A 49,134-nucleotide genomic window follows, 5' to 3' on the forward strand; every position below is an offset into this window, starting at 1 on the left:
CCTCGTTTGCCATCGATGCCTCGCACCTCTTCAACTTTGAGGGAAAGAACGTCCGCGAGGAACTGGACGGGAATATCGCGGCCACCACGGATATCGCCCGCTACATCAAACAGCAGATGAAAGGAAAGGAGTTCGGCCTCGAAGTGGAAGTAGGAGAGATCGGGAGGAAAGACACCGAAGGCCTGATCCTGACCCGGCCCGAGGAGGCTGTCGGGTTCATCAAAGCCCTCAACGAAAACGACGTCTTCCCTCACGTGATAGCAATTGCTAACGGCAGCTCCCACGGCCACGCCTACGATGCGAACGGGAACGTGGTGGAGCAGCTCTCGATCGATATCAACCGTACAAAAGAGATCGCACAGGCGCTCCGGGACAATCACCTCAATGTCGGGATCGCCCAGCACGGCATCACCGGCACCCCGCGGGATCTCATCAACCTGCACTTCCCCAAGGGCGATATCATCAAGGGAAATGTCGGGACATTCTGGCAGGATGTGGCGTATGGCATCCTGAAGATCTACGAGCCCGATCTCTACAAGAGCATCGTGGACTGGACACTGGAAAAATACCGGCCCGCTAACCCCGGGAAGAAAGATCGCCAGATCTTCGATGGCAACTGCAAGATGGCGATCAAGGAATTCTATAAAGAGATCTACGCGGTCGGTGAAGAGACCAACAAGGCCATGCAGGCGATGGCGTACGCGGAAAGCCTGGTCTTCTTCCGGGCATTCGGCGCGTACGGCACCGCCTCGGCAATCCGGAAGTCCCTGCACTGACCCGCCGCTGTCTCTCCATTCCCAACCATTTTTAGGATCGCCGTGCGATCACATAGATGTGAACACGTATGCCACGGACCACAATCTCGGTCATTAAAGCGGATGTGGGAAGTTTCCCCGGCCATTCCCGCACCCACCCGAAGCTGCTCGAAACGGCTGCGAAGATGCTGAAGGCCGAGCGGGGAAAACTCCTTGTCGATTCATTTGTCACCCACTGCGGCGATGATCTCGAACTGATTATGACCCATACCCGCGGGGTGGACAGCGAAGCGATCCACCGGCTCGCGTGGAATGTTTTCCTGGAATGCACCGGGGTTGCAAAAAACCTCAAGCTCTACGGTGCCGGCCAGGACATGCCTGCCGATGCGTTCGCGGGGAATGTCCGGGGCATGGGCCCGGGAGTCGCCGAGATGGAATTCGAGGAACGGGAGTCCGATCCCGTCCTTGTCTTCATGGCAGGCAAGACCGGGCCCGGCGCATGGAACTTCTTCCTGTACAAGGTCTTCGCCGATCCGTTCAACACCCCGGGCCTTGTCACCGACCCGTCTCTTTCAGAGGGCTTTGTCTTTGAGGTCCACGACCTTGTCGGAAAACGAAAGATCAGCTTTGCCTGCCCGGAGGAAAGCTACAGCCTGCTTGCTTATATCGGGGCGCCATCCCGTTACGTGATCAGGCATGTGTTTAAAAAGGACGGGACGATCGCTGCCTCGACAAGCACTCAGCGTCTCAATACGATGGCCGGCCGGTGCAGGGGAACGGATGATCCGGTCATGATCGTCAGGGCAGAGAGCGGTTTTCCCTCGATGGGTGAGGCGATCGAGCCGTTTACTATCCCCGTGCTGGTCGCAGGCTGGATGCGCGGGGCGCATCACGGGCCGCTCATGCCGGTCGGCCTCTGCGATGCCAACTGCACCCGGTTCGACGGTCCCCCCCGGGTCATCTGCTTCGGGTTCCAGGTTACCAACGGGAAGCTGATCGGCCCGGCGGATATGTTCGACGACCCCGGTTTTGACCGGGTCAGGGCACGGTGCAACGAGCTCGCGGACACGATCCGTGCACAGGGGCCCTTCGAGCCCCACCGTCTTTCGTCAGAGGAGATGGCGTATACCACGCTTCCGGCTGTTGAAAAGAAACTGGAACCGCGCTGGGAACCCCTCGGGGACTGATGTTATTTCTGAGGGTCTTCTGGCAGGTCCTGCTGCAAAAGGTTGGGGGTTTTCGTCCACAAAACCCCTGCGGGTAAATGGCCGGTAATCCCCCTTCTCCGCCCTCTAGCAAACTTTAATTATCTTCCGACCCAAATCAGGACAGATGGTTAACGGAATTGTTTTGCCCATAAAGAAAGTGTTTGCCCTCGTAGATTCCAAAATTACCGTAGAGATCAAGGATGAGGGGCGCAAACTGCAGGGCCGGCTTGTCGCGGTGGATGAATACCTCAATATCCACATGGACGAGACGATCGAGTTTGTCAACAACGAGCGCGGGCGAAGCCTGGGTACGGTCGTTATCCGGGGCAATAATATTCTTACCATTGCCCCGGTTCTCTGAACATATATGAGGAAGTAACCGTAATGCCTGAACCAGAAGATGAAGCATTCACCCTGATCCAGTCACGGCCTGAGGGAGTCCTCCAGAGCGAGCTCTGGAAAGAACTGGGTGTGGACAGCCGGAAATGTTCGAGGATCGTAAAGAAACTCGAAGAGAGCGGGCTCATCAACCGGGTGGAATACAAAAAAGACGGGATCAAGACCTACCTCCTCCGGGCCAGACAACAGCCGGTACATCCCGAAGACCTGCTTGCCGGTGACGAGCTGATCCCGTGCATCGCATGCGACCTGGAATGCATCGTGGACGAGTGCCACCCCTTAATGGACTGGATGTACCAGCTTGCCATTGTCGGGAACAGCAACCGGTGACCGGTTCTGTTGTATCCCTGTCATCTTTTTACAAACGCTTTTTGCAGCTCATGGCCTGCCTTTAGCCTGCCGCCCATCCCTGTCACCGGGATATGGCTCGTGTATGGGGAATCTGGAGCCGGAAAAAGAGCGAAGGGGATGATAAACCGGCTGCAAAAAACCGGGAGGGAACTGTACCTGATGAAAGGACAGGACAATTCCATAACCGGGCGTCTCCCCTCTCCGGGACAGGAATGCCATTCCGGCCGTAAATTGCGCGAAATCTGCAATTTCCCCCGCATCCAGTCAACTATTTATTGCAAAAATATCCAGATTATAAGTATACACCGCAGGCGACCCAGCCCACGCCCCGGGAGTTCCTGATGATATCCGTTCTGTTCGTGGATGATAATACCGATTTTCTCGCGCAGTTCCGCCCGTTCCTCGAAAAATCCGGGGAGGTGCGGCTGGATCTCGTGCAATCCACCAAACAGGCAATCGAGAAGCTCAAGAACCGGTGTTTCGACGTTATCGTCTGCTACGAAGAAGTGTCGCCGGTCAACGGCATCGATTTTGTCTCCGATATGAACGGGATAGGTTTTTTGCGCTACCTCCGCTCTGTGGGAAATCCCACGCCGGTTATCGTCTTTCACCGGCGGGGTGAGAGCCGCGTTGCCTTTGAGGAAATCAGCAACGGCACCGAGATCATCATTCCCCGGACCGCTGACCTGCGTTCACCGGCAGCAGACCTGGTCATGCTCATCAAGCAGACGGCACTGCGCAAAAAATCGGAGCGCGACGTCAAACTGCAGAACGATCAGCTGACCGCCATCCTCTCGGCGACGCCGCTGGGCATATTCCAGATGCGCAACGCCACGATCGAGTGGATCAACCACCCGCTTGCGGCGCTCCTTGAAACATCGGAATCTGCCATCGTGGGAAAACCGGTACGTTCGCTCTTTGTGACCGAAGAGGAGTTCGGGCAGGCCTGCCGGGACCTCCAGATCCACCGGGATGCCCTCGGCAACGGTTGTGCGGAGTGCGAGCTCGTGCGGACCGGCGGGGGGATCATTGCCTGTACCCTCCAGGCCCGGCTCCTCGACCCTCTCGACGCAAAAAAAGGAGGCACGGTGGTCGTAACCGATATCTCCGACAAGAAGAAGATGCGGGACGCCCTCAAGGAGAGCGAGGCGAAGTACCGCGAGATGATGCAGAATGCCCAGAGCATCATCATACGGATGGATATGCAGGGCGTCATCACCTATGTCAATACCTACGCGGCAGCATTCTTCGATTATCCCGACAGCGGACTTGTCGGGAAAAACGTGGTCGGGACAATCGTGCCGGAAAAGAACCGGGGCGGCCACGATCTCTCGATGATGGCGAACGACTTGGGTTTCAATGCCGAGGGGTATGCTATCAACGTGAGCGAGAACATCCGCCGGAACGGGGACATTGTCTGGATCGCGTGGATCAACAAGGCGATCCGCGACCCGCAGGGCCACATTGTCGAAGTACTCTGTATCGGCCATGATATCACCGACAGGAAGCGGACCGGCGAGGTGCGGATCAGCACCGATACCTGGAAAGACCAGGTTGTCGCCGATACGGACGTGCGCGAAGAGGTCTTCGATTCCGTCTTCCACATCTGCACCGAGATCTCGATCGAGGGCCGGGAAGGAAAAGCGGTCGGCACGACTTTTCTCATCGGCGACACGAAGAACGTGCTCGCCAAGTCCCGTCAGATCATGCTCAATGCCTTCGAAGGCCATGTACCCGAGATGCGCATGGTGACGAATCCCGATCTCAGGGAAAATATCAAGGAATTCGCCCAGCTCGACGGGGCTTTCGTGATCACAGGCGACGGGTTTATCGAGGCATCCGGGCGGTACATCACGGTGGACTCAAGCAAGGTGACCCTCCCCAAGGGCATGGGCACCCGGCACAACTCGGTCGCGGCCATGACCAGCGTGACCCGGGCCGTGGGCATTGTAGTCTCCCAGAGCGGCGGGGGGATTACGATCTTTAAGGGCGGGCAGATATTGAAGAAGATTACGCTTTGAGGGCGGGGGTTTTGGAAAGGATATATTGCTGATTTTCAAAACTGCAAAATGAAATTTGGTTAGTCCCATTAGCAGCAAGACAATATTAATGGTTTAATGCTTTGTCTAATAACACATTCTCACAAACACATTAAGAACAATCCTAATCGCGGTAAAATTCCATAAAAATAATTTACGATAATTACCGCTAGTAACAAGATATCGATTACCAATATGATTTGATTCCATCGATTATTCGAAATAGTTTGAACAAAACTTGATAGATCTATCTTTATTTTTTCTATAGAATAAACTATACGATTGTCCACGATTTGTTTCATTTCTGTACTTAGCATATATTGACTGATGACCATATTGGCTATAACGGTTCCAATCCCAAAGAAGAAAATAATGATTGGAATCATTATAGTAACGATATAAATTGTGGGATCCGTTAGTTGTTTGATTAGATTTGACAATAATTGAAATACAATAAAGCTAATTTCACCAAGGGAAATGGCCAATAAATTAAGCCGCGTCGAGAATGTAAGGAGTTCCTGATGGTTCGTTTTTGTAATATAAGTGATTTTTCGAGAAAATATTATCAAAAATATTGTAACAATGCCCAATAAAAAAATTGGGAGGTAATAATTAGGCCCCGTACTCAATATTAACCCAACAAAAAATGCTAGATTAATAGAAAGAAAAATCCAAAATTCAAAAGAATTTTCATTAAAATATCTATTATATGAATTTTCAAATGATTGAGTATCAACAATTTGATCCGCTTTAATTAATAATGAAAGGAGTAAATATCCTGAAATAAAAAGAGGAAATAATGAAATTATCTTAACGTTACTATCCTGTGAAGTAAAAAAATATTGAAATAACGCAATTAAAATTCCAAATACAGCATATACTTCACTATTTTTTTTAATAAAATTAACAATTGTAAAAAATTCCGGTCTTACAAGATGAAGATCTTGTCCACAGCCTTCGCAAAAATTCGGATTGGAAAAATTTTCATAATTGCAGTTAGGACAAATTTTCATATTTTAATGGTAACACCCAGTCAAAATAAAGATATGTTCCCAATATTTTTGAAGGCTCAAATCCTTTCTTCCGTATTCGATGCCCCAATAGGAAGTCTTCCAGAATTGTATTATCATAATTCCCTCAGATGCCAGATTTTCAGAATCGGGTTCATAATTAAGATTCAGGAAAGGTGTTTCATAGTCACGAGACCAAATTTTAATCTCCCTCCCTGATTTACGATTCCTCCCCCTCCTCGCTAGCGCTCGGAGTCGCTCGGGCGCCTCGTCGGGCCCTCGCTGGGCAAGTGAGTCGCAGGGCATCCACCCACTACGCAGTATCGCTCACGGATTTTGGTTGAGAGTTAGGATCCCGGTAAGTGCGTAGCGCAAAACCCGACGAGGCGTTTTGCGCGTCGGGCATCGTTCCGCATCGATGCCCGGAAAAAATCGCGAAGAGATTTCGTACTCTGGCATCTTCGAAATTTTTTCTGCCGTATGCATTCGAGTATCTCTCGCCCGCTACAGAGGCTCCCCTTCGAGGGTGGCGGCGCTCCTCATATGGGGGTACAGGGGAGCATCAGCCCCCCCCATCCACCCCGATCTGAGATACACTAATCCGGGCCCTTATTGAGCCCGGATTACCCATATCAGGATCCAATCGGAGCCCGATACGGGCTCCTTTTAAAAATAAGCCCAAATCGGCCGTATTTTTGCAATCGGGCGAATTTAATCGGTCTCATAAAGGCCTATTCCTGCCCAAATCTCACTTCAAATGAGGAATTTGACCCATCCCGGAAAAAGAGGCTGCCAAAACGCGAATACGGGGCTCTAATGGGCATTATATGGGGCTCAATTTACGTTTATTTTGGCAAATTGGGGCAAATATGAGCTTTTATTTTCGGGTAGTGGAATCGGACGGTTTTACGGGCGTATTTTGGGGGGGTGTTTTGAGACAATCTCATTCGTGATTCTCCCCCCCTCCTCGCTTTGCTCGGAGTCGCTCGGGTGCCCGCTCCTTTTGCTTCACAATCCCATCCAAAGAATCTGATCACGAGTTGGGATCCCGGTAAGTGCGTAGCGCAAAACCCGACGAGGCGTTTTGCGCGTCGGGCATCGCTCCACCTCAATGCCCGGAAAAAAATTGCGAAGAGATTCCGCACTCTGGCATCTTCGAAAGTTTGGCCGCGTGAATCGCAATGGGGGTACAGGTAATCCCCCATATTCACCCGATCTGATCTACACTAATCCGGGCCCGTATTGAGCCCGGATTGCCCATTTCAGGATCCAATCGGAGCCCGATACGGGCTCCTTTTCAAAACAAGCCCAAATCGGCATTATTTTGGCAATCGGACGAATTAAAACGTTCGCATAAACGCGATTTGCGGGCCGATCCGATGCCAAACAGGTATTTGATCGATCCCGGAAAAAGAGGCCGCTAAAACACGTCTATGGGCCGTTTATGGGCATTATATGGGGCTCAATTTACGCTTATTTTGGCAAATTGGGGCAAATACGAGCTTTTATTTTCGGGTAGTGGAATCGGACGGTTTTGCGGGCGTATTTTGGGAGCTTGCAAAATCATAAGATTTTGCGCTCTTCGGGTAATTTCAGATACTCCTCACCAGAAAGTGGGCATCGTATGAGATCGCCAAGTTCTTTGCCGGAGAGATGGAGCTGCCCCTTCATTTTTGCCAGAAGGTCTGCGTTATAATCCCGAATTCCATGGCTCAAAAAAGTGTGCACTCCGGTAATTTTTCCATTAATGGCGAGATAGAAAATCTTGTGATGAGATTCTTTTACCCTGAACCCTTTTTTGAGTAACGCTGCCTCAATATCCCTGGCTTTACAGGGTTTCACAGGATAACTCCGGCCGGAACAAGAGAGGTCAGGTTATTACGGAGGCGAAGAGCATCCGGGGTAAGGTTTGCCGGATCCTCATCAACATATACTTCCCAGAGCATCGAAAGTTCATCAGATATTCCAGCGATACCTTCTTCAAGAGTTGCAGCGGAAACAACCAGACCAAATTCTTCGTCGGAAAGAATTAACCGGTCGTCTTCGTGTTCCACGGTAATTGTTAGTCGCCGGGCTAACCGGTGAACACGACCATTGATTTTCAATCGATCAAGGCTGATTACCTGATCTGCCATCTTGAACATAGATACAACCAGGTTTTCTTTCTACCGTATTAGGGTTTCCGGCAGTGAGCATTCATTTCGTCACAAGGATATTCTTTACTTATTCAGTTGTATAAACCCGATCTTGCCGGATATCCCGCATCGCCATTTCCGGTAATTGATCCGCCACAGGGGCTTCCTGCCGGTGGCGGCGGCGGATCTTCTCGCATGGGGGTGTGGGGGCGACAGCCCCCACGATATCCCCACTATGCAATCCGGATCATCCGGCCCACACATTTTTGGAAAAGTTTGGGTCATGATGTGAGAATTCCGGAAAACGATCGCCCCGCTCCCTCATCATGATCGGCCACCCCGACCTCCAAAAAAACCGGTCACCCCCCTCCTCTCACTTCACGCTCCGCAAAAAAAATGATCGGACCGATCGATCGCAAAGTTGATCGGGTTGACCTCTCCTATTCCAGTGCCGCACCATGCACTTCTACTGGAATTTCAGGCGAGACAAGATGGTCGGTCCGATCGTCCGCAAAACCGATCGGTCCGACCAATTTCAGAAATGATCGGGGCGACCCTCCGTACACACGAATCAAGGGCAGCCCCCTCCCCCCCCACTGTGTAGTCCGCAAAAAAAATGATCGGACCGATCGATCGCAAAATCTGTCGGCCCGACCCTGTGTTCATGTGGGAGGGGGTGCCCCGTTCCCGATAAAAAAGTCCGGCCCTGCAGCTTAAGATTTTAAAAAATAGAGAAGCAGGGTCCCCCGGATTTGCAAGAACCGGTCCTCAGGAATTATACGACCGGAACGGCACATACTGGTCGAGGATCTTGACCAAATCACCCTGCGGCGTGATCGCCCAGGCCTCGGCCCGGTCCTGGTACCCGGTCGTCGCGGCAAACGTGACGCTCTGGCCTATGGAGAACGGCTGGTCCATCTCCCCGGTCTCAACGATACCATCCGACCGGGTGACCTTGAGCTCGATCCGGGGGATGAGGTTCATGCCCATCCCGCCCCGGAAGGTGATGATGATCTGCGGATTTATTGCCTGGCCGTTGCTCTGGGCCTGGACATTGATGCTCCAGTACGAGGGCAGGGTCCCGGTCGGTTCCGGGGTGGCCGAGTCCGGGGGCAGGGCAGGCGATGAGGAGGTCGCCGCGGTAGTAACCGTCACGGGTGTGGATGCAGGAGTGCCGATTGACAGGGATTCCGGCTGGGTGCAGCCGGCCGTAACGAGCGCCAGCACGAGGAGGAATGCGAGGCCAGGGACCAGTCGGAGGTTCATACGAGAACGTGCATCCCGCCGGTATAAATGATGATATGATGGCCGGGGTTAGAGGTGCTTTACGGTCGTTCGAACTCCTGCGGCTCCCGGGTATCTTCGCGGCACCCGGAGGGGGCATCCACGTTGTGGCACGTGTACCGGCAGATGTTTCCCACAGCCCGGAACGCGTCCTCAAGGTCCGGGAAGTTGGGGATTTTTGCCTCCCGCAGGATCCGCTGCGGCGTCTTCATGGAATCCCCGCCGATCATGCAGCCCACGATCATCTTTTTTGTGTGCTTGGAGAAACGGATCAGTTCGTTTGCGACCCGAATGGGGTTGGCGATCGCGGTCGGAACCGCGATCACAAATGCGATGTCCCAGAGGTCCTGGTGCCGGATCATCACATCGAACGTTTTTGCGTAGTGCTCGGGGTGGGAATCGCCGACCATGTCGATCGGGTTTTCGCGGCTCCAGTTTGCAGGGAGCACCGCGTCCAGTTCCCGGGTGAGCGCCTCAGGGAATTCCACCAGCCTGATACCAAACCGCTCGGCATAGTCGGATGAGAGGACTGCAAACCCGCCGGCGTTCGAGATGACGACGGCGCGGGCCCCTGCCGGGTACCCTTCGGAAGCGAGAAGTTCGGCAGCCTGGAATGCCTCCCGGATCGACCGGACCGGGATCATGCCTGCCTGCCGGAACGCTGCCTGGTAGACCGCAGAACTCCCGGCGAGGGAACCCGTGTGCGACGAAGCGGCCTTCTGCCCGATCACCGATGTGCCGGATTTTATCACGATCACGGGTTTTGTCGGGGTGATCCGGCTGACGGTATCCATGAAGCGCCGGCCGTTTTTAATCTCCTCGACATACAGGATGATCGCGTTCGTGGCCGGGTCGGTACCGGTCCACCTGATGAAGTCCTCGAACGTGAGGTCCAGCTGGTTACCCACCGAGATCACGGCGGAAAACCCGATCTCCTCGGGCAGGCTCCAGTCGACAATCGTGGTGATGATCGCCCCGCTCTGGGAGATAAACGCAATGGAGCCGGGCCGGGGGGAGACCGGATCAAACGTGGTGTTGATTCCCTGCGTCGGCAGCATGAACCCGAGACAATTGGGGCCCATGACCCGGATTCCATACTTCTGTGCAGCGGCCAGCACCTGTTCTTCGAGCGCTTTCCCGGCCGGCCCGGTCTCCCCGAAGCCAGAAGAGACGATGATAACGAGCGGGATTTTTTGTTTTCCCGCTTCCTCCACGATGGCAGGGACCCCTGCTGCTGGTATCGCAATCACCGCCGCATCCACCGGCCCCGGGATTGCGGCAAGCGAGGGATATGTAGTCTTTCCGAGGATCGCTGCGTTATTGGGATTGACCGGGTAGAGGGCACCGGAAAAGCCGAGCATGTTCCGGCAGATCGCGTACCCGACCTTATCGGGGTTCTGCGATGCGCCCACGACAGCAACCGACCGGATCTTAAAGAGGTTGTCCGGCAGTGCAGCACCTGCCGCCTCCTTCGAGGCCGGTCCGACTGTATCGTCGGTATAGATTCGCGCATCCACTGCGCACCCGCCCTCGCCGTAGAGGATGACCGGGTTGATGTCGAACTCCTGGACCTCGGGGTGCTCCATGAACATCCGCACCAGCGCACCGGCGATCGCGACGAGCGCTGCTTCGTCCCGGGGAGCAGCGTGCCGGAACCCGGCGACCAAGGGGTATCCCCTGAGGCCGTGGATCATGGTGCGGATACCGTCGTCACCGACCGGAAGGAGCCGGATTGCAACATCCCGGATCAGCTCTACGAGCGTGCCGCCCATGCCGATGGTGATCACTTTCCCGAACGACGGATCGGTCTTTCCCCCGATGATCAGTTCGAGGCCTTCATCCTGCTGCCTCTCAAGGATAACCCCCCGGATCACCGCATCGGGATATGCCGCCCGCACGTTTTTCGTGATCGCGGTAAACGCCTTCTCTGCGGCAGCGGCAGACGCGATGCCGGTGATGACGCCGCCCGCATCGCTCTTGTGGATCACCTGCGGCGAGACGATCTTTGCCACCAGCGGGAACCCGATCCCCTCCGCTGCACGCCCTGCCTCTTCAGCGGTGGCGACGACCACGTACCGGGGCACCGGGATCCCGTAGGTTTTCAACAGTTCGTAACCGTCCGCTTCGGAAAGCAGGGTGCGTGACATGGTAGCTGCTCCTGTAGTGATAGTACCGGTGGGGAGGTTAATGAGGATTGCCCCTTCGCTGCGGGCTTGCCGTAGTCCGGGGCGTCAACGGCACTGTTGCCGGAACCCCGGGGGGAACCACGTTCCTCTCCCGGCACCGGCGTTTTTTTCAATCCTTACGCCTGTCAGGTACATTCCTTCGAGGAACCGGAAGTCCCTATCGGTATTTCCGTTCCCGGCCGGCACCGGATTCCCATGTCAGGGGAGTATATGGGGAGGCACGTTATTGACGGGCTCCCGGCCGGTTTTGCCTGGAGACCCAACAGCAATATTTTTAACTTTTGTATTGGATGCATGCATATGAAAAAATCAGTCCCCTTCCTGATTCTCATCACCTTCATACTGGCGGGAGTCCTTATTGCCGGCTGCACCTCACCTGCTCCGGCATCTGAACAGGCTCTGGCACCCAACGTGACCGCTGCCAATGAAGGACCCCTCAATCCGGATTATGTTGCATACCAGCTTAAACCGGAGCCGGTGACCACGGATGATGGATATGCACTGGGAGACGTTCCCTCTCCTATCACCCGGCCCGATGTCAAGGATATCCCCCTGTTTGGTCCCGGCGTTCACGCGGTCGAAACCAGATATGACCTGCGCGATTATGACAAAGTCAGCCCGGTGGAAGATCAGAATCCCTTCGACACCTGCTGGGCGTTTGCCACCTACGGATCCCTCGAGTCCACGATTCGCCCCAATGCAACCCTGATCTTCTCTGAAAAAAATTTAGTGAACCTGGCCAGACCCGGTGTTTCTGACGCTGTGACGGATCTCTGAGCGGGGGTATCGACAAGTCAATGGCGTATCTCACCCGCTGGGCCGGACCCGTCGATGAGGCTACCGATCCCTATCCAAAAGTGACCTGGACCGGTTCTGCTTCATATCCCGCGGTCATGCATGTCCAGAATGTGATCCTCTTCCCCGCACGATCAAACAGGACAGATACCGATAACATAAAACTGGCATTAGAAAAATATGGCGCAGTCGATTCTGCATTGGAATGGTCGTCAGACTTATTCCTGAATAGATCATCGTATGCATATTACATGCCGGCATCACATCCGAAAATCGGTGGCGGGCATGACGTTACCATTATAGGATGGGATGACTCGTACCCGGCAACAAATTTCAAGGATATCCCCCCCGGGAACGGGGCATGGATCGTGAAGAACAGCTGGGGGACAAACTGGGGAATACATGGCTTCTTCTATGTCTCTTATTATGACAAATACTTTGGATCAGCACTTCAACCGGATAATACTTCGAAGGACACCGGGATTATCCTGGGTGAACCTGTCGATAATTACAAGGGGATCTATTATTACGACCCCCTCGGAGAATGCGCGGAATATTACTTCGGGACAACACCAAAAACCTCTACCGTTGCCAATCGTTTCACTGCAACCTCGCCGGGAACAATTAAGGCGATAGGATTTTTCTCAACGGATGTACACACCAGCTACAAGGCGGAGATCTACCGGAACCCGACGGACGGGCCGGCAGGCGGGACACCTGTGGCCACCTTCAGCGGGACCCTGCCCTATATGGGTTACAGTACCATTGTCGTGCCATCCGGAAGTCTGGTCCGGGTCAATACCGGAGATACGTTCTCGGTCGTGCTCACCCTGACAAATCCGTTAAACCCCGATGTCGCTGCGGTTGAAATGCCCGGTGCCGGTTACTGCAGGGATGCCACCTCTCACCCGGGAGAGAGCTATTTCTCGACCGATAACGGACGGTCATTCAAAGATCTTACAACCACGCTCGAAAACGCAAACTTTTGTATAAAGGTGTACACGACGTAGGTCCTGATGCGCTGGCGGTTGACTGGGGAATGGGAAATATAAATTATCATTTACCGGCCGTAGACCCCCCCCAAGACTTTTCTGACCTTATGGTTCCGATTGATGCACATTCCTGTTAGTCATGTGTACGATGCGGGCACTTTGCCCGGATGGATATAACCCGGCCCGCCTCCCCCTAGATTCCATGGGAAAATCGTTGGAGGATCATGAAGAGCTCGTTACCTCTCCATCAGATACGATGAACGCCGCCGCCCCCGGAGGGGCGCCCCCACGGCGGATCAATGACTATAAAACTACGTAAAAAAACTTTCCTGCCCCGCCGTGCCTCGGACAGACCACGAGGCGAATTGAGCCCTCCCAACATTTTCTGATACCGATTTCCATGGTCCCGGTGCGAACCCGGTTGGTTTATGTCGTTTTCTCCAGAACCAAAAAAACTCACTTCACCCCGTACGGCGTGTTCACCCGCAGGCAGTGCGCCATGTCGGCTAGGATCGGCCCGATTGCATTTTCCGAACGGTACCGTTCCGCTATCTGCTCAGCGAGGCTGCCGTTCGCGATCCGGCTTTCGATGACCGGCAGGTACTGCCGCTCTTCTGCGGTCGCTGCCTGCCATGCACGGCGGTAGAGCGTTTCAAGCTCCGGCCCAAGGCCGGCCGTACCTTTCTCTATCGCTGTTTCCGTGAGTGCGAGGAGTGCATCCTGGTCGCTCTCGACCGGGAGCGCCATGCACCGCAGGAGTGCTGTCACCAGTGCCGCGACCGCCATATCGGAGCGGATGCATTCCTGTTCGTCCGGGGCCTTGATCTCGAGGCAGCCCCGGGAGAAACGGATGATGAGCCCGCTCGAATTGAGCCATTCCTCGCAGAGAATCCCTGCGTCCCGTGCCCGGAGTGCTGAGAAGATCTGCTCCTGTGCCTCGCGGTACTCCGCGACCGACCTGATCCGCGCCGGTATGATACCGTTGCAGATCTGCGGAATCTCCTTCTGGTTCTCCCGGTAATAGATGAGCCGGTTGTCCATTTTCCCGGTCAGGCGTCCTTCCACCATGGGCGAGGATGCCGTGAGCGCGATGAGGTACGGGAGCAGGGTACGGATCCGGTTGTACTGCATGAGCAGGTTTTTTTCTCCCGCGTACGAAAGGTTGACCTGGAGCGCCTGGATGTTGAGCCAGCCGTGCTGCCGGATATTGAACAGCCGGTCGTAGGCCTCGTAATACTCCCCCTCGTCGTGGTCCCAGACCGCTGTCCGGCCGGGCGCCAGGGTGGGGTGCATCCCGAGGCCGAGCAGGTGGTACTGGCCGGGAAAGACCTGGTAGAATTTCCTGATCCCCTGCGTGAGCATGGATTCGAGTTCCGCAGGACCTGATGCCGGGGCACGCGGGATGAATTCAAGCACGGTCTTCTGGAGTTCCTTTCCCAGTTTGACATCCCCAAAGAGGATCTCGCTTTCAAAACTCCCGCAGATCGATTTGAGGATCTGGTCGGAGACGGGAAGCGCCGTGAAATGTGTGTCGTTAATCGAATATTCGTGTTCTGTTCCGATCGTCATACGTACCGGGGTCCCCGGGAAATTTCAGCAACCAGATCCGTATCAGGCTCGTCGATCCGGTTGATTGCATCAATCTCCGCATCCGTGAGGTGTGCGACAAGATTTGTGATATTCTGTATGGCCAGGTCGAACTGCTGCCCGTACGCCTCGGGCACCTCTTTTAAGAGCGGGACAATAGGGCAGATAGACGCATGTTTTAAGAAGATCCGGATTTTATCGTCCGTCACCTCGAAGGTAAACGGCCCTGCCCGGCAGGTCTCGGGTTTTATCGCATGGATCAGGCACATGCTGTCCTTCATGAGGATGCAGGTGTGGTCGGGATGTGTCCGGAGCCGCCGGTATCCGTTGGTCTCAAACGCAGCCGGGGATACTCCCGCTGCAGTCAGTCTCTTGTGGCAGTTTGTGGATATGGGGGGATGTGCGTCGTCGCAGCAGTGCCCCCCGCAGTTCATACAGATAGCTTCGGCACGAAGCGGCCAGTTTTCCGTCAAAGGTCATCACGCTGCAAAAAGGTGGTTGACGATCCGTTCGTAGATCCGGGGGTAGCATGCATCCTCGCCGCTCTCGAGCGACGGGTTGTCGTTGACCTCGATCACGCAGGCATCGCCATTGTTGTTCTTGATATCCACGCCATACAGCCCGTTTCCGATGGCATCTGCCGCATCGATCCCGAGCTGGATGACATGGGGCGGGACTGCGCTCTCGGGCATGCTCTCCACACCGCAGTACACGATATGGCCGTTTACCGATGCCTGGATCTTGAAGGTCACCGAGGGGATCGTGTACTTGCAGGCGTACAGGAGTTGTCCGCCAAGCACGCCGACCCGCCAGTCGTACGTGCTCTCCACGAACTGCTGGACGACGATCCAGTCGGACATCTTGATGAACCTTCTGGCGACCCGGAAGAAACCCGCGATATCCATGACTTTTTCGACCCGGAGCGAGAACGATGTCGAAGGCTCCTTGATAATGAGCGGTGTCCCCAGCGTATCGAAGAGCTGCGAGACCCGTTCGACACAGAGATCGTTTTTCGAGAGAAAGATGGTCTTCGGGAGCGCGACGTTCTTTCTGATGAGGTGGGAGTACATGTTGATCTTGTCGCCGCAGACCTGGATGGAATCCGCGTCGTCAATAACCGGGATACCGTGGAAATCCGCCATCCGGGCGGCAACGTACGTGATGTTCATCGGGTCGGTCCGGGCCCGGATAAAGAGCGCATCCATTTTCGGGATCTTGTTGATGTCCACCGGGAAGAGAAATTCCGCATTGTGTCCCATACTCTCGGCAACGTCCCGGCAGTGGATCAGGGCGTTGAGCTGTTCTGAGTTGGAGAGCGTTTTCCGGTCGACAAAAATCCCAAGCCTGCTCATAGGAACTCCTGGTGATCCCGGTATGCGGCAAGGAGTGAACGCTCCCCGTCGGAGAGGTGAGTGTAGCGCGCAGGCGACAGGGACGAGAGGGTAATCTCTATTCCGGTCTTTACAAAGACCATGCTCACGAGGGGGATGGAAAAGAGTTCGTAGATTTTCTCCGCATACCCGGCGATCGCCATGCAGCTCCCCGTGGTCCGGCCAAAGACCGCCGTGCAGGTCTGGATGGTTGCGCCATCACCGAGTTTCTGGTAGCAGAACGGGTACTTGCCCTTGTTCGTTATGTGCTTGATGACGTCCTTTGCCTGCTCGTTGTCCTGCACGACAAAGAAGTCGGACGCGGTGGCAAAGTAGTTGAGCCCGTAGAGGATTGCCGGCAGCGGGACATAGGCCTGCGAGATGCCCCAGGGAACAACCGGGATGCCGGCATGTTTTGCCCGTTCAAGGCAGACCGGTACCACGAAGGCGTCGAGAACGGCACGGCTGGACGGGTGGATATCATCGCCTGCCAGTTCGTGTGCGAGGATGGTGTAGTAGGCCTCGGTCTTGTACGAGTAATCCTCCGCGATGACATGATACGCATGGTTCCGCATGACGATAGCAAGTGAATCCCGGGTCATCACCGGCTCCTTTTTTGGCACGAGATGCACCTGGATTGCGTGGCTGCTTCCTGACGCAGTCCGTGCCGCCACCCTCCGGTTCATCCCGGGCCGGGCAAGCGGGTTTGCCGGGCCGGACGGGACGCTGCGCTCTGCAAAAAGCCCGTTGCCGGGCCCCGGGGGGTCACCCCACCTATCGTTCATCAGCAGATCAGCTCGCTTTTCAGTCCCGGGGATATCTCCCGGGGGCCGGCGGTTCCCGGTACCTGTCCGCCCCATGAAAGGGGATTTCGGGCGCACAGAACGAGCCGGCTGGAAGCCGGATGCATAAACTCACGCGCCGCAACCGGATAACGGGTGCTGCGCTTCGATACAAAAAAAGGGGACAACAATAACCGTTTGTCCTCTTCATCATCGTCGTCGTTGCTGACACTTGCGGTCATGTTCAACACTAATCCGGCACAACGTCTGGATTACACTATCATCCTCTATATGAGCCGGGCTTTAAAAGAATGTTGCCCGTTACCGGATTCGTGACAGACGTGGCGCGTATGCAGGACCGGGACCGGGAAGAGGCCCGGGGGTCAAACCGCGCATAGTCCTGGGTACATGTATCACCCGGTTCGGCCGCGGCCGGGACCGGTACTCAGGTTTTTGTACATCCATAAGCCCTTTTTACCGCCAGCATAAAGTTGATATTTTTCTATCACTATGAGTAATTGCACATGCACATACCCAGCCCCGAAGAGCTCCGAGCCCGCCGCGAAGCGCTGGGGCTCAGGCAGACCGAGACCGCAAAGAGGGCAGGGATCAGCCAGTCCATGGTGGCCCGCATCGAAGCGGGCAGCGTCGATCCCCGGGTCAGCACCTTAAACAAGATCATCGCGGTGTTCAACAATGCCGAACCCCGGAAAATTACCGCCGGCCAGATTATGCACACGCCGGTGCTCTCCGTATCTCCCCAGGCAAGCATCTCCCAGGCGGTCGAGATCTTTGAAAAGAACAACATCTCCCAGCTGCCCGTGACAGAGCGCGGTGCGCCGGTCGGGTGCATCTCCGAATCAGTGATCGTAAAAGCGATCGAGCAGCAGCGCCTCCACCACACGCACCAGTTCATGGTAAAAGACTTCATGGAGCCCGGTTTTCCCACCGTCCCCCCGGATATGGACGTCGAGACCGTGGTAAATATCCTCCAGCAGAACCACGCAGTGCTCGTGACCGAAGGAAGGATTGTCCGGGGCGTGATCACCAAGCACGACCTGATCACCCTCATCGTCTGAATGTACCGTACTTGATCCCTCGGATGCCACACTGGCCGGTCATCATTCCTCCTCTGAACCAGTCAAAATAAAAGCCCCGGCCAGACCGAAATGTTTATCTGGGATTATAAAAGAGGATTTCATGTTGTGGTTGATGCCACACCAGAGGTATAGTTCATGGCAGATGAAAAAACGTCAAACGAGATCAGCAGTGCAAAGGTTATCGGGATCGGTGTGGTACTTTTTATTATTATTATCGCAATCTGGTACCTCTTCCTCAAATAAGCCCTGCACGAAAAACTGGTTTTTCTTTTTTTAGAGTTTTGAGACAAGATCCCGGAGCACGGCGACCGGATCCGGGGCTTTGACCACGCTTGAGGCGAGGAGTACCCCGTCCGTCCCGAGATCCACGGCGATTTTCACGCATTCGCCGCACTGGATACCGGCGCCCGTGAGGACTTTTACCTTCGGGTTCACCGCATGGACGGCCGCGACCGACCGCCGGATAATGTCAGGGTTTGCCTTCGAGACCGAGACCCCGCTCCCGATAAGCTCCGGGGGTTCGATGGCTACGTACTCCGGGCCGAGCGCTGCGGCACCGGCGCTTGTGATCTCGTTGTTGGAACAGACCACCGCGGTGAGCTGGTGCGACTGGAGTGCCCGTACCGATGCTTCGATATCCGCAAGGGTCAGGCGCCGCTCGGAATGGTTGACAAGCGACCCCGCTGCCCCGGCCAGTTTGAGCACGTCGGCAGTGACCTGGCCGGTATGGGCACCGGGCTCAGCTCCGTCGACATGCTGGGCGTAGACCGGGATGGCAAAGTGGTGGCAGAGCGGGTGGAGGTCGATGTATCCCGGCGCGACGCCTATCACGGCCCCGCTCTCGCGTGCAACCAGCTGTGCGGCAGTGGCGATCTGGCGGGCACGGTTTCCCATGCCCTCTTTGTACGTCTTGAGATTCACCAGGATCAGGGGCGGCGTCATCGTATCTCATTCCTCGTGCATGAGGTGTTTGCCCCCGGTTCCATTCAACCTTTCGCTCCCGGGATTATTCATCCTTTAACCCCCGGGCGTAGTGGCCGGCGGTAATCCCCCCAAGTGCCATCGCTTTTATCCGGTCTTTGAGAGCAGCATAATCGCGGGCCGTGCTGCCGGGGTGCCGGGTGGCGATCCCGACTGCTTCGCGGTAGATCCGCACCATCCCCTCCGCGTAGGCTGCCGGACGCCCCCGGGCATCGATCACGATCATATCCACACGGTTCCTGAGAAGGTCCGGCACCGCGTCGACAAGGCAGGTCTCGGATGCGTTGAGGATTCGGGTCCGGCACGCCCCATCGGTGATGACCGGGAAGGTCCGCCCGGTTTCGTCCCGGATCCCGTGCCAGCGTCCCGTGGTACAGGGCCCGGTACCCTTCCGGCACTGGCCGGACACGGAGAGCAGGCAGTCTTCGGTCACCATGGCATCGAGGTTTCCCTGCACGAACACCGCCAGTTCCGGCCGCGGTCCCGTTAACCGTGCTGCACGGACGAGCACGGCGATCCCGGTCGCGGATAATTCCGGGGAGAGCGTAAGTATGCCGAAAGGCAGGCGGGCTAACACGCGGACGGTCTCTGCATTAAAGATGTTCAGGCCCCATGACCCGGCGAGGTCAAGACCCGGTGCCGCACTCACCACGGCGACCGCAGTGCCGGGGTTTTCCACCATGCACATGCCAAGCCCTGCTGCGTGAAGGCGGGGCAGGAGCGATCGGACTGCTTCAATTTCCGCCTGCCGGGTGATGCGGGGCAGTTTCCAGACGAGGCGGGCGTTGTGCGCCCGGCAGGTATCGAGCGCAATTTGGCACTCCGAGACCCTTCGGGAAGTTTCCGCTTCAGGATCCGCCTCATCCGGATCGGGAAAGCCGCACGGTTCAAAGCAGATCGTCTGTGCCCCGGCACGGGCACCGGCCTCCACGGATTCGAGGCTGTCGGCGTACAGGCAGATCCCCATAGTCCTGCCGGGAGACGGCAGGGTTTTTGAGGATGGGGAAGGTCCCGTCGCGGGATACTGTGCGATGAAACCGGCGAGACGCTGTTGTGCCGCCATAAGGTCCTCAGACGCGGGCCGGGAAGCGGCGACCAGTCCCTCTTCGGCCCGCGCAAAAAATTCCCGTCGTGCCCGGTTGATTTCGCTTGCCGGGCTAAAGAGGCCGCCGGCATAGTCGAGAGTGAGATGCGCCACGGCAAATGGCGTTCCCCCGGTCTTTTCGAGCTGTGCCGCCAGCTGTTCGCGGGTAAGCGGGCGGGAGCGGGCCGGTACGAGGCAGAGGTCGCCGGCTTTTTTGACGGCAACCGGATCTTTTCCGGGGGGATAGAGCGTCCCGGCAAGCGTGAGGAGCCCGTCGGGAGAGACCGCAGCCACGATATCGGCCGGGACCGGGTGGTGCAGACCGGGCATTCCCTGCCGGGAGATCTGCCGGGCGCGTGCGGCGAGATCCACGGACGCCGTAAGAAAGACCCGCGCCCCCTCCTGCACCGGATGGGGCACGGCAAGGACGATCCCTTCCTTCTTTACGACAGGTTCGCTGTTAAGTGCGTACCCCCATGCCGCTGACGGGTGATCCGGATGGGAAAAAAGGAGCCCGTCCCCGGGGTGCAGGGTGACCGGCTCGACCGGGCGGACGGTCGCGGTCCCTTTCGGACGATCGTACCGGGAGACGGTCCCGATGCAGACGCCCCGGTTGTCCGGCCGGTCCCTCGCCATGAGCTTCCCGCCGCGGTCGCCAAAAAGGTAGCCCCGGGTAAATCCCCGGTTGAAGGCGAGCATGAGGTCGCGGACCGCCGGTCCATCCGGAACAAAGCTGCCCCGGGCAGCCGCATCGAGGGCGCGCCGGTACGTGGAGACGACAATCGCCACGTACTCCGGCGACTTCATCCTGCCCTCGATCTTCAGCGATGCGACCGTAGCGTCTGCGAGCCGGGGGATCTCGCGGTACGTGCAGAGGTCTTTTGGCGAGAGGAGGTACTGGTCCGGTAACGGCACGTCGCGCTGGCCGGTCGGCCGGCCATACCGGTCCACTGCAGCCTCGACAAGGGTATATTTCTTCCGGCACGGCTGGGCGCACATGCCCCGGTTCCCGCTCCGGCCCCCGATCACGGATGAGAGCAGGCACTGGCCGGAGTAGCTGTAGCAGAGTGCCCCGTGGGCGAAGACTTCGAGGCCGACCCCGGTATCTGCGGTTGCCCGTGCGATCGCCTCCACCTCTCCAAGGGAGAGCTCGCGGGCGAGCACCACCCGGGAGAAGCCCTGCGCGTGCGCCCACCGCACGCCATCCGCGTTGTGGATGGTGAGCTGGGTCGAGGCATGGAGCGTGAGGCCGGGCACAATCGTTTGTGCGAGCGCTGCGACGCCGGGGTCCTGCACGAGCATGGCATCGACTCCCATCGCGTACAGCCGGACAAGGTACTCTGCGACGCCGGGCAGTTCCCTGTCGTGGACGAGCGTATTGACCGTCACGTACACCCGCACTCCCCGGGCATGGGCATACGTGATCGCTTCTTCAATCTCTTCTTCGGAAAAATTCTGCGCGAACTTCCGGGCGCCAAACCGCTTCCCGCTCAGGTAGACTGCATCGGCGCCGGCGGCGACCGCGGCAAAGAACGCCTCCATGGAGCCGGCTGGTGCGAGCAGCTCGGGGATCTTCTTTTTTTCCGGGGATCGTGTGCTGGTGTCCATGGCTGCCTCAGAGCAGGGGGAGGAAATAGTGAATGAACCCGAGGGTGGCAAGGGTGGTGGCCACCGCGGCGACGCAGTACCCGGCCATCGTGATCGCAAAGGACCGCCACTTGTGCCAGCCGAAAAGCCACGAGGCCGGGGCGCAGAGGTACACGCCGATAATAATCTCGGCGGGGAAGAGTCCGTAGATCCCGTACCGGTCAAATATCCGCGAGCGCGTTACCATGCCATGGGTCCATGCGAGGAAACGGGCCACACGCCCCGACGCCGTCCCGATCGTGTCAAGGAGGCCGAAGAGGCCAAGGAAGATCCCGGCCTCGATGCTTGTCGCCGCCGGCACGACATAGTTCACGGGAAGGCCAAGGCCGATCCCGATGGGAATTGAGCCGTACTCGATAACAAATGCGCTCGCAACGAGCGCTCCGGCAGCGGCAGGGGAGAGACCGAGTGCGTACGCCCCGCCGAGTGGCAGGACCAGTGCGAGCGTGACGCACCAGCCCAGCGCCCCTAAGGCAGGCCGGAGCGTTGCCTTGACTGCCGCAGGTTCCATATCCAGCGGAGAGTTTCAACCCGGAAAGGGATAAACCGGTATCCTTTAAAAAAACGGTAAAAAAATCCCCGGCCGGGCGCATCTTTTTGTGGCCCGGCGGCAAACCGTCAGGTACATGCAGATCGTCGCTTCCCTCACCGATCCCGCACAGGCCGCTGCCGCACAGGCGCAGGGAGCGGATATCATCGAGCTCCGCTTCGACCTGATGGCAGGCGATCCGGTGGAACTGGTGCGCCGGTGCAGGAATGTATGTGCGCTGCCGGTCATTGCCACGCTCCGTTCGGCACAGGAGGGCGGGCGGTACTTCGGGAGCCCGGCAGAGTGGGCAGAGAAGATCGCGCCGGTCATCCCGCTCGTGGATTATGTCGATGTCGAGCAGCAGTTTGCCCGGGAGGCCGGCCCGGTAAAAACGGCGGGAAAAACGATCATCGCCTCTCACCATTCTGCGCAGATGATGCCATTGCACGTTTTATTTATGCTCGAGCAGGAACTCCGGTCGTACGGCGATATTCCCAAGATCATCGTTACCCCGGGAAACGAGGACGACCTCATCGATCTCTTCGCATTTACGCGTGCGGCAAAAAAACCGATCTGCACCGGGGTCATGGGGGCATCGTTCCGGTATGCACGGGCGGTCCTCCCGCTCTTTGGCTCGGAGTTCGTGTACTGCCATACCGGTGTACCGACGGCTGAAGGGCAGTACTCGGTCGAAGAGTTTGTGGCGCTGAGGAAACTGCTCTTATGAATATTTTTTCTGAATTTCTGAACGAGTGTTAGTAAATTCCATCTGATAAAAAACAGATTTTGGAGTCAGGACAATAAAAATGATGAGGCTATCAAGATATCGGCAGTTCTGAATTTTAACACTCCGGAGAAGAGCGCCACCCTGCCAAAGACCTGACAGAACCGAACCTCATTTACTAATATCCGGTCATCAATTGGGTAACATCGAAACTATTATCAGTTTCATGGGAATCAGGATAATTCATGGACAAAGGAACCGGCAGTGTCTCGTATCGCGAAAGTCTGACCCGGGCTGGCGGCTTATTTGCGTCAGTGATGCAGGAAACCGGGCCGATACCGCTTCAAATACGGGGGAAGATCCCCGGATGGCTCAAGGGAGAATTCCTGCGGAACGGTCCGGCCCGGTTCTGTGCCGGTACCAGCCTCATGAACCACTGGTTCGATGGTTATGCACTCCTGCACCGATTCAGAATACACGATGGTGGTGAGGTTTCATACCGGAACCGGTTCCTCGAAAGCGAAGACTTCTGCAGGGACCAGGCCGCGGGAAGAGTGATGGGGCAGCAGTGGGGAACCCTCCCGGGCCCCAGGGACTCTGTGCTGACAAAATTTTTCAGCACCTTCCGGCAAACGACTCCTGACAATACGAATGTTAATATCTTACGGGCGGGAACGAGGATGTTTGCACTGTCGGATTTTTCGACCATGGTCGAATTCGACCCGGAAACGCTCGCGACCAAGGGGAAGTTAGGCTTTGCCGATAGATTCGGCCCGAAGTTTATGCTGAGCGCTGCGCACCCGTCGATCGACCCGGAGACCGGCGAGATCTTCAACGTGATTGAGCCTCCCGGACGAAGAGGAAAAGTCTACGTATACCGGTTACAGAACGGCAGTCCGAAGCGCGAAGTACTCTGCAGCATTAACATCCCCCGCCCGGTCTACTTCCACAGCCTCGCCCTGACAAGAAATTATGTCATCGTGATCGAACAGCCGTTGCAGCTTGATGTGCTTGGACTCATCTTCGCCCGGCTTTACAACAGGCCGTTTGCAGAAAACCTTCACTGGGAGCCGGGAACGGGTAACCGCTACCATATCTGCGACCGGCGGACCGGGCAGGTGCAGACCATTACCGGTCCGGCATTCTTTTTCTTCCATACCGTAAATGCGTTCCAGCCGGACGATCAGACTATCGTAATCGATCTCTGTCGTTTTGACGATTTCTCAATCAACCGCTCCTTTTACCTTGACAGCCTTGGCAAACAAGGCCTCGATGCAAGGGAAACCAGCCGCTTAACCCGGGTCACGCTCGATCTCGCCAGGAGGACTGCAGGTGAACGCCGTCTCACTGAATGTCCCCTCGACCTCCCACGGTTCAACATGCGCTATTCCTTTTGCGAGTACAGGTATGTCTATGGCGCCGGGCTCCTCCACGAAAAACAAAATCCATTTGTGAACCAGCTGGTGAAAGCCGATCTTACAACCGGAAATGCAGACACATGGTCCCGGGAAGGCTGTTACCCGTCGGAACCCATGTTTGTCGAGCGCCCCGGTGCTGCCGCTGAAGACGATGGTGTCGTGCTCAGTATGGTATCAGAACCGGGCGCGGGATTGACCCGTCTCCTCGTGCTGGACGCCGGAAACCTGGAGGAGATCGCCGAAGCGGAGATTCCCGCATACATCCCTCCAGGCCTTCACGGGCAATTTTATTCCGCATAGGCTGCAAGGGAGTTCCAAAGGGAATATTCTCCCTATTTTGGTTCTGTTAAACGGTTGGCAGGTGCGTTATTCGCTCACCATGCAATATATTCGGAATAATGGTCTGAGACAATTTTGTCGTCGAAGATGCCTGCAGGAAATGTTCACTTCAGGAGTGGCAATGATTTTAAAAGGGATTAGGTGCCGAAGACTTTACAGAACCCTTCAGCTCCAAAGAGTTCAAAAAACGGCGCCCACGCTACCGGGCGCGTAATCTCATCATCATACCTCTTGTTCAATTCCATTATTTTCAGGACAGGATGGCATGGGAGTTAAGAGAACTAATTATCGTGCCAATATAATCGGAGAGCTACACGAAAATCTCTCTTTTTCATTGTAGTGGCGTGGCAGGGAACTTTCAAACCTCTGGATTTTTTGTCGTTCCTTTCATATGAAATAAAAGGAATCCCAAAGGAGTCTGACAGGCTGACGGATCTTCGCAGGAAAAATTCAACAAAATATGAATTTTTCGACGTAATGAAGTGGAGAAATTATGGTACTGTAGAAAACCTGTTTTAAAAATTATGCGCCCCCCCCCTTACGCCAGCCCTGCCCCCGATGGGGGCGGGGGCGTATGCGATGCCTCTGTATTACCTGTGTCGGGTGCAGACATAAGTACAGGTAATACAGCGCTATCGCGAAGAGGGGGGATGCCACAAGCGTGCGGGGGCGAAAGGCCAGCCGGAGACCTAAAAGAGCGTTCTTACTCATCCCATTCAGGTTTTCTACAGAGCAGAAATTATCATAAGTCCCGAGAATTTATCAGCACCAGAAAAAGTTACCGGTATTTCTCCTGCTCCAGCGCCGCATCGGCAAGCACGAGTGCGAGCATGGCTTCTGCCACCGGGAGGATCCGGGGCACGATGCAGGGATCGTGACGGCCGCCTACGGTGATCTCCACCGCGTTCCCATGTATGTCCCTTGTCTGCTGGACCTTTGCGATGGAGGGCGTGGGTTTGACCGCGATGCGCACGACGATCTCCTGCCCTGAGGAGATCCCGCCGAGGATGCCGCCCGCGTGGTTGCTTGTAAATCCGGTCGCGGTCATCGGGTCGTTGTTCTCGCTCCCGAACCTCCCGGCGACCGCAAACCCGTCGCCGATCTCGACGCCTTTTACCGCACCAATTCCCATCATGGCGCCCGCGATCGCTGCGTCGAGCTTCCCAAAGACCGGGTCGCCAAGCCCTGCCGGGCAGCCGGTCGCCGCGATCTCCGCGATCCCGCCCACGGAGTCTCCGGCCGCCTTCGCCGCGAGGATCTCTGCTTCGATCTCCGGCAGTGCGGTTTTGCCATGCACGGACACGATCCGGCCGGTGACCGCAATCCCTCTCGCCGCAAGGTATTTCAGCGCCACGGCCCCGGCAGCGACCCGGCCGACCGTCTCCCTGCCCGAGCTCCGGCCGCCGCCCCGGTAATCCCGGCACCCATACTTTTCCTGGTACGTGTAATCCGCGTGGCCGGGCCGGAACATATCCCGTAATACCTCGTAATCTTCAGAGTGCACGTCCCGGTTCCTCACGAGCAGGGCGACGGGCGCGCCGGTCGTTCTTCCCTCGAACACGCCCGAGAGGATCTCCACCGCATCAGCCTCGCTTCGCGCTGACGTGAGGGGGGATGTGCCCGGCCGGCGCCGGTCGAGCAGCGGCTGGATATCTGCCGCTGATAGTTCAAGCTGTGCCGGGCACCCGTCGATAACGGCGCCAACCGCCGGGCCGTGGCTCTCGCCAAACGTCGTGACCGCAAAATTCCTGCCAAAGGTGTTCATGCCAGTATCTCCTGTATGACTGTATCGGGCACGTCTATCCCGAAGAAGAGCCGGAACTGCTCCCGTGCCTGCTGGATAAAGATCTCCGTCCCGGTAACCGTTTCGCACCCGGCTTTTCGTGCGGCTGCAATGAGAGGGGTGACCGGCGGGGTATACACAAGATCACATACGGTCATCTCCTTTTTCAGCTGATCGTCCCGCAGCGGGCTTCGTCTGTCCGGCTGCATGCCAAGCGAGGTCGCGTTCACGACAAGGTCCGGGTCGATCCTGCCAAATTCATCCCATCCGCCCCACCGACAGCCGGATTGTTCCGCGAGCGCCTGCGCTTTCGCCGGCGTCCGGTTCAGGATCGTGACCTCCATGTCGAGATCCACGAGCGCGTATGCTGCTGCCGCCGCGACCCCCCCGGCGCCGAGCAGCACCGCACGGGCCCCGGCGTGACCGGCCAGGGGTTTTCGTATGCCCAGCCAGTCCGTGTTGTAGCCGCGTGCAGACCCGCAGGCAAAGACGACCGTGTTTGCCGCGCCGACCTGCCGGGCCGCGTCATCGATCTCGTCGAGGTGCGCCATCACGTCCCGTTTGAAGGGGATGGTCACCGAGAGCCCTTTTGCGTCGATATCGCGGGCAACCCGGAGGATCGTTTCGATCGAAGGGTCCTCGAACCGGGTGTAATGGCAGTTCAGGTGGTACCGGTCGAAGAGCCGGTTGAAGAGCAGGGGGCTCCTGCTGTGGCCGCACGGGTAACCGGCGACGCCAAGGAACCGGGTCTGCACATCGCAGCCGGGGCCGAAAAGCCGGGATGCGAGATCTTCAAGTTCGGGAGCCGGGAGAGGGCCGGCCGCAAACCACCGGTATGCGGCCTCCCGCTTCGGGGCGGGGACCGTGCCCTTTTTGAGGAGTGACAGGATGCGGTCCGCGGCCTCTCCTGTCGATGTCCGGCTCGTGTCCACGCAGAAGTCTTCAGCAGCGGCATACTGGCTCCGCCGGTGTGCGATCATTTCCCTGATCTCGTCTGCCGATGAAAGGGACGTGAGTGGCGGCCGCGGGGCACGGGCGAGACGGCGTTCAATCGTCGCGATGTCTGCGGTCAGCAGCACGCACACGCTTCCGGCCCGGAGGTGCTCCATGTTGACCGGATCCATCACGGCGCCACCCCCGGTGCCGATGACGCAGTCGCGGAGGGGGAGCCCTGCGATCGCGTCGCGTTCCCGTTCCCGGAACCGCTCCTCGCCGTCTTCGCGGAAGATGCCGGGGATCGTCCGGCCGCTTTGTTGTTCGATGAGGGAATCCGTATCAAGGAACGATACGCCAAGCCGCCGTGCGAGGACGGTGCCGATCCCGGTCTTTCCGGTCCCCCGGTAGCCGAAAAGCACAACCCGCCTCATTCCATCACTCCCGCGAGCGTGTCCCAGAACCCGGGGAAAGACTTGTTTACGCATTCCGCACCGGTGATCGAAACCCCGCCGATCCCGAGGCCGAGGACGGCAAAGCTCATCGCGATCCGGTGGTCGTTTGCCGGGTCGATAGTGCCGCCATGGAGCGGGGCCGGCTGGATGACGATCCGGTCGCTGCCGGTATTTGCGACCCCGCCAAGCTGCCGGAGGCGTCTCACGGTGCCTGCGAGCCGGTCGCTCTCCTTGAATTTCAGGTGGCCGATGCCGGTGATCACGGTGGGGGTCTTTGCCATCGCTGCGACCATGCAGAGCGTCTGGACGGTGTCGGGTGCCGACGACATGTCGATCGTGATCCCGGAGAGAGGGCCTTCGTGCGTGACCGTTATCCCATCATGGGCGCGGGTCACCCGGCAGCCCATCTTCTGCAGTGCATCCGGGAAGAGCCGGTCTCCCTGTACTGACGCCGGGTTGAGGCCGGTCACCGTCACCCTGCCCCCGCAGATCGCCGCGAGCGCAAAGAAGTACGATGCCGACGAGTAGTCCCCTTCGATCACATACGTGTGGCCGGTATAATGATCCTGGTTGCTGACCTCGAACCGCCGGTATCCTTCGCGCCGGATCACTGCACCGAAATCGGTCATGACACCGGCGGTGATATCGAGGTAGGACTGCGACGCGGGAGTGCCCGAAACCGAAAGCGTGACCCCGCGCTTCGCATAGGGGGCTGCCATCAGGATCGAGGAGATGAACTGGCTGCTCGCCGACCCGTCTATCGTGGCATTCCCGCCTTCCAGCCGGCCCCCGATGGTAACGGGAGGAAAACCCGGTTCCTGCCCGAAGACGATCCTTCCCCCGAGGGCGACCAGCGCATCGGCAAGCGGCCCGACGGGCCGTTCCTGCATCCGGCCGCTGCCGGTGAGGGTGACCGGGTGATCGGAGAGGAGCGCTATTGAAGCGAGCAGGCGCAGGGAAGTGCCGGAGTTGTCTAGGTCGATCACCGTGCCTGGCGGGCAGGAAAATGCCCCGTCACAGCCTTCGATGGTCACGCTATGGGCATCGGCTTTTACCGGGACGCCGAGCCGGCGGAGCGCGGTGATCGTGAGGTTCGTGTCGTCCGATGCGAGCGGGTGGAGGATCGTGCTCGTGCCCCGGGCGAGCGCTCCTGCGATGAGGGCCCGGTGAGTGAAGCTCTTGGACGGCGGGGCGGCAACGGTGAGGTCGATGCCGTGCCGCTGGGGGAGGGTAACGTTCATGGCGGTACCCCTATGGTCGGGTAGCAGCCCAGCCTGCGGATCGTGGTTATCCCTTCGAGCTCGCGGAGCGCCTCGTCCGTGCACCCGCTGACGGCATAGTCGAGGAAGAAGACGTATTTTCCCATGCCGCGCTTTGACGGCCTTGATTCGATCCGGGTGAGGTTGATGCGCCTTCGTGCAAAAACGCCGAGCAGGTCGTAGAGCAGCCCGGCCCGGTCGGTGTCGGGGTCGATGAGGATGCTGCACTTGCCGGCCCGGCAGTCCGGGCCTGGGTTTTTTGCAATCCGGACAAACCGGGTCGTGTTCCCCGGGTTGTTCTCGACATGTTCGACGATCACCGGGATGTGGTAGATCGCGGCGGCAGAGACCGAGAGGATCGCCCCGGCGTTCGGGGTTTTTTTTGCCTCGATGGCGCTCGACGCGTTGCTGCTCGTGTGGATCACCGGCACCTTCCACTGCTCGATCCACCCGCTGCACTGCTCGTGGGTCTGCGGGTGGGCATAGATCACCCGGATTGAATCGAGCGGCACGAGCGAGGCGAGATTGTGGTGGATCGGCAGGTACATCTCCGCGGTGATCGAGAGGGGGTACTGTGTCAGGCCGTCGAGGGTTTCGCCCACGCCTCCCGCCTCGGAGTTCTCAATAGGTACGATCCCGTCGCCGTTACCGGCCGCCACGCCCGCAAAGATCGAATGGATGGTCGGTTCAAGGACGACCGGGTCGCACCCGAGCCTGAGCGCGAGCTCGTGGGAGAAGGTCCCTTCGGGGCCGAGCGTGATGACCGTCATTTCTTCACCATGCATTCGATCAGGGTATCGGTGAGTTCCTGCCCCCGCCCGCAGTAAGCGCCAAGGTGCCGGGTGTCGCGGGAAAAGAATTCCGCGAATGCCCCGGGATCGCCGGATTTTACGATGTCCGAGAGCTCGCCGGCGGCCGACCGGCATGCGGCGAGCACGTCAGGCACAAACGGGTTGAGTTCGAGGATATCGGCATAGAGCGCCGGGTCCTGCGAGAGGAGCCGGCCCACGAGCGAGAGTTCGATCTGGTAGACAGGGCTCGTGAACGCTTCGGTCTTTTTTATGTCCACGCCCAGCCTGCGGATGGAATCGGCCATGCAGATCGTGACAAAGTGCGTGAGCCCCTGCACGACCGCCATCATCCGGTCGTGCTCCTCCGGTGTCGTGACCGTGCAGACCGCGCCTTCGCGGACAAAGATCCCTGTCAGGGCGTCCCGCACCGCGTCGGTCGCGCGGGCCGGGCACACCACGATGGTCTGACCCCGGATCGACGAGACTGTCGGCCCGAACATCGGGTGGAGCCCGATCACCGCGGCCTTGGACCGGAGCATGGCAGCGACCGGCCCGGTCTTGAGCGAGGTGAAATCGCAGAGCAGCTGGTCCTCCCGCAGGAACGGCGCAATTTCGCCGATGACCCGGACCGTATCCCGGATGGGGACCGAGACGACGACGAGGTCGCAGGTCCCTGCCAGCTGTTCGTTCGTGAGTGCGGTCGAGCGGCCCGAGACGAGTACGTCGTAGCCGGCCCGCTCAAAGACCGGGGCAAAAAGCCTGCCCATCTTCCCGGTTCCGCCGATGATGCCTGCCTTCATGCTCACTTCTCGCGGATCGTCTCTTTGACGGCCATGCCAAAATGCCTGCCGCCTTCCAGCGAACACCCGAGGATCTTATCCCCTGCGGCAAGATTCACGACCGAGATCGCGCTCCCGTCGGGGGCGACGAGCCGGATCGTCTCGGCGTTCTGGAGGATCAGGCTTGCTTTTGCCCCTCCTTCGGCTTGTGCCTCCACGAGAAGGAGCGGCCGGCGCTCAATCTTGGTCCGGCCCACGATCGCTGACCGGCCGGCGCCCTTGTGGTCGGACACGAGCACCTGGCCCCCGATGACAAGATCCGAGAGGTACGCGGTCTTCCCGTCCGGGAGCAGGATGTACGCGTGCACCGCACCGGCGTTCACCCGGAACGGGCGGGGTGCGACGTAGGGGTTTTCGAGCGTCTCGGCGTGCACGAGGAGCATGGCTGAGGAGGTGTTGCCCATCAGCATGCCGTCGCCGTCGGCGAGCATCGAGCAGGTGTCCACACAGACCCGGTCGCCCATGCCCACCGGCCGGATCCTCGTCACGGTGAACGGCACGAGGCTGACCGTGCCGGCCTGGCTTTTTATGAGCGCCGCGACCGCTTTTACCGCGGACGGGTCGGTAGTCTTCAACAGGATCCCCCAGACGCCTTTTTCCAGGACATGCAGCGCGAGCTCTGCCTCGTGTGCATCCTTCACGGCCGCAACGATCCGGTCCGACTGGGCGACAAGGTTTTCGAGCGGGATGACCGTCCAGTCGCTCGTGGTGACGATCACGATCCGGGTCTTCCCTTTTTCTGCCGCCTCGTTCTCGCTCGCCTTGTCCGTGATCGTGCACTCGATCACATCTTTCCCGAAAACGAGGTCGCCATCCGGTGCGACGGTCGTGATCCGCCCGAGCCTTTTTACGTCCGCTGCCCGGTCGGCCACGATCGCATCCGCACCGCTCTCGATGGCAGTCGTCGCGATATCCTTGTTCCACGGGCGGCAGTCCACCCAGAACTGCTTCATGTTACGGCTGCTCCAGCGCCTTTGCCGGGTCGACCTTGTTGTGCACGACCCGGCAGATGGCATGGACAAACGCCCGGGTATTGTCGCGCTGGAAGGCGTTCCTTCCCATGCATACGCCCGCCCCGCCTGCCGCGACCGAGTCCCGGATCATCTCGAGGGATTCAAGGTCGCTGCACTTCTCGCCGCCGGCGACAAAGACCGGCACCGAGCAGGCTTTGGTGATCCGGGTGAATGCCTCGGGGCTGCCCGGGTAACTGGTCTTGATCATGTCGGCGCCGAGCTCTTCGGCGACCCGGACGCACTGCCCGATGGTCTGGGGGGATGCCGGGTCGATGCCCTTTCCCCTCGGGTAGATCATGACAAGGAGCGGCATGCCCCAGCGGTTGCAGTCCCGGACGATCTTTGCGCCGGCTTCGAGCATCTTCGATTCGTTCGGGGCGCCGAGGTTGATGTGGATGGAGACCGCGTCGGCCCCGAGCGCGATTGCCTCTTCCACGGAGCAGACGAGCACCTTGTCGTTCGGGTCCGGGTTGAGCGAGGTGCTGCCCGAGAGGTGCACGATGAGCCCGATGTCCCGGCCGTGCCGCCGGTGTCCCCTTTTCACCATGCCCTTGTGGAGGACGATCGCGTTTGCCCCGCCCTCGCTCACGTCCGTAATGACTTTCGTCATATCCAGCAGGCCGTCGATCTGGCCCATGGAAAAACCGTGGTCCATGGGAATGATCACGGCTCTTCCCGTGTTCCTGTCCATGATCCGTTCGATCCTGATCTCCTTTCCAATCATTTCTGCCACCTTACCCGTTGAGGACTTTGAGCGCCTCATCGACGCTCTTGTTCTGGTGCACGATGCAGGCCGCCGCCCGGACGAACTTGTCCGGCATCCGGTGCTGGAAGGCGTTCCGGCCGATCGAGATCCCTGCCGCACCGCCCGCCATCGCGCCTTCTATTAATTCCAATGTTGTGCGGTCATCCGTCTTTGAACCTCCGGCGACCACGACCGGCACGGGACATCCCCTCGTCACTTCGCGGAAGGATTCCGGGTCACCGGTGTACACGGTCTTTACGATATCCGCCCCGAGCTCGGCTGCCACCCGTGCGGCGAGCTTCACCTGCTCGACATCGTTCTCCTTCTTGATGTTCTTTCCCCTCGGGTACATCATCGCAAGGAGCGGCATCCCCCACTCCATGCACTCGACTGCCACCTGCCCGAGATCGGAGAGCATCCGGGCCTCGGACTCGGCCCCGATGTTCACGTGCATCGAGACCGCGTCGGCGCCCATCTTCAGCGCATTGGTCACCGAGTTCACGAGCACCTTCTCGTTCGGGTCCGGCCCAAGCGAGGTGGAGGCCGACAGGTGAAGGATGAGGCCGATGTCCCTGCCTCCCTGCCGGTGGCCGTAGAGGGCGAGCCCCACGTGGCCGATCACGGCATTGGCCCCGCCGTCCGCGATCAGGTTCACGGTCTGGCCCATATCGATCAGGCCCGGGATCGGCCCGTCCGAGACCCCGTGATCCATCGGTACGATGATCGTTTTCTTCGTATTGCGGTTCATGATTCTTTCCAGACGAATTTCCTTTCCTCTCATAGTAACAACAACATCCTCCCCCTGCATTCACACAAATACCTGGCGTGCAAACCAAGGGGCTTGATCAATACCAGAAATAATACCGGTAATAAAAGCCAAAAAAGCCAAAGAAGCGGGACCCTGCGGTCTCTGCATTCAAGAGCGGTTCAGAAACGATTTCACTGATGCAACGGGCGGGTGAACTAGTGGAGATAAAGACGTTCACGGGCAAAAAAACCCTCATGAATGCTGTGGCACTCGTCCTGCATACTTACTGGTTGGAGCTTGCGGTATATAATTGTGTGTGCTAAGGTGTAGCATGGTTTACGCAAAACTCCAAAACAAGCCTTTGATATAATATTCTCCTCGTTGTTTTGCTTGATAAAGAAAAATTCCAGTCAATAAAAAATTCAATGCAGCAATTGCCATTATTTTTAGATTCAAATCTGTTACATGGATAATCATAGAAATAACATCCATAACTCCAAGAATTAAGAAGAGCATTGCGAGATTTCGGAAAAATGAGTGAAAAATATTTTGTAATTGTGCCTTCTCCCCCTTTGTAGAATCAGAGGATTTTGCATCAACAATGCGATAAATTGTTTGAGATAGAGTTGTTGCGGCTTCCATCTTTTTTTTGTCAACTATCACTTGAGGATCACGTAATATCTCAAGTTTTTCCTTGGGTATTTTCAGATCATTTTCCGCATATGCGAAATATCGATTAAATTCGATTTCATTGCATTTTTTGTAGGCCGTAATAAGGAAAAGTTCTGAAAAAAAATAACCTCCCCAGAACAATTGTTTGACCAATATCTCAATAGAATATTTCGATAGAAATTGTAGTAAGTGACCGGTAAGATAAGCGATAGCCAATAGCAGGACAGGATCAACAATTACATTGCCGGTAAGGATTAGTGATAGCCCGTTTGTGGAAAACGGGCCTAGGACAGATAATGCCCATAAAAAAACCAAGCCGGGAATTAAATTTGAGAGGGTATCATAATAACTAAATTTGTCCATCCCTAACCTTCCATTTATCAATAACAAATTGACATGATCTATTGCAGTTTTTCGATACAATTTCCGTCAGAATCAAACCGAATTCCAATATTACCCTTATCAGTCCGATAAATTGTGTCTTGAGTGGTTGTTTTGTAAGTTTTCATTGCATCCACGTTAGGATGACCATGAGGATTTCCTTTTCCGACAGATATTACTGTATGTTCAGGTTGAATTTGTTTCATTGCATCTTTATTCGCACCTTCATCAGATCCATGATGAGGAGCATGCAAAAGTGTCGTTTTTTCGATGCGATAGTATTTGCAGATTCGATCCAGCTGGTTATTGGTTGTGTCTCCCGCAAATAATGCTGAAGTTTTTCCGACATTAACTTGAACGACAAGTGATTCTTCATGAATATCTTCATTATTCCCCTGAACTGATGCAGATGGACCTAACGCCCGTATTTCTAATTTTCCGTCTTTAACAATCGGATCATTCGATGCCGTTGGCGTCCTTATCGTTGCACCATTTTTTTCAAGTTTATCTAAAGCTTTGACATACTCACGGTATGCTTCATAACTTTCAGGGTTTTCCTCACTTCTCTTTCTTTTATAATCTGTTGTCCAAACTTCTCCGACCTCAAAATTATCCGCAATATCTTTCGTCCCGCTCATATGATCCTGGTGAGGATGCGTAATAATAAGGTAATCAATTTTTTTGATTCCGGCATCTTTAAGATATTTTACAAGGTTTTCTGGAGAGTTGTCTACATTACAGTCGACAACCATGAGTTTCCCATTAGGTAGTCGAACGATTGTTGCATCACCTTGGCCAACATTAAGACAAACAATTCCCAGCTCTCCCGGTCGCGTTGTTGAAATCATTTGCCGGATTTTTTCATCATTATCGTTAACGGATCGTTTCCTATCAGGCATTTCGGGGATGTCCCCTATCGTTGTTTGACCATCCGGTGTATTCGCCAGCGAGGGATTTTTCCTAAATCGTTTATCTCCATATATTGTACCCATTATCCGTTCTCCAAAATTTTCAAGATTCTTCGATCAATACTCGATATTTCTGATACTTCATCAGAACATTCATCATTTGAGGCATCTGTAATCCATGCTGTTATCTCTTGAGTGTCACTTTGCTGCTCGACAAGTCTTCGAAGATAATTGAAATTTTGCATGACAATTCTTTTTGTAAAATCCCCTTTGAAAGCAGTCCAAGTGGCTCCCTGAATTACCCGATGTTTGAAAGTTTGCATATAATGACTATTCGTCGCAAATTTTTTTGCATAATGAAATCGTTGGAAAGTATGTCTACTGCCAACTCCGTAAATCATAAGATCAGGGACTTTTTCAGCCAAGGAACGGCCACAATCTACAATCAGATCTTTTGCATATGTCGGTGCATTGCATAAGCAATCACCGGCATGCAAGCAAAACTGACTTACTCCCAGTTCCCGTAGTTTATCGGAGTGAAAATCCATTTGAGCAAAATTACATCCTTTAATCAAACCAATAGGAGTGGAATCCGGGAATTGTCTCATCAATTCTGCAGTGAGTTCAAGGACAAGATCAATTTGATCCCGAGAATATTTTTTACAACTTGAGTAAGTAGGTCCATCTGGTGTAATATAGAACTCGGGTTGGAACTCCTCATTCAGATATCGATACGTATCAAGATTAATTCGTTCAAGAAGTGGATCTGGTATTATTGAAGAAAAGATGATTTGACTAGACGTATCAAGAAATTCACGTAACCCCCCACTATCCCGAATTTCGTGGATAACCCGTAGGTTAGGTTTTCCGTTCGTAAGGAGAAAATCTTCAATTTTTATAATGCATGACGGAAGATTTTGTGCTCTATCCGGATGGGTAATTTTTTCGTGTAATTTCAAGATGGGTATGATGGATTTATTTGGCATATATCCCTCAATTATGTCATACTGTACCTCGACATGCAAGAATGGTTAGGCTCGCACCATAATTTTTGTTTCATCAATAGATCTCATATCTTTCATAATATATATGGCAGGTACCGTGTGCTGTGAAAGTGTCAAATTAACACATTGACTTTGAAAGTTAGTTGGATCACCTCTCGGGCAGATTATGTATACAGTTATCTCGGTAATCGCTTCGCTGCCTGTGCTTCCCCTCGACCGCCATATCCCTCCCCGCTCGTTCGATGATACTAGCCCATCAGCTCCCCTTCTCATGACCGGCCCGGCCGCAAACTTCCTCCAATTCTCCCCAAAAGCACCTCCCCGCGAAACAACGGTTCAAACCGTGCAGAAAAAGTGCCGTTCGCGGACCGGGGGGGAGGGGGGTGATCCCCCTACCCCCCCGCCTCTTTTTTTCTAAGAGGGGATCACCCCCCCCACCCATGTGCCGGGCCAGGTGGGGGGTACCCCCCTCCCCCACCAGCGCCCGGACATGCGAACCGCCACATTCCGGGAAAATGCCGGAAGACCCGGTTCCCCGCCGGAGATTCCACGCGAAACGACGGCCTGGGTCGTGCAGAAAAAGTGCCGTTTGCGGACCTGGGGGGGAGGGGGGTGATCCCCCTACCCCCCCACCTCTTTTTTTCTAAGAGGGGATCACCCCCCCCACCCATGTGCCGGGCCCGGAGGGGGGTATCCCCCACGGTTCTAAAAAAAAGAGCGGGCTCGCGGGACGGCAACTTTCTAAAAGATCGGCACCGCCCGGCCACCGATTAGCCCTGGAAAATCCAGAGATTACTTATGGTGATTGCTTTGTCGTTTTATTTTTTTGTCGGCATCCTGAAGGATACCGTCGAGATCTTCGAGCAGCTGACTAAGTTTGGCGGAGTCTACGTCCACTGGCACGGACAACCCTTTACAGACCTCATTGGATTCAAGGTAGAGTATACTCCATGCGCCGAGAATATTCAAAACCGGAATCAGTTTTTCACCTGACTGTGTAAGCGAATATTCTACCTTCGCGGGAACCACCGGATAGACGGTCCTTGTAATAATACCGTCGTGCTCCATCTCACGGAGCTGTTTAACGAGCATCCTCTCGCTGATTGTCGGAAGCTTACGCGAGATCTCGCTAAACCGCCGGGTCCCGTCCATTAATGCAATAACGATCAGCAGTTTCCACTTCCCTCCGATCACATTGAGTGCAGCCTCAATCCATCGCCAATAATCCTTGTTCCTCGTCATCGATAGTCACTATATATTTTGTTAGCACAGGCCAAAATTGTTAGTATCCGCTATAAATTGACATACATGGGATCTTTGTAGTGAAGAAACAAAAAAAACGGAGTTGAAGGATTATGGAGATAGTACCGGGAATTCACCAGGTCGATGGAGTAAAGGGTAATTGTTTTATTATTGTTCGGGACGGATTGACACTTATCGACACGGGAATGCCCAAAAACAGCGTAAAAATAGTAAAATATATTCAGGATGTTCTTAAGCGGGAACCAGCAGAAATCAGAACGATCGTCCTCACACACTTTCATATTGATCACGTGGGCGACGCGAGCGATCTCAAAAAACTGAGCGGTGCGAAGGTAGCCATTCACATAGCAGATGCGGACTACGTTGCCGGCAGGAAACCCCAGCCTGCACCGGGAGGTGTTAAGGGAATGATCTTTAAAGTCCTCATCCCCCTGTTTTTCGGGTCAAAACCTGTTGAACCGGATATAACGCTCAACGACGGTGACACTATCGCCGGTCTCACCGTCATTCATACGCCGGGTCATACCCCGGGAAGTATCTGTCTTTTTGATCCGTCATCAAAAATTCTGTTTGTCGGGGATCTGTTGAGATTTACCGGCAGTAAAATCGAGACAGGACCGGCCGCATTAGACTCAGGTGAAGTACTACAATCGATCGATAAAATCGCCGCACGTGATGTTGATATCATGCTGCCAGGACATGGAATACCGCTCAGGCCCGATGCATCGGCGAAAGTCCGGGAATTCGCAAAGAAAAATACCTGAAAAAACGGATTTGTGGGAAAATGAAAAGGACGTTTGAGAATCCGGCAGTTGATCCCCGGTTATTCCCCTCGGGACAATTTTCCTTCAACCGCCGATTTATCAGAACCGCCACTGACAACCTGCCCGTAACATTTTATCGATATTTGATTTCCTCCCATTGAAAATGTAAAGAAAAAATTATCCGCCAATTTCCGGAGAGCAAGAATGAATGAATCCAACTCACCACAACCCACCGAAAGCAAAAAAGCGTTCGATTGGCGTTTTGTAACACCCCTGTATATCGGCTCCGCACTAAATCCTGTCAACAGTTCATTCATTGCCACTGCATTGGTCCCAATTGCAGCGGCCATCAACGTTCCGGTCGGACAGACTGCTGTCCTGGTCGCGGCACTCTATATGGCCTGTATCGTTGCCCAGCCGGCAGCCGGAAAATTATCGGAGGCATTTGGGCCACGGCGGGTGTTCCTTGCAGGTATTCTCGCAGTACTGGCCGGGGGAGTGCTGGGTGGCTTAGGCCATGACCTCGCAACGTTGATCGTATCACGTGTCCTGATTGGTGTGGGCACCTCGACCGGATATCCTTCGGCAATGCTTTTGATCCGACAGCGGGCCGAATCGGCCGGGCTGACCGAGCCCCCGGGAGGAGTGCTTGGCGGCCTTGTGATTGCGGGAATGGCGACTGCGGTTATAGGTCTGCCCATTGGCGGATTCCTCGTCGCCGCCTGGGGCTGGCAGAGCGTGTTTTTTATTAACGTCCCGCTGGCTCTCGTGGCGCTCATTATGGCTGTGTCCTGGATCCCCCGGGACCCTCCATTCAGGAGTACAAAGACGCTCCGTGATCTGGCAGCCCGCATTGATCTGGCCGGCATCACGGTCTTTAGCGGCGCGATGATTGCCCTCCTGGTCTTTCTCATGTCACTACCAGATCCGGATTGGGTTGTGTTAGGCGTAGTTATTCTGCTCGGTTTGGCCTTTGTCTGGTGGGAAGGACATGTGAGCCAGCCTTTTATTGATCTCCATCTGTTGGCAACGAACCGGCCATTGATACTCACCTATGTGCGCTTTGCCCTTGCGATGCTGTGCGTCTACACCGTAATGTATGGTGTCACGCAATGGCTTGAGATCGACAAAAATATTTCATGTGCTGATGCAGGATTCATCATTTTGCCAATGAGTATCATATCCATTGTGCTTGCGTGGCTGGTCTCGCGGCGGAACCTCGTGCGCACTCCTCTTATTGTGTCTGCCGTTGCCTGCCTGGCAGGGTCTGCGGGTGTATTTTTATTTACCACGGCGACTCCGATAATCTGGATCGTTGTAATCACGGCGATCTTCGGGATTACCATGGGGATGTGTGCCAGTGCGAACCAGACAACCTTTTACACCCAGGTCACCGCAGATCAGATCGGTACCGCATCAGGCCTGTTCCGTACCTTTGGGTATTTTGGCTCGGTTGCATCGTCGGCCCTTATTGCGATATTCTTTAATCCGGATGTCAGTGATCAGAGCCTGCATTCAATTGCTGCAGTACTGGTAATCCTCAGCGTTGTGGGACTGCTTATTGTCATTGCCGACAGGAAAATCATGGTGCTGGCAAAAGTATAGCGGGATTAGTACCTGTATGATTTTTGAAGAATATTTTTTTCGTCCGGTAGCCCGGTAAGTGCGGAGCACCCCCCCCCATGAGCCGGGCCAACCGGGGGGTACCCCCTCCCCCTAAAATCTTGTTTCTGATAGCAATCTCCCGTAACAAAAAGATGATGAATACCCCCCACCCACTATGGATAAAGGATCGTGAACGGTGACCTCTCTTTACAACGTGAAGGGAAAAGATGCAGTCCGGGCGGCATTTGTCAACGCGGGAGGAAAAGTCCGTGCGGGAAAAGACGATCATGTGAATATCAAGATGCCGGACGGGCAGCTGATCACTATCCCCGTGTCGGGTACCGTTAAAATCGGACTCCTCAAGGCCGCCATCAGCAAGGCGGGACTGTCCGATGAGGAATTTGAAAAATTACTGTAGGGGGTACACCATGGAATATACAATTCTTATCCATAAAGCAGAAGAAGGAGGGTTCTGGGCGGAAGTTCCGGCACTCCCGGGATGTCTCTCGCAGGGTGAAACCGTGGAGGAGACGATTGCAAATACCAAAGAGGCAATCGGGCTTCACCTTGCCTGCATGAAGGAGGACAAGGAAGAGATCCCGGTCGATGACGAAGTGATCATCAGCCGTGTGCGTGTCGAGACGGTTGCAGTCTGAAAATTCTCTTGCAGAACAACACCCGAACTAATGCTAGGATACCATGCCATCTGGACGCGGGACCCGGTCGAAGGGCACAAAAGGCACAAAGAAATCCGGAATAACGTATACGTCGCCTCTTGAGGACACCGGATCCGGGGCTCCCGCCGGAGTCCCTGAATCCTCCCTGGACGCAGCCGGAAACCGGAAGATCGAGACGCTTCTGTCCGATATCGTAACACGGCTCGACCGGATCGAGGAGAAGATCGATGAGACGGTCTATCCCCCGGAATCGGCAATCAGGCTGGAATATATTCAGAAAATAAAGAGGATCCAGACAAAACCGTCAAAGGGCCGGGCAAAAACCTATGCATCGATGGACGATTTCATCGCGGCCCTTAAGCAATGACATTCAGGGTCATACCGGAACCGGATGTCGAGGCCAGTTTGAAGAAACTGGCAAAAAAGGATCCGGTCCGGTTCGAACAGGTCGCAAAGAAACTCCGTGAACTTGCCGATAACCCGGAGATGGGAAAGCCACTGAAGAACCCATTGAAAGGCAGCCGCCGGCTGCACATCGGGCATTATGTCCTCATCTACACGATCGATCTAAAAAAGCAGGTGATTGTCCTTACCGATTATGCGCGCCACGATGAGGTATACTAAAAATACCTTTTCTTTTTTTTAATTATCCCGAAAAAAACCGGTTAAAATTAATTCACGCCATCCCCCGTTCCACGTTCCCCTCGGAATTTTAGGCACCCCCCCTCCCTCAGCGGGAGGGGAAACTATTCTCAGGTCCCGGCACCGGAACGTGTGCTTCGCGTGGAGTGATCCGGATCTTTGTGTCTGCCCGCCGTAAGGTTCGTGCAAAAGATCCTGCCCGGTATAAGCAACTAAAAAAAGAAGATCCGGCTCCTTATGGAGAAAACCGGAGTCGGACTAAACCCCCGCACCCGCCACTCACAGGGCTGTGGTGAGTTCAATCCCGTCACCTTTTTCCCTCATGCTGCTATCGTTAATGGTAATGTCGGGTATTAATTCCAAAAAGTCCCCCCCTGCACCTCTTGAGGTTTATACCGATGGGGCCTCGCGGGGAAATCCCGGGCTCGCGGCATACGGGTTCATCTTCGTCAGGAATAATGACATTATCTTTGAAGAATCCAAAACGATTGGAAAGACCACAAATAATACTGCTGAATATTACGCGATCATATCTGCACTTAAAATGGCACAGGAGTTTGCCACAGAATCAATAATTGTTTATTCCGACAGTGAGCTCGTGATAAAGCAAATCAACAACCAGTACCGTATTACAAAACCCCATCTTGCCCAAATCAGGGCAGAACTTGCGATAGTAGAAAAGAATTTTACTGATATTCAGTTCCGGAATGTACCCCGGGAAAACATATTTATCCGGTGTTGCGATGAACTATGCAATCAGGTTTTAGACTCGGAAACTCAGGCATGAGCCCGGGTTTTGTCGGGCAGTTCAGCGGGATTGTCTCATCCTTAAAACAGATCTTTTTTGGAAATCCGAAAAAAAAGATTATCAAAAATATTCCTGCATCGTGGCCGCACCCTCATATGTAACTTTCCTTGAAGTGCCGCAGGATCATACGCGAGGAGTTACGGTGGTCGGTCGCTCCCATTCCCCCACCCGCTATGTACAGGATATTCGTGAATTAACCCCACTATAACCATATTAAATTCCGGACTTAACCATACTACCCTATGGACAAAGACTACCTGATCCGGCTCATCTAGGCATTCAATCCGGGCCCGTATAGGGCTCCGATTGCATCTTTCCTGTTTTGACCCTCTCCTGAAAACCCCGTAAATCGCTTCTTTCCAGTTCGTGTGGAAAATACGCCTTATAATAGCCCCGTTTGCCGAAATTCGCCCGATTTCGATGTCAGCTATAGGCCACCAAAGGCCCTGGAATCGAGGATAATTTTGACCCCTGCTTTTACCCATCTAACACTCGAAAAGGCCAAAAAAACGTGAATTTGAGGATCTTTTTTCCGGGGTGGGGGTGCCGCAGGTAAAAGACGGCTCCGCTGCCCGCCCCCCCCTCCCCCGTTCTCCGTCGTAAAATCCCTCCTTCCTCCAAAACGCTGCCAGGCCCTTACAATCAGATAAACTCCCCCGGGAAAGGCAAATCCCTGCCCCTTATCAGTTTTCGCCATCCAAATGCTGCTAATTGTTACCTCACGATCTCCGACGTAAAAAGAGTATAAACAACCTGAATTATTACCGTTTTTTCGGGAATTATTACCTCCCGGTCCGGAAAAGCAGGGAATCGGAGCCCGTAAAGGGCGTATTTTCGAAGTACTGATCCATCCAAAAAAACGGTGTCTGGTGAAATCCTGCCGGAGCGACTTTTGTTCCCGATGGGAACAAGAATATTCAGCCGGGGGATTGCTCCATAATTGTATCACATATTCAGGATGACGAACACCAGGCACCATTAGGGATATCGACGGGGGAGGGGATAAAATTTGTTACACATCTATCATACATCTCCATACATATCCCATTCCTACGCTCTTTGATGTATAATCTCGTGAGTTTTGTAACACGGGGGAGCGTGAGAAGAAAAGTTATCAAGGGTCTTCTCCGGCCAAATACCCCGACAGAACTTGCGAAGAATCTGGGTGTCGCACGAGCCGCGGTAAGCCGGACAATCCAGGCACTCGAAAAAGTCGGGCTCGTGGAATGCCTGACACCGGAAGAAAACCGGGACCGGTATTACCGGGTAACCGAGACCGGGAAAAAGGTTGTCGAGACTATCGAGGGTCTGGGACCATAATTTTTTCCGGGCTTTCCTTTTGCTCTTTTAGGGTCTCGCCGGGCCGGCCGCTCGCATGGGATTTTTTTTGGATCCCGCTTCAACATCTGATGATTCCTGCGGCCCGTTTCTTCCCTTTCCGACCTGCTTGTTTTTATTCATAAAGAAGATAGAAGAGGAGTGAGTTGAATGGGATGGAGACAGAAATATCTGAGCAGGGCACGTGCCTGTCCGGGCGCCTCACCTCAGGATCCGCCATGTCTGCTTCCCGTCTGAGCGGCGGCGGCACTCCTCGCTCGTGGGGGTGTGTGGGCGACAGCCCCCACTTTGATGATCTATAAGGAGTCCCCTACCCCCCCTCTTTTTTTCGGAGGGGATCATTCCCTCCCGCAAGTATTTATGGTGAATGGCGAAGGATCATATACGAAGATGCCCCTCCAGGAACGGTACGACAGGGTCATCCGGCAGTTTGTCCGGATCGCAAAGGAGCGTTACTCCTCTCATATTGGTCAAATCATCCTGTACGGGTCGGTGGCACGGGGCGATGCGAATGCAGAATCCGACATCGATCTCCTCGTACTCTGGAATGGCGATGAACAGGAAGGGTGGCGGGCAATGACCGGGCTCGCCTTCGATGTGATGGTGGATACGGGAGAGTATCTGTCGGTTAAGGTACTGAACGCACAATTGTCCGGCAGTCTCTCCCCTTTTTTACAAAATGTCAGAAAAGAGGGGATCACGGTTGCCTGACCGGGATCTCCTGCTTGCCGCAGAAACCCTTAGTGCCGCAGAATACCTGCTCAAAGGCGGTTATTATAACGATGCCGTGAGCCGGGCATATTACGCGATGTTCTATGCGGCCCGGGCTCTGCTGTCGACACGGGATCTCCACCCGAAAGGCCACAAGGGGCTCATCCTCCAGTTCGGGCTCGAATTCATTAAAAACGGGGTCATCGAAGATACATACGGCCGGGCCCTTTCCCATGCGAAAGAACGCCGGGAAACCGTGGATTATAATATCGAAGCCGCGATGACACCCGAAGAAGCGGAGTCTATTGTAGCGGATGCCCGGGAATTTATCGAAAGGATACAACGGGTATTTTAGCGATTCCTCCCCCTCCTCGCTTTGCTCGGAGTCGCTCGGGCGCCTCGTCGGGCCCTCACTGGGCAAGTGCAGTTTCACCCATTCTGATCCGCTGCGGGTGCATCCCGTCGGGGGCGGCGACACTCCTTCCCTGTGGAGATGTGGGGCAGTCAGCCCCCCTCTATCCCCAGTCACGGCACTGCGGTGATTGCCGGCGGCTGCCAGCCCGTGCCATTGAGAATGCCGGGGATCTCTGCCGTTTCAGGAGCATCAAGTCGCCACATAATCTCGAATCCCTGTCCCTTCGCGGTCGGCAGCCAGTTGTTTACCTGGGCCGGGTCCGAAGGTGACGTGGACTGCAGGTAGAGGTCCACCGAGCCATCGGCGTTGTATGCGAGCTGCGACGTGTCGCCGATCTCATACCGGTTGATCGAATTGGGGATCATTGTCCCATTCAGGGTGTAGGCGGTGATCGACCAGGTCTGGTTCACCGGAGGAGCAGACGCCATGTGCAGGACGTAATTAGTCGATCCGCTGAGCGGGTTTTTGCCGGGATCTGCCCAGCTCATGGCATAAATCGTCTGTTCGGAGGTAACTGCACCCAGGCCAACCTGACTTATGACAGCACGCAGGGGGTAGTTCGTCCCATACTGCCCGAAGCCTCCCAGGAGATAACCGTTGTGCTGGTCAAAACTTTCAAGGTACAGGGCCATGGTGTCGTTCCTGATCTGCGCCGGACCGGCGGCTACGGCGTCATTTAGCCCCCTGAGGGTATCTTTGCTCAGGCCCGGGTTATGCGAGGGTTCCATCCCGGGCCCGATCCCAACCTCCGCGAACCGGGCGAGCTCGGGCTGGTCGGCTACTGGCGGTGGAAACAGCGCAAGCTGTTGTCCGAGCATATCGTAGAATGCGAGCCCGCCGGGTATTTGATAAGTCCGGGGGGTCGCATTGGGATTCATCGGATTGTTCTGCCGGTAGTTCGTCCCGTACTGGCTCAATGGCGTCAGGGTGTAGCCATCCTGGATGCGGGTAACATTTGCAATGTCGTAACTGCCTTTCAGCTGGGTTACCCCTATGATCCAGATGCGGTTGTAGTCGACATCGATACGGTGGGTCCCCGCAGGGATGGGCACAGTATACTGGCCGGGGCCGGCAATTACGTAATCGCCCGGCGGGGTCTGGTTGACGCTGCCGAGGTTTGCGATGTTGTTGGTGTAGGGGTCGATAAAGGAGAAGACGAAGAAGTGGTCTTTTACCTCCGGCACATGGAGGACTTGTGGCTCTTTGCTCAGATCGAGCCATGCGATCGATGATAGGCTGGTCGGGCTCGGCGCCACAACCGCCGTGCTATCCGGGTTGTTTAGGGAGCGTACGTTGTTGAACTGGTTGACCGGACCAAACGCACCGTCCGGGACGTTGATGCTGGTCATGGTTTCAAACGTCGTGTTGGTCACGAGCAGTGGCAAACCGTAGGTGTAGGCTTCCAGTCCAATCTCGTAGCCGTTATTGTAGTCGGCTTGTGAAACGGCCGACTGGTAAACCGTTATCAGCAATGCAGCCGCGACCAGCAGCATCGCACAGATAACGACAAGCATACGTCTTCGCTTAATCATTCCGCCTGTCATAGGCAAAAAGTGAAATTTTGCTTTTTTTAAAGTTTTTGTTTTGGGGTTGTTTGAAGTCTGCTGGTGTCAGGATATAATCCCCATCGAAGAAAAATAATTAAGCTCCCAATGACTTTACAGAACCATTTTAATCATACACTCCCCGCGCAATTCAATTTTTTAGCAATCAGCGGGACACATGCACAAAGCCAGAAGAAAACCAAAGTCGTACCGAAAATTTCTGACACCGGAGGTAAAAAGTCAGAGAATCCTGCTATGGTAAAGAGGGATGGAACAATCATATTCACCAGGAGAACAGATAGTGTTCCTGCAATAACCACAACAATTTTTTTCATCAAATCTTTGGGGGGGTTCCATCCACCTCTGTAGGTAGTGAGGTACTCATACCCCAGAAGACTTCCTAAGAAATATCCCGTGACCCGCCAGTTTATGACAACCGGATTGATTGTTACCCCATGACTTTGTGCGACTTCCACCCAGACCGCGGGTAGCTGCCAGTTGGCAACAGAGCAATATGCGGGAATTATAAGGATGAGCGGAAGACAGGAGAGGGCAACTATTCCAAGGATACGGGCCGGCCGGGACAGGGTACCGACAAATTTCTCCACCCCGGGCATCGCAGACATATAAAGGACCAGAAGAATCAGGCCCCCGAGCAGGCCGCCCGCGATATCCCCCAGAAAATGATCTCCGGCAAAAAGCCGTGCAAGAATGACCCAGAGGGCAACAAGGATACAGAGAATGGTGATCCACCAACGCCTGACGGTTATTGCAATATATCCGTATAATGCGACAGCATTCATCGAGCCGCCTGACAGAAATCCAAAATTTGTCTCTGCCTGGTATACCTTCACCTCAGAGGAGACCCAGAAAGGTCGTGGATTGTGAAATATGAGTTTGAGGGAATAGAAGACTGATTCGCATATGCCAAACAATACCGCAATCCGTACGCCGTACTTCGGATGGAGGCCCAGATAGACAAGTGAGACTATCATCAGGTACCAGGGGAACGTATCTCCAACTGTCGCGCGTGTAATAAGCCAGGTGAGAAACGGCGATATGTTCTGTAATGCCACATTTATGCCGGGATTAAACCAAAACGAGACGTCCATAATTTTTTTACAATTCTCTATACATATAGGACTTACTTAGTTGTTTTTAAGGGAAACCTGGGGGAGGCAAAAACGAGGAAGTACAGATGGAAGCGGCATATCACAAACGCTCTTCTCTATGACCTGATTCTGACAGGCCTTACCGGTATCATGATAAATTTCACAAAAAGTGGGTGCTCTCGTCTTCGCTATCCCTGGCGTTATACTGTTAATTGCAGACAGACTTGTCGAGAACAAACATCTGGAAGAAGAGGAGCAAAAGGAAGCAAAGAAGGGATCATCTTTTGCAAGCCCCTCTTTTTGTTTCCTGGATCTTCCTGCCGCAGGGAACAGACAAAGGGGGATTTGCGCTTGCCCGGTTATCTCTCATATCCCGCCCGCGAGTCCTCCCTTCCGGGGCAGCGTCACTCCTCGCATGTTGGTGCAAAGAGTGCCCTCCCCATGATCCAATCCGGGCTCAAATTGAGCCCCGATTGGTGTCTGACGCGGTCAAAAGAAGGCCGCATCGGGCTCCGTTTAAAAACAAGCCCAAATAAGCCGTATTTTGGCAATCGGACAAAATAAAACGTCCTCATAGAAGCGTTTTACAGGCCGATCCCGGGCCCGGATGGGTTTTTGGCTGATCCCGGAAACAGTGGCCGCCAGAACGCGAATATGAGGCCGCAAAGGGCATTATATAAGGCTCAATTTGGGCGTATTTTGGCAAACGGGGGCATTATCATCATTTTATTTTCAGGATGGGAAATCGGACGGTTTTACGGGCGTATGTTTAGGGGGCTTCCCATCGTTCACCCAATCGGATGAGGATTACCATGCGGGACTTTTGGCGAAGAGGATATCCCCCGCTCATAAACCCGCCCGGCATGAAGCACAAGCCTCTTGAAGAACAACACCCGAAATAATGAAAGATATTATGCCATCTGGACGCGGGACCCGGGCGAAGGGGACAAAAGGCACAAAGAAATCCGGAATAACGTATACGTCGCCTCTGGAAGATGCCGGATCCGTGACACCCGCCGGTGTCCAAGACTCCTCCCTGGACGCAGCCGGAAACCGGAAGATCGAGACGCTTCTTACCGATATCGTAACACGGCTCGACCGGATCGAAGAGAAGATCGATGAGAATGTCTATCCTCCGGAATCTGCAATCAGGCCGGAATTCATCAGACAGGTGAAAAAAGCCGAGGCAGATATCAGAAAGGGAAAAGGAAAGACGTACGAATCGATGGGTGCTTTTATCAAGGCCATCTCTGAATGACGTACACGATTGTTGCAGATCCTGATGTTGAGGCGACATTCAGGAAGATGAAGACGAAAGATGTTGCCCGCTTTGAGCAGATAGTGAAGAAACTTCAGGAGATAGGTGAAAACCCGGAGATCGGAAAACCGCTCCGCCGGCCGATGCAGGGACGGTGGCGCATTCATATCGGGCACCATGTCCTCATCTATAAATTTGAAAAGAAGAAAGGGCTGATCACCCTGGTAAAATATGCTCATCATGATGAGGCGTACTAAAAAGTTTGCAATTTTTTATTTATCCAAATGAAAACCGGTAAAAATCAATGAGAGTCCACCCCGCCTCAGGGCCCCTCCGGGGCACGGCGGGGCGAGTGCGGTTTCCTCCCTCCTGATCCGCTGCGGGGGCGACAGCCCCCGCTTTTATGATCCAGGAGTATCCCCCCGCCGTTCACTGTCCCGGCATTCTATACATTCACCATCTGGTACAGCTGCGCAATTGCCGTCAGCGTCTTGAATCCCTTGTCCGTGATGATGTAATCCCCCCGCTCGTGCCGCTGGAGGATCATACCGGCATCGGCAAGTTTACGGATATGGAAAAGGAGGTTTCCGCCACGGAGCCCGGTCAGCTGGGAGATGTCCGAGAACGTCCGCGTCCCGGTGGAAAGTGCCTTAAGGATCTGGAACCGCGGGGGACTTGCCACGGGTTCGAGAAGATCTCTTACCACTGCATCATCGGGCACACCGGAAAAATCGGTATCGGTCTCGTTCTT

The 49,134-nt window shown here is 55.2% G+C and carries 50 protein-coding genes; 22 read left to right on the plus strand and 28 right to left on the minus strand.

What is annotated here, in order from left to right; genetic code table 11:
- The 5 genes from ACLQMU_RS05080 to ACLQMU_RS05100 form a co-directional block, all read left to right on the plus strand.
- A partial coding sequence (locus ACLQMU_RS05080; protein WP_443673585.1) for a class II fructose-bisphosphate aldolase occupies positions 1 to 776 on the plus strand: 776 nt, incomplete at its 5' end.
- A gap of 68 nt (positions 777 to 844) precedes the next feature.
- Positions 845 to 1,942, plus strand: a complete 1,098-nt coding sequence (gene fbp / locus ACLQMU_RS05085) for a fructose-1,6-bisphosphate aldolase/phosphatase (protein WP_422149434.1) — start codon at positions 845 to 847, stop codon at positions 1,940 to 1,942.
- Positions 1,943 to 2,087: 145 nt separating this feature from the next.
- A complete protein-coding gene (locus tag ACLQMU_RS05090; RefSeq protein WP_422149040.1) occupies positions 2,088 to 2,324 on the plus strand; it encodes an LSM domain-containing protein in 237 nt (78 codons plus the stop codon).
- 23 nt (positions 2,325 to 2,347) lie between these two features.
- Positions 2,348 to 2,692, plus strand: a complete 345-nt coding sequence (locus ACLQMU_RS05095) for a helix-turn-helix transcriptional regulator (RefSeq protein WP_422149039.1) — start codon at positions 2,348 to 2,350, stop codon at positions 2,690 to 2,692.
- Positions 2,693 to 3,054: 362 nt separating this feature from the next.
- On the plus strand, positions 3,055 to 4,734 hold the full coding sequence (locus tag ACLQMU_RS05100; protein WP_424039269.1) for a PAS domain S-box protein: 1,680 nt from the start codon (positions 3,055 to 3,057) through the stop codon (positions 4,732 to 4,734).
- A gap of 119 nt (positions 4,735 to 4,853) precedes the next feature.
- Here ACLQMU_RS05100 and ACLQMU_RS05105 read toward each other — a convergent pair whose 3' ends face one another.
- From ACLQMU_RS05105 to ACLQMU_RS05125, 5 genes are all read right to left on the minus strand, one after another.
- Complete coding sequence (locus tag ACLQMU_RS05105; protein ID WP_443673586.1) at positions 4,854 to 5,765, minus strand: hypothetical protein; 912 nt, start codon at positions 5,763 to 5,765, stop codon at positions 4,854 to 4,856.
- Positions 5,766 to 7,325: 1,560 nt separating this feature from the next.
- The gene (locus ACLQMU_RS05110; RefSeq protein WP_422148405.1) at positions 7,326 to 7,604 is read right to left on the minus strand and encodes a hypothetical protein; all 279 of its coding nucleotides are present in this window, start codon (positions 7,602 to 7,604) and stop codon (positions 7,326 to 7,328) included.
- Positions 7,601 to 7,906, minus strand: coding sequence for a hypothetical protein (locus tag ACLQMU_RS05115; protein ID WP_422148404.1), 306 nt, complete (start codon positions 7,904 to 7,906; stop codon positions 7,601 to 7,603). Before ACLQMU_RS05115 ends, ACLQMU_RS05110 begins: the two co-directional genes overlap by 4 nt.
- A gap of 759 nt (positions 7,907 to 8,665) precedes the next feature.
- Entirely contained in the window at positions 8,666 to 9,163 is a 498-nt protein-coding gene (locus tag ACLQMU_RS05120) for a hypothetical protein (RefSeq protein ID WP_424040230.1), read from the minus strand.
- 59 nt (positions 9,164 to 9,222) lie between these two features.
- Positions 9,223 to 11,328 (minus strand): acetate--CoA ligase family protein, encoded by a 2,106-nt coding sequence (locus tag ACLQMU_RS05125; RefSeq protein WP_424040232.1) that lies wholly within the window; start codon positions 11,326 to 11,328, stop codon positions 9,223 to 9,225.
- Positions 11,329 to 11,667: 339 nt separating this feature from the next.
- On the opposite strand from ACLQMU_RS05125, the gene ACLQMU_RS05130 reads away from it, so the two are divergent.
- Together ACLQMU_RS05130 and ACLQMU_RS05135 are read left to right on the plus strand one after the other, a co-directional pair.
- A complete protein-coding gene (locus ACLQMU_RS05130) occupies positions 11,668 to 12,144 on the plus strand; it encodes a C1 family peptidase (protein WP_424040234.1) in 477 nt (158 codons plus the stop codon).
- A gap of 20 nt (positions 12,145 to 12,164) precedes the next feature.
- Complete coding sequence (locus ACLQMU_RS05135) at positions 12,165 to 13,172, plus strand: lectin like domain-containing protein (protein WP_422148400.1); 1,008 nt, start codon at positions 12,165 to 12,167, stop codon at positions 13,170 to 13,172.
- 438 nt (positions 13,173 to 13,610) lie between these two features.
- Here the strand turns inward: ACLQMU_RS05135 and ACLQMU_RS05140 are convergent, their stop codons facing one another.
- The 5 genes from ACLQMU_RS05140 to ACLQMU_RS05160 are packed head-to-tail and all read right to left on the minus strand — an operon-like array spanning position 13,611 to position 17,135.
- Positions 13,611 to 14,723 (minus strand): glutamate-cysteine ligase family protein, encoded by a 1,113-nt coding sequence (locus ACLQMU_RS05140; protein ID WP_424040236.1) that lies wholly within the window; start codon positions 14,721 to 14,723, stop codon positions 13,611 to 13,613.
- Entirely contained in the window at positions 14,720 to 15,214 is a 495-nt protein-coding gene (locus ACLQMU_RS05145; RefSeq protein WP_424040237.1) for a YkgJ family cysteine cluster protein, read from the minus strand. The genes ACLQMU_RS05140 and ACLQMU_RS05145 overlap by 4 nt, the downstream gene beginning before the upstream one ends.
- Before the next feature lie 6 nt (positions 15,215 to 15,220).
- Complete coding sequence (locus ACLQMU_RS05150) at positions 15,221 to 16,093, minus strand: ATP-grasp domain-containing protein (protein WP_443673587.1); 873 nt, start codon at positions 16,091 to 16,093, stop codon at positions 15,221 to 15,223.
- A complete protein-coding gene (locus tag ACLQMU_RS05155) occupies positions 16,090 to 16,896 on the minus strand; it encodes a hypothetical protein (RefSeq protein WP_424040239.1) in 807 nt (268 codons plus the stop codon). The genes ACLQMU_RS05150 and ACLQMU_RS05155 overlap by 4 nt, the downstream gene beginning before the upstream one ends.
- Positions 16,896 to 17,135, minus strand: a complete 240-nt coding sequence (locus tag ACLQMU_RS05160) for a hypothetical protein (RefSeq protein WP_422149181.1) — start codon at positions 17,133 to 17,135, stop codon at positions 16,896 to 16,898. Before ACLQMU_RS05160 ends, ACLQMU_RS05155 begins: the two co-directional genes overlap by 1 nt.
- A 282-nt stretch (positions 17,136 to 17,417) precedes the next feature.
- Here ACLQMU_RS05160 and ACLQMU_RS05165 point away from each other — a divergent pair, with 282 nt between their 5' ends.
- Entirely contained in the window at positions 17,418 to 17,972 is a 555-nt protein-coding gene (locus tag ACLQMU_RS05165; protein ID WP_422149180.1) for a CBS domain-containing protein, read from the plus strand.
- 294 nt (positions 17,973 to 18,266) lie between these two features.
- Here the strand turns inward: ACLQMU_RS05165 and tpiA are convergent, their stop codons facing one another.
- The 3 genes from tpiA to ACLQMU_RS05180 form a co-directional block, all read right to left on the minus strand.
- Complete coding sequence (gene tpiA / locus ACLQMU_RS05170; protein WP_422149179.1) at positions 18,267 to 18,935, minus strand: triose-phosphate isomerase; 669 nt, start codon at positions 18,933 to 18,935, stop codon at positions 18,267 to 18,269.
- A gap of 64 nt (positions 18,936 to 18,999) precedes the next feature.
- On the minus strand, positions 19,000 to 21,666 hold the full coding sequence (locus ACLQMU_RS05175; protein ID WP_424040243.1) for a DUF3656 domain-containing U32 family peptidase: 2,667 nt from the start codon (positions 21,664 to 21,666) through the stop codon (positions 19,000 to 19,002).
- A gap of 7 nt (positions 21,667 to 21,673) precedes the next feature.
- Positions 21,674 to 22,216 carry a hypothetical protein gene (locus ACLQMU_RS05180; protein WP_424040244.1) on the minus strand — a complete coding sequence of 181 codons (543 nt, stop codon included), beginning with the start codon at positions 22,214 to 22,216 and terminating at the stop codon, positions 21,674 to 21,676.
- Positions 22,217 to 22,331: 115 nt separating this feature from the next.
- On the opposite strand from ACLQMU_RS05180, the gene ACLQMU_RS05185 reads away from it, so the two are divergent.
- Positions 22,332 to 22,961, plus strand: coding sequence for a type I 3-dehydroquinate dehydratase (locus tag ACLQMU_RS05185; protein WP_443673588.1), 630 nt, complete (start codon positions 22,332 to 22,334; stop codon positions 22,959 to 22,961).
- Positions 22,962 to 23,203: 242 nt separating this feature from the next.
- The gene (locus ACLQMU_RS05190; RefSeq protein ID WP_424039169.1) at positions 23,204 to 24,676 is read left to right on the plus strand and encodes a carotenoid oxygenase family protein; all 1,473 of its coding nucleotides are present in this window, start codon (positions 23,204 to 23,206) and stop codon (positions 24,674 to 24,676) included.
- A gap of 817 nt (positions 24,677 to 25,493) precedes the next feature.
- Here the strand turns inward: ACLQMU_RS05190 and aroC are convergent.
- The 12 genes from aroC to ACLQMU_RS05250 form a co-directional block, all read right to left on the minus strand.
- Positions 25,494 to 26,480: a chorismate synthase gene (gene aroC, locus ACLQMU_RS05195; RefSeq protein WP_424039541.1), complete on the minus strand. Its 987-nt coding sequence runs from the start codon at positions 26,478 to 26,480 to the stop codon at positions 25,494 to 25,496.
- Complete coding sequence (gene aroE / locus ACLQMU_RS05200; RefSeq protein WP_424039543.1) at positions 26,477 to 27,865, minus strand: shikimate dehydrogenase; 1,389 nt, start codon at positions 27,863 to 27,865, stop codon at positions 26,477 to 26,479. The genes aroC and aroE overlap by 4 nt, the downstream gene beginning before the upstream one ends.
- The gene (gene aroA / locus ACLQMU_RS05205) at positions 27,862 to 29,127 is read right to left on the minus strand and encodes a 3-phosphoshikimate 1-carboxyvinyltransferase (RefSeq protein ID WP_424039545.1); all 1,266 of its coding nucleotides are present in this window, start codon (positions 29,125 to 29,127) and stop codon (positions 27,862 to 27,864) included. The genes aroE and aroA overlap by 4 nt, the downstream gene beginning before the upstream one ends.
- Positions 29,124 to 29,915 carry a prephenate dehydratase gene (locus ACLQMU_RS05210; protein WP_424039546.1) on the minus strand — a complete coding sequence of 264 codons (792 nt, stop codon included), beginning with the start codon at positions 29,913 to 29,915 and terminating at the stop codon, positions 29,124 to 29,126. The genes aroA and ACLQMU_RS05210 overlap by 4 nt, the downstream gene beginning before the upstream one ends.
- Entirely contained in the window at positions 29,912 to 30,736 is an 825-nt protein-coding gene (locus ACLQMU_RS05215; RefSeq protein WP_424039548.1) for a prephenate dehydrogenase/arogenate dehydrogenase family protein, read from the minus strand. The genes ACLQMU_RS05210 and ACLQMU_RS05215 overlap by 4 nt, the downstream gene beginning before the upstream one ends.
- 2 nt (positions 30,737 to 30,738) lie before the next feature.
- Complete coding sequence (locus ACLQMU_RS05220) at positions 30,739 to 31,728, minus strand: 3-dehydroquinate synthase II (RefSeq protein ID WP_424039550.1); 990 nt, start codon at positions 31,726 to 31,728, stop codon at positions 30,739 to 30,741.
- 1 nt (position 31,729) lies between these two features.
- On the minus strand, positions 31,730 to 32,512 hold the full coding sequence (locus tag ACLQMU_RS05225; RefSeq protein WP_422149374.1) for a 2-amino-3,7-dideoxy-D-threo-hept-6-ulosonate synthase: 783 nt from the start codon (positions 32,510 to 32,512) through the stop codon (positions 31,730 to 31,732).
- A 10-nt stretch (positions 32,513 to 32,522) separates the two neighbouring features.
- Positions 32,523 to 33,314 carry a 2-amino-3,7-dideoxy-D-threo-hept-6-ulosonate synthase gene (locus ACLQMU_RS05230; RefSeq protein WP_422149375.1) on the minus strand — a complete coding sequence of 264 codons (792 nt, stop codon included), beginning with the start codon at positions 33,312 to 33,314 and terminating at the stop codon, positions 32,523 to 32,525.
- 303 nt (positions 33,315 to 33,617) lie between these two features.
- Positions 33,618 to 34,316, minus strand: a complete 699-nt coding sequence (locus ACLQMU_RS05235; RefSeq protein ID WP_422149376.1) for a hypothetical protein — start codon at positions 34,314 to 34,316, stop codon at positions 33,618 to 33,620.
- A 38-nt stretch (positions 34,317 to 34,354) separates the two neighbouring features.
- On the minus strand, positions 34,355 to 35,326 hold the full coding sequence (locus tag ACLQMU_RS05240; RefSeq protein ID WP_443673589.1) for a ComEC/Rec2 family competence protein: 972 nt from the start codon (positions 35,324 to 35,326) through the stop codon (positions 34,355 to 34,357).
- Positions 35,326 to 36,201, minus strand: coding sequence for a hypothetical protein (locus tag ACLQMU_RS05245; protein ID WP_443673590.1), 876 nt, complete (start codon positions 36,199 to 36,201; stop codon positions 35,326 to 35,328). Before ACLQMU_RS05245 ends, ACLQMU_RS05240 begins: the two co-directional genes overlap by 1 nt.
- A gap of 837 nt (positions 36,202 to 37,038) precedes the next feature.
- Positions 37,039 to 37,488 carry a winged helix-turn-helix transcriptional regulator gene (locus ACLQMU_RS05250; RefSeq protein ID WP_443673591.1) on the minus strand — a complete coding sequence of 150 codons (450 nt, stop codon included), beginning with the start codon at positions 37,486 to 37,488 and terminating at the stop codon, positions 37,039 to 37,041.
- 113 nt (positions 37,489 to 37,601) lie between these two features.
- Between ACLQMU_RS05250 and ACLQMU_RS05255 the strand changes: the two genes are divergently transcribed.
- The 10 genes from ACLQMU_RS05255 to ACLQMU_RS05300 all read left to right on the plus strand — a co-directional run bounded on the left by ACLQMU_RS05255 (position 37,602) and on the right by ACLQMU_RS05300 (position 44,409).
- Positions 37,602 to 38,273, plus strand: coding sequence for an MBL fold metallo-hydrolase (locus ACLQMU_RS05255; protein ID WP_443673592.1), 672 nt, complete (start codon positions 37,602 to 37,604; stop codon positions 38,271 to 38,273).
- A gap of 204 nt (positions 38,274 to 38,477) precedes the next feature.
- On the plus strand, positions 38,478 to 39,878 hold the full coding sequence (locus ACLQMU_RS05260) for an MFS transporter (protein ID WP_443673593.1): 1,401 nt from the start codon (positions 38,478 to 38,480) through the stop codon (positions 39,876 to 39,878).
- Positions 39,879 to 40,074: 196 nt separating this feature from the next.
- Positions 40,075 to 40,296, plus strand: coding sequence for a type II toxin-antitoxin system HicA family toxin (locus ACLQMU_RS05265; protein WP_443673594.1), 222 nt, complete (start codon positions 40,075 to 40,077; stop codon positions 40,294 to 40,296).
- 10 nt (positions 40,297 to 40,306) lie between these two features.
- Positions 40,307 to 40,534 (plus strand): type II toxin-antitoxin system HicB family antitoxin, encoded by a 228-nt coding sequence (locus ACLQMU_RS05270; protein WP_422149370.1) that lies wholly within the window; start codon positions 40,307 to 40,309, stop codon positions 40,532 to 40,534.
- A 43-nt stretch (positions 40,535 to 40,577) separates the two neighbouring features.
- Positions 40,578 to 40,922: a hypothetical protein gene (locus ACLQMU_RS05275; protein WP_422149369.1), complete on the plus strand. Its 345-nt coding sequence runs from the start codon at positions 40,578 to 40,580 to the stop codon at positions 40,920 to 40,922.
- Complete coding sequence (locus ACLQMU_RS05280) at positions 40,919 to 41,179, plus strand: type II toxin-antitoxin system RelE family toxin (protein WP_443673595.1); 261 nt, start codon at positions 40,919 to 40,921, stop codon at positions 41,177 to 41,179. The genes ACLQMU_RS05275 and ACLQMU_RS05280 overlap by 4 nt, the downstream gene beginning before the upstream one ends.
- Positions 41,180 to 41,519: 340 nt before the next feature.
- The gene (locus tag ACLQMU_RS05285; RefSeq protein WP_443673596.1) at positions 41,520 to 41,984 is read left to right on the plus strand and encodes a ribonuclease HI family protein; all 465 of its coding nucleotides are present in this window, start codon (positions 41,520 to 41,522) and stop codon (positions 41,982 to 41,984) included.
- Positions 41,985 to 43,079: 1,095 nt separating this feature from the next.
- The gene (locus tag ACLQMU_RS05290) at positions 43,080 to 43,325 is read left to right on the plus strand and encodes a helix-turn-helix domain-containing protein (protein WP_424040068.1); all 246 of its coding nucleotides are present in this window, start codon (positions 43,080 to 43,082) and stop codon (positions 43,323 to 43,325) included.
- Positions 43,326 to 43,733: 408 nt separating this feature from the next.
- Positions 43,734 to 44,054 carry a nucleotidyltransferase family protein gene (locus ACLQMU_RS05295; protein WP_422150660.1) on the plus strand — a complete coding sequence of 107 codons (321 nt, stop codon included), beginning with the start codon at positions 43,734 to 43,736 and terminating at the stop codon, positions 44,052 to 44,054.
- Complete coding sequence (locus tag ACLQMU_RS05300; RefSeq protein ID WP_422150661.1) at positions 44,047 to 44,409, plus strand: HEPN domain-containing protein; 363 nt, start codon at positions 44,047 to 44,049, stop codon at positions 44,407 to 44,409. Before ACLQMU_RS05295 ends, ACLQMU_RS05300 begins: the two co-directional genes overlap by 8 nt.
- Positions 44,410 to 44,579: 170 nt before the next feature.
- On the opposite strand, the gene ACLQMU_RS05305 is transcribed toward ACLQMU_RS05300, so the two are convergent.
- Both ACLQMU_RS05305 and ACLQMU_RS05310 read right to left on the minus strand, forming a co-directional pair.
- A complete protein-coding gene (locus ACLQMU_RS05305) occupies positions 44,580 to 46,013 on the minus strand; it encodes a DUF1254 domain-containing protein (protein WP_424040065.1) in 1,434 nt (477 codons plus the stop codon).
- 131 nt (positions 46,014 to 46,144) lie between these two features.
- A complete protein-coding gene (locus ACLQMU_RS05310; protein WP_422149107.1) occupies positions 46,145 to 47,125 on the minus strand; it encodes a phosphatase PAP2 family protein in 981 nt (326 codons plus the stop codon).
- Between the two features lie 913 nt (positions 47,126 to 48,038).
- On the opposite strand from ACLQMU_RS05310, the gene ACLQMU_RS05315 reads away from it, so the two are divergent.
- Together ACLQMU_RS05315 and ACLQMU_RS05320 are read left to right on the plus strand one after the other, a co-directional pair.
- Positions 48,039 to 48,383: a DUF2683 family protein gene (locus ACLQMU_RS05315; protein ID WP_424039855.1), complete on the plus strand. Its 345-nt coding sequence runs from the start codon at positions 48,039 to 48,041 to the stop codon at positions 48,381 to 48,383.
- Positions 48,380 to 48,640 carry a type II toxin-antitoxin system RelE family toxin gene (locus ACLQMU_RS05320; RefSeq protein ID WP_424039853.1) on the plus strand — a complete coding sequence of 87 codons (261 nt, stop codon included), beginning with the start codon at positions 48,380 to 48,382 and terminating at the stop codon, positions 48,638 to 48,640. The genes ACLQMU_RS05315 and ACLQMU_RS05320 overlap by 4 nt, the downstream gene beginning before the upstream one ends.
- 188 nt (positions 48,641 to 48,828) lie before the next feature.
- On the opposite strand, the gene ACLQMU_RS05325 is transcribed toward ACLQMU_RS05320, so the two are convergent.
- Positions 48,829 to 49,134, minus strand: a 306-nt coding sequence (locus tag ACLQMU_RS05325) for a helix-turn-helix domain-containing protein (protein ID WP_443673597.1), incomplete at its 5' end; no start/stop codon positions are given.

Origin of the sequence: Methanoregula sp. (genome assembly GCF_052325125.1) — an archaeon.
In the GTDB taxonomy this organism is placed as follows: Archaea; Halobacteriota; Methanomicrobia; order Methanomicrobiales; family Methanospirillaceae; genus Methanoregula.

Bases quoted from the DNA above. Each gene is read 5' to 3' on its own strand.
- ACLQMU_RS05185 (WP_443673588.1), top strand. From the start codon at position 22,332: ATGCAGATCGTCGCTTCCCTCACCGATCCCGCACAGGCCGCTGCCGCA.
- ACLQMU_RS05210 (WP_424039546.1), bottom strand. From the start codon at position 29,915: ATGACGGTCATCACGCTCGGCCCCGAAGGGACCTTCTCCCACGAGCTC.
- ACLQMU_RS05105 (WP_443673586.1), bottom strand. From the start codon at position 5,765: ATGAAAATTTGTCCTAACTGCAATTATGAAAATTTTTCCAATCCGAAT.
- ACLQMU_RS05130 (WP_424040234.1), top strand. From the start codon at position 11,668: ATGAAAAAATCAGTCCCCTTCCTGATTCTCATCACCTTCATACTGGCG.
- ACLQMU_RS05160 (WP_422149181.1), bottom strand. From the start codon at position 17,135: ATGACCGCAAGTGTCAGCAACGACGACGATGATGAAGAGGACAAACGG.
- aroA (WP_424039545.1), bottom strand. From the start codon at position 29,127: ATGAACGTTACCCTCCCCCAGCGGCACGGCATCGACCTCACCGTTGCC.
- ACLQMU_RS05125 (WP_424040232.1), bottom strand. From the start codon at position 11,328: ATGTCACGCACCCTGCTTTCCGAAGCGGACGGTTACGAACTGTTGAAA.
- ACLQMU_RS05165 (WP_422149180.1), top strand. From the start codon at position 17,418: ATGCACATACCCAGCCCCGAAGAGCTCCGAGCCCGCCGCGAAGCGCTG.
- ACLQMU_RS05260 (WP_443673593.1), top strand. From the start codon at position 38,478: ATGAATGAATCCAACTCACCACAACCCACCGAAAGCAAAAAAGCGTTC.
- ACLQMU_RS05315 (WP_424039855.1), top strand. From the start codon at position 48,039: ATGCCATCTGGACGCGGGACCCGGGCGAAGGGGACAAAAGGCACAAAG.
- ACLQMU_RS05255 (WP_443673592.1), top strand. From the start codon at position 37,602: ATGGAGATAGTACCGGGAATTCACCAGGTCGATGGAGTAAAGGGTAAT.
- ACLQMU_RS05120 (WP_424040230.1), bottom strand. From the start codon at position 9,163: ATGAACCTCCGACTGGTCCCTGGCCTCGCATTCCTCCTCGTGCTGGCG.
- ACLQMU_RS05150 (WP_443673587.1), bottom strand. From the start codon at position 16,093: ATGAGCAGGCTTGGGATTTTTGTCGACCGGAAAACGCTCTCCAACTCA.
- ACLQMU_RS05280 (WP_443673595.1), top strand. From the start codon at position 40,919: ATGACATTCAGGGTCATACCGGAACCGGATGTCGAGGCCAGTTTGAAG.
- fbp (WP_422149434.1), top strand. From the start codon at position 845: ATGCCACGGACCACAATCTCGGTCATTAAAGCGGATGTGGGAAGTTTC.
- ACLQMU_RS05095 (WP_422149039.1), top strand. From the start codon at position 2,348: ATGCCTGAACCAGAAGATGAAGCATTCACCCTGATCCAGTCACGGCCT.
- aroC (WP_424039541.1), bottom strand. From the start codon at position 26,480: ATGAACACCTTTGGCAGGAATTTTGCGGTCACGACGTTTGGCGAGAGC.
- ACLQMU_RS05310 (WP_422149107.1), bottom strand. From the start codon at position 47,125: ATGGACGTCTCGTTTTGGTTTAATCCCGGCATAAATGTGGCATTACAG.
- tpiA (WP_422149179.1), bottom strand. From the start codon at position 18,935: ATGACGCCGCCCCTGATCCTGGTGAATCTCAAGACGTACAAAGAGGGC.
- ACLQMU_RS05215 (WP_424039548.1), bottom strand. From the start codon at position 30,736: ATGAAGGCAGGCATCATCGGCGGAACCGGGAAGATGGGCAGGCTTTTT.
- ACLQMU_RS05135 (WP_422148400.1), top strand. From the start codon at position 12,165: ATGGCGTATCTCACCCGCTGGGCCGGACCCGTCGATGAGGCTACCGAT.
- ACLQMU_RS05320 (WP_424039853.1), top strand. From the start codon at position 48,380: ATGACGTACACGATTGTTGCAGATCCTGATGTTGAGGCGACATTCAGG.
- ACLQMU_RS05230 (WP_422149375.1), bottom strand. From the start codon at position 33,314: ATGAGAGGAAAGGAAATTCGTCTGGAAAGAATCATGAACCGCAATACG.
- ACLQMU_RS05250 (WP_443673591.1), bottom strand. From the start codon at position 37,488: ATGACGAGGAACAAGGATTATTGGCGATGGATTGAGGCTGCACTCAAT.
- ACLQMU_RS05100 (WP_424039269.1), top strand. From the start codon at position 3,055: ATGATATCCGTTCTGTTCGTGGATGATAATACCGATTTTCTCGCGCAG.
- ACLQMU_RS05270 (WP_422149370.1), top strand. From the start codon at position 40,307: ATGGAATATACAATTCTTATCCATAAAGCAGAAGAAGGAGGGTTCTGG.
- ACLQMU_RS05275 (WP_422149369.1), top strand. From the start codon at position 40,578: ATGCCATCTGGACGCGGGACCCGGTCGAAGGGCACAAAAGGCACAAAG.
- ACLQMU_RS05225 (WP_422149374.1), bottom strand. From the start codon at position 32,512: ATGATTGGAAAGGAGATCAGGATCGAACGGATCATGGACAGGAACACG.
- ACLQMU_RS05285 (WP_443673596.1), top strand. From the start codon at position 41,520: ATGCTGCTATCGTTAATGGTAATGTCGGGTATTAATTCCAAAAAGTCC.
- ACLQMU_RS05180 (WP_424040244.1), bottom strand. From the start codon at position 22,216: ATGGAACCTGCGGCAGTCAAGGCAACGCTCCGGCCTGCCTTAGGGGCG.
- ACLQMU_RS05305 (WP_424040065.1), bottom strand. From the start codon at position 46,013: ATGACAGGCGGAATGATTAAGCGAAGACGTATGCTTGTCGTTATCTGT.
- ACLQMU_RS05235 (WP_422149376.1), bottom strand. From the start codon at position 34,316: ATGGACAAATTTAGTTATTATGATACCCTCTCAAATTTAATTCCCGGC.
- ACLQMU_RS05155 (WP_424040239.1), bottom strand. From the start codon at position 16,896: ATGAACGATAGGTGGGGTGACCCCCCGGGGCCCGGCAACGGGCTTTTT.
- ACLQMU_RS05115 (WP_422148404.1), bottom strand. From the start codon at position 7,906: ATGTTCAAGATGGCAGATCAGGTAATCAGCCTTGATCGATTGAAAATC.
- ACLQMU_RS05240 (WP_443673589.1), bottom strand. From the start codon at position 35,326: ATGGGTACAATATATGGAGATAAACGATTTAGGAAAAATCCCTCGCTG.
- aroE (WP_424039543.1), bottom strand. From the start codon at position 27,865: ATGAGGCGGGTTGTGCTTTTCGGCTACCGGGGGACCGGAAAGACCGGG.
- ACLQMU_RS05090 (WP_422149040.1), top strand. From the start codon at position 2,088: ATGGTTAACGGAATTGTTTTGCCCATAAAGAAAGTGTTTGCCCTCGTA.
- ACLQMU_RS05190 (WP_424039169.1), top strand. From the start codon at position 23,204: ATGGACAAAGGAACCGGCAGTGTCTCGTATCGCGAAAGTCTGACCCGG.
- ACLQMU_RS05140 (WP_424040236.1), bottom strand. From the start codon at position 14,723: ATGACGATCGGAACAGAACACGAATATTCGATTAACGACACACATTTC.
- ACLQMU_RS05175 (WP_424040243.1), bottom strand. From the start codon at position 21,666: ATGGACACCAGCACACGATCCCCGGAAAAAAAGAAGATCCCCGAGCTG.
- ACLQMU_RS05220 (WP_424039550.1), bottom strand. From the start codon at position 31,728: ATGAAGCAGTTCTGGGTGGACTGCCGCCCGTGGAACAAGGATATCGCG.
- ACLQMU_RS05295 (WP_422150660.1), top strand. From the start codon at position 43,734: ATGCCCCTCCAGGAACGGTACGACAGGGTCATCCGGCAGTTTGTCCGG.